Below are 57,671 nucleotides of genomic sequence, written 5' to 3' on the forward strand. Positions count from 1 at the left end.
GGGGGCCCCGGACCTCGTCGCCGAGCACGGCGCGCAGGTCCTTGTCGACGTAGGACCACCAGCCGTACTGGAAGGCCGAGCCGACGTGGCCGTTGCCGGAGGGCGACTCGTCCACGCTGGCGGCGCGGGTCAGCTCGGTGTACAGATCCGCGCCGAGCCCCGGTTCGAACTGCCCCCGGACCAGGCGGGGCCACCAGGCGTCGAGCACGCGGATGGCGTCGGCGTGCTCGTAGTATCCGGCGTCCCGCCGGGGTTCGCGCCGCAGGGAGCCGGACTCGTGCCAGGCGCGCAGCTCCTCGACCGTGGCGGCCAGTTCGGGGTCGTCGACCCCGGCGGCGTCGATGACCTCCAGGAGCAGCGGCAGGACCTCCTGGGCCCGCAGGTCGGCGACCCCGGCCTCCATCATCACCCGGGTGAGGGAGGCGGTGGTGAACCGGTGGCCGCTCTCGACGAGCGCGGAGACACGGACGTCGAGGAGGTCGCCGCGGTGCACGGAGCCGGTGGACCACCCGGAGGTGTACCCCTGGGCGGGCTTGTTGTTCCAGTTGACGATGTAGTCCGGGTTGATCGCCTGGGGGTGGTCGGACAGCGGGTGGTAGTCGGCCGCGTTGGTCGCCGGGTCCCAGCCCGACCAGCCCGCGCCGGAGGAGGCGTCGATCGGCAGGTTGGGGTTGGTGCCCTCGGAACGGACCGGGTTGGCGCCGGAGTTGACGAAGGCGATGTCCTCGTCGTCGACGTAGTGCCAGTTGAAGGCGTAACCGATGTCGTAGGCGGCCTCGGTGAAGGTCTCCGCCGAGGTGATCTCGTCCGGGTCGTTGAACCGCTGGAAGCCGATGATGGAGTCGACCTCCCGCATGTAGGTGGAGCGCAGCGAGGTGAAGGCGACCGGGTCGCCGTCGACGGTGGCGAAGGACCGCACGAGGCCGTACTCGGAGCGCAGGGAGGTGAGGGTGTACCCGCCCGCGGGGGTCTGGTCGGCGACGGTGGGCTCCCAGTCGTTGGAGACGCTGAGCTCCTCGAAGGGGACGCAGTCGCCGGCGCTGTCGACGTAGGCGCGGGAGTCGGTGGTCGGGGTGGATCCGTCGGTCTCGCAGAGGTCGACGGCGAAGGTGTCGGTGAGGTCCTGGCCCGCCGAGGTGGCGCTCCAGGCGTAGTCGACGCCCCGACCCATCTGGACGTAGAAGCTCACGCCCGCGAACGAGGCGCCCCGGGCGCTGATGCCGGGACCCTGGAGCTCCTGGAGCATGAGCAGCTGCGGGGAGAAGTAGCCGGTCTGGGGGCCCATGACGGCGACGGGGTTGCCGCTCTCGGTGTGCTCGCCGGAGACGAGCAGGGCGTTGGACATCCCGCGCGGATCCATGAAGCCGTCCGGCAGGACGCCCTCGTTGAAGACGCCCTCCAGGGGGTCCACGTCTCCGTCCTCGACCATCTCCTCGACCCGTTCCCGCTGGGACCGGGGGAGGTCGTCGAGCGTGGGCGGGTCGGCGGCGTCCTCGGGTTCGACCTCCTCAGCCGGCGCCTCCGCCTGCGCGGCGAGCGGGGCGGCCGGATCGCCGGAGGACGCGGATCCGTACTCGTCGTGGACGATGTCGTAGTACTCGACGGAGCCGGGGTCGGGCACGACCTCGCCGACCGGGTCGTCGGGGGTGCCTGTGTAGGGGAACTCGCCGTCGACGCTGACCACGGCCTCGGGGTCGTTCTCCATCCGCCAGTCGGCGTAGAGTTCGGCGCCCGCCTCGGCGCCGTAGCGGTCCTGGAAGTTGGCGAGGACGATCGCGGAGCGGACCTCCCCGCCGCCGCCACCGCCGAAGATGCCGCCGACCATGGCGGCGATACCGACCACGTCGGCGGGGGTGAAGGGTTCGATCTCACCGGCGTTGGTGATGGCGTCCTTGTGCCCGGTCAGGACGTACTCGCCGGGGAAGTAGCGGCCCTGGTCGGACTCGCGGATGTAGGTGTTGACGCCGTCCAGGTAGGCGTCGACGTCCGCCAGCGCCTGACGGCCGCGCTCGCCGCTGGCCGCGACGCGGTCGATCTGGGCCTGCTTGTCCTCCTCGGTGTAGGGGGCGGTGCGCCACAGGTCCTGTTCGAGGGCGCGGTTGCCCGCGGCGCCGCCCGCGAAGGAGGTGAGTTCGCCGCGGCCGACCCTGCGCAGGACGTCCATGAGGAAGAGGCGGTCCTCGGCGGCGGCGTACCCCGCGCCGAACATGGTGCCCTCGCGGGTGGTGCCGGTGATGTGCGGGATGCCGTGGCTGGCGTCCCTGACGATGGTGACGTCCTCGCGGGGCCGGTACTCGCGGCCCACGTCGTCGGGGTCGACCCCGAAGGTGGAGTCGAGGAAGAAGTCGTCGAGTCCGTCCTCGGTGAGCCCGTCGTAGTGGTGGACGAGGTTGTCGTACATGTCCAGCTGGCTGGAGGAGTACGGGGGTCGGGTGCCGAAGAGCTGGTGGCCGAGGATCTCGGCGAGGGTCGCGCCGCCGTTCTGTCCGGGCGGCAGGATGTCGTGGCATCCCTCGGGCGCGCAGTAGTCCTGGAGGGGTCCGGGGTCGGCCGCGGCCGAGGTCGCGGGGAGTGTGCCGGCGGTCGCCGCCGTGACCGCGAGTGCGGCGCCCGCCGCACCGGCGCGCAGCCGTCCGCTGAGTCGGGGGAACACGTACTGTCACCACCTGGGGGTCGGCGATGGGTCAGCGGAATGTTACGCACAGGTAATCTAATCGCGAAAGACTTTCATGTTTTCCCCGCGAGGCGAACCCGATACCCCACATCTCGCGGGTTTGAAGTGATTCACGCCACAAGCAGCGCGAACCGTGAGGGCACGGTCCGCGGAGGCGCCGTCACCGCCGGTCGCGTGTGGCCACATCCGGCCACGCGTGCCGGTCCGCCGACGTCCCGACCGCGCACGGATCCCACCCGATGCCCGTTTCCTCCCGACGACCCCGGGGGCTCTGACACAATCGCGGCATGAACCAGTACCCCAACCCCAACCCGGGCGACCCGTGGCAGCAGCCCGGCAACGAGCCCCCCGGCTGGGGGCTTCCCCCGGAGCAGCACATGGGCGGGGCGATCGAGCCCTACCAGGCGGGAACCGGCGGATACCAGCCTCCCGTGCCGCAGGTTCCCGACGAGGCCCCGCTGCTGACCATCGGGGACATCGCGATCACCCAGAACACGGTGGTCACGCCCGCCGGACGCTTCCCGATCAGGGGCACGGTGTGGACGGTCACCGACATGAGCCGCACCGAGCGGAACACACCCACCTGGGCCGTCATCACCGCGATCCTGGTCTTCTGGTGGACGTGCCTGCTCGGCCTGCTCTTCCTCCTGGTCAAGGAGCAGAAGACGCACGGACACGTTCAGGTGACCGTCCAGGGCCACGGCACCTACCACGCCACACACGTCCCCGCCGTGTCCCCCGCCACGGCCCACCAGATCAACGAGCAGGTCAACTACGTGCGCGGCCTCGCCGCCTGACGTCCGCCGCCGGTCGTCCCACGGGATCCACCGGAGGGATGACCGGCGCTCGGAAGGGCGGCCACCCCGGTCGAGACGAGGAGGGCGAGGACGTTGACCGTCCTGGCCAGACGCACGGCGCGGCGGATGTCGGCGACCCCCGCGGGCGGCCCGTCACCCAGGAGGGGACGGCGCTCCTCGTGCCCCGAGTACACGTTGACACCACCCAGGGTGCATCCGAGCGCACCGGCGAACGCGGCCTCGCACTGACCGGCGTTGGGGCTCGGGTGGGCGTCGCCGTCACGGCGCCAGACCCGCCACGCGCGCTCCACGTCGCCGCCCACGGCGGGAGCGGCCAGCACGGCCAGCACGGCGGTGAGGCGCGCGGGGCCCCATCCGGCGAGGTCGTCCAGGCGCGCGGAGGCCGCGCCGAACCGCGCGTAGCGGGCGTTGCGGTGGCCGACCATGGCGTCGAGGGTGTTCACCGCCCGGAACCCGGCGAGGCCGGGAACCCCGGCGAGCGCGCCCCACACGAGCGGACCGACGACGGCGTCGGAGGTGTTCTCGGCGACGGACTCCACGACCGCCCGCGCGACGCCGTCCTCGTCCAACTCCGAGGGGTCGCGACCGCACAGGCCGCCGAGGAGCTCCCGAGCGGACGCCAGGTCACCGGATTCGAGCGCGTCGGCGACGCGTTCGGCCTCACGCCCCAGCATGGCGCCGCCGAGCGTCGCCCAGGTGGTCAGGGCCGTGGACACGACACCCCGACCGGCCAGGAGACCGCCCCCGACCACGGGCAGGACCGCGCCCGCGGCGAAGAGCGCCCCGGCCGCGGTGGAGTCCCGGTAGACGAGCCGCTCCCACCTGCGGGCGGCGGTGCCGAAGAGCGCCACGGGGTGCCCCCGACGAGGGTCCGGCACCACGGTGTCCAGCAGGAATCCCGCCAACAGTCCTAGAGATCGCACGGGACCACGGTAGCCGCGTCAACAGCGGCTCCAGGCAACCCCAAACCACGGCAAACCAGCGTTTGCCACGCAATGTATTCGCCCATACACGTAGAGCGCCCTACAGTCGACCGTGGAGGGAAACCAGATGCTCGTCACGTTGGCGTCCATGATGCTCCTCGCGGGTCAGTGGTGGATGTTCTGACCCGCCGGGCCGCCCGGGGCGGGGGCAGCCCCGCCGGACTTCACGAAACGCCAGCGGCGCAGCACCGCATCGGGGGTTAATCACCGGTAACGTGGTACGCGAGGCCCATAGAACCCGGTTTGGTGGAGCACGAGTGGTAACGAGACGCATCTACGAATGACCGTAGTTGGTCAGACTTTGCCCACCTGTGGGCGAGATCAGGCAAATACCCTAGAATGTCTCCTCGGGAGCCACAGGCACCACGACACGGGCCCTCCGGTCGCAGGTCACCGCCCCGGCCCCCACCCACAGTGACCCACCCGCGCCACAGGTAACGGCTCGGCAAAGCACTGACACGTAGGGCGACAATTGAAACAGGCACCCGTAGCTCAGTGGATAGAGCGTCGGACTTCTAATCCGGGGGTCGCAGGTTCGAATCCTGCCGGGTGCGCCACAAAACCCCAGGTCAGACGGGGTGCACGAGTCGAACAGACGAGGCGCGAGGCCCCGTTCGGGGCCTGAAATGCTCCTCGTGTGCTCCCCAGTGCAAGGTCCAGTACAGGTGGGCACCCACCTCCCGGAGCATTTTGCCATCCCGTGACCCTGGCCGCCCGGGCCCAGCCCCGCCCGCCGGGGCGGCCCCGCGTCCGCCCGCCAGCGCCCCCGCAGCCGCCCTGACACCCCACGTGGGGCACCGTTGGGCCCGGGTGCGCCCTGTCGCCCCACCGGCCGCATACGGCCGATTCCACCGAAACCCCTTACCCCACACGGGTTCCCGCGCCACAATCAGATGGCACGAAGCACACCGCAGAGAACCAGACCCCAACCCCACCCACCGGTCCACCAACCCACGAGTCCTTCACCTGACACACCGGGCACCCACCACCAGCCCTCCCCCTGGCAGAAAGCCCCCCGTGGAACCCCTTCACCCCACCGACCCCCCACACATCAGCGAATACAAGCTCACCGCACGCCTGGGTACCGGCGGCATGGGCCAGGTCTACCTCGCACGCACCACCTCCGGACGACAGCTCGTCGTCAAGGTCATCCGCCCCGAACTCGCCAACGAAACCGGCTTCCGCGCACGCTTCGCCCGCGAGGCCGAGGCCGCCCGCCGCGTCGGCGGCTTCCACACCGCCCAGATCATCGACGCCGACCCCCACGCCGACGCCCCGTGGATCGCCACCGCCCACATCCCCGGACCCACGTTGACGGAGGCCGTGCGCGAGAACGGGCCCATCACCCCGCCCGCCCTGCACGTCCTGGCCACCGGCCTGGCCGAAGGACTCAAGGCCGTCCACTCCTGTGACCTGGTGCACCGCGACCTCAAACCCGGCAACATCATCCTGGCCGACGACGGCCCCCGCATCATCGACTTCGGGATCGCCCGCCCCCTGGACGCCGACAGCATGACCACCCACGGCGCCATCTTCGGCACCCTGCCCTACATGTCGCCCGAGCAGACCGACGGCTCCCGCGTCGGCCCGGCCTCGGACCTGTTCTCCCTGGGCACCGTGCTCGCCTACGCCGCCACCGGCACCAACCCCTTCAACGGCGCCACCATGGCCCAGACCCTGCGCCGCCTCATCAGCCCACCACCCGACCCCGGCGACATCGACCCGGCCACCCGGGACCTGATCACCGCCTGCTGGAACCACGACCCCACCCAGCGCCCCACACCCGAACAGATCCTCGCCCGCTTCGCAGACCACGACCTTCACGACTCCTGGCCACCGCCTCAGCCCACCACACCGTCCCGTCCCGAACCGGCCATCCGTCCTCTACCGACACCGCCGATCCCGACACGATCCAAGGAAGAGTCCTCCCCCGCGCCACGCGAACCCCGAGTCACACCCCCCGCTGCAACCAAGACGAAGAGGGAGGGCGACGCTGTCCCGCAACGCGCCGAAGCCCAAAGCCCTCCTCCGAACGCTGGGAAGACCTCCCTCGCGAAGGCCACCCCCCTAACAAAGGCACGTCCTGACCAACACCGTGGGAAGCGAAAGGTCAGGGCATCGTGGTTCTACGGGATATCCGCAGTCATCGCCGCGGTCGTCCTGCTCTCGTGGTACATCTCCAACCCGCGCCTCGGTGAGTCCGGGGCGAGCGAACCTGGCATGGGTAAATCCGAGGCAGATGAGTTCAGTACGTCTGAATCCAGCGCGCTGCTACCCACCTCGATTACCCGCATAGGCTACGGAGACGCGTATTCAGTGGCGTTCAGCCCAGACAGTACTACAGTCGCCACCGGCCGCACCGATAGCACTGCCGAACTTTGGGATGTCACCACCGGCGAACTCATCACCACTATCACGAGCAACGAATCATCGATGCCAGGCAACAACACTATATTGTCGGTGGCTTTCAGTCCGGACGGATTCATAATCGCGACCGGTAATTCATTTGGCACTGCTCAACTTTGGGACGCCAACACCGGAGAACCGATCACCACCATCACTGGACACGACGAAGCCGTATATGCGTTAGCTTTCAGTCCTGACAGCACCACGATCGCCGTCGGTATGGAGTATGGCAGTTCCACTTCTGACAACGTTGTCGCCCAGTTGCTGGATACTGAGACAGGCGACCTGATCACCACTCTTACCGGGCATAACGGCTCCGTGGTTTCGGTGGCTTTCAGTCCGGACGGCACTGCGCTCGCCACCAGCAGCGCAGACGGCACCGCCCGACTCTGGGACGCCAACACCGGAGAACCGATCACCACCATCACTGGACACGACGAAGCCGTATCAGCGGTGGCTTTCAGCCCCGACAGCGCTACACTCGCCACCGGCAGCACAGACGGCACTACTCGACTCTGGGACACTGAAAGCGGTGACCTCATCACTAGTCTGGACGACTACGGAAGTCGGGTTCGGTCGGTGGCTTTCAGCCCCGATGGCGCCCTGCTCGCCACTGCTAGCACCAATACCGACCGAAGTGGCTCTGTCCGAATATGGGAGCTCAACTGATCTCCAAAAATATCAGTTTTTTTACAGCCTAGCAGAGGAGTTTGAATCTCTTATCGAAGTAGCAAATTCTCGTATCCAATAGCGGACCACGAGAAGGAGGTGTACCTACTTTGAAGGAACCGACCTCCTAAGTTACACCACCTAGCGAAAAACAATCGAGTAGAACCGGATGCAAGCAATACCGCTATCCAACTGGACCTTTGATCCGGTGGGGCTCAGTTCTGGTTCACCGGCCAGACCACCGCCGGATCACAGTGCTCCGGGCAGGCCAACAGGTAGACCTCGTTCCCCAGAAACAGGTCATAGTGGCCCTCCGCGCCGCTGTCGGGCTGCTCCGGCTGTCCCGGAACAACAGCGAACCCCATATCCTCCGGCACCTGGCACACATACACCAGCTCGGCACCGCACGCGCATTGGTAGTGCTTGGGGTCCTGCGCCCAGGACGGCGTACCGCCCACCTTGAAGATCTGGGCTCCCTTCCCCCGCTCGTTGAGGGTGTCTGTGAAGGGCCGCAGCGTCAGTGGCCGAGCGCGCAGGGACGGTTCGGACTCTGCCGAAGGCCGCACTGCGCGGCGCTGAAGTAGCACGCGCCAGAACGACTCGTTTGGATCATCCCAGTACCGGGGTGCCAACCGACCGTCATCGGACAGTTCGGGGTCAGCGACCTCGTTGTGCGCGCGGCAATGGAAGACCAGCAGGTGGTCACCACCGAAGGGCCCCAGATCCTGGGGGAGATCCAGTTGGAAGAACAGCACCAGCCGCTCGCCGCAGAAGCACTCCGGCCACTCCTGCCCCTCATCGAGGAAGGGCCAGCCACCCACCGAGTTCCGCGACGGCCACTCCAGCGGCTCGGCACCGATCTCGATCGTGTACGCAGCGAACGCCTCCTGAGGAGGTCGCATATCAGGTTCGACCATCCGCTCACCCTAAAGGAGACCTTTGATCCGATCGGATGGCGCCCCCGGGAACGAGGAAACCCCAGGCCAGTACGGGTGAGTCTCCCGCCTGACCCGGGGTGTGGGGCGACTTCTCGCTCCTGGTGTGCTCACAGGTCCGGCTACCCCGCTACTACGCCCTCGCGGGTTTGAGCATCGCCGCCGTCGCTTCGGCCGCCGCCCTGGCGACCTCGGGGAACACCGTCTGGTAGGTGTCCTGCGTGAAATGGGTGGTCGCGTGGCCCAGCTCGGTGGAGACCACCTTCACGTCCGCCCCCGCCGCCAGGGCGAGGGAGGCGGCCCCATGACGGAGCCCGTGCAGGTGGATCGGCGGGAGCCCCGCCGCACGCACGATCCGGTTGAACCAGCGGGTCACCACCCCCGGATGCCACCCGGTCCCGTCAGGCTGGGTGAACACCAACCCCGAATCCGCCCACCCCTGCCCCGCCTGCAGGCGAGCCTCGTTCTGGAACCGCTTCCACGAACGCAACACCCGCACCGTGCCGGAGTCCAGAGTGATCGTCCTCCGTCCGGCCGCGCTCTTCGGGATGGTCGTGATCGTCTTCCACCCGAGGGTCACCACCTGGGTGCGGATGTCAACCTGACCGTCGGTCAACCGGGTGTTGGACCAGGGCAACCCGACCGCCTCACCCTGCCGGAGCCCCTTGACGGCGATCAGGTGGAACATCGGGAACAACCACCGGTACTTCTTCGCGTGGGTCAGGAAGGTGATGGTCTGCTCCGGGGTCCACACCATCACCTCCCCCGGCACCACCCCACCCACCTGCCACTGACGCACCCGCTCAGCCGTCCACACCAACGGCTTGCTGCGCGGGCACGACGGCAGTCGGGCGTGGGAGGCGATGTTCACGGCCACCGGCAGGTCCGGGCGTCGCACCGCTTCGGAGAACGCACTCCGAAGGGTCGCGCGGATGCGGTGCTTGGTCGACAGCGAGATCACCCGCTGCCCACGAACGGACGCCCGCACCTTCGCGTCGTCGGACTCGCGGCACTCCAGGATGCGCTGGTTGTTCTCCTCGATCGCGGCGAACATCTCCTCCACCTGCCACGACGTCAACTTGTCCAGACGTGTGGCCCCCAGGTGCGGGGCGAGGTGGTTGCGGATGTGGTCCTCATAGGAAGCCCGGGTCTTGGGTGCCAGGTCGGGTTTGCCATCCAACCACTCCTTCAACCATTGGGCGACGGTCGGGACCTTCTCCCGTGTGCGCACCCCGACCCCGATGCGGCGTTTGACCTCGACCGTCTCCGGGAGCGGGCGGCGGGCCTTGAGCGCCTGCTGGATCAGGTCGGCGACCTGAACCTCGATCTCGGGCTCGTCCTCGGCCAGCCGCATCAGCGCCTTGAGGTGATCGAGCTGGGCCTGGGCCTGCTCCTGGGAAGCCAACCCGCCCCGCCGCGCCTGGCGGCGCTTCCCCTCAGTCGTGCGGGGGAGTTCGAGTTGGAAGGCCCACTCGCCGTGGCGGGGGTTCCACGCCCCGTCCTCACGGCGCAGCTTCGGGCACTTCGCCCCCAACAGCTTGCTGGTGGCCTCGCGGCGGCATCCGCAGCGTTTGAACACCGACCCGTCCTGAGAAGCCATTCACGGCCTCACTTTCGTGTTGTCGTCCTCGCGCCCACCACACCGCCCGCACCCACCGCGGTCGAGGAAGGCAGCATCCAGGCCGAGGTGGGCCAACACCCCCGCCGTCGGAACCACTCACGCCCTGCCCGCACGATGCGCGGGTACCGGGAAGGCGCCTTGGCGCAGGAGCTTGTAGGTGGTGGTGCGGCCCAGGCCGCGCACGACGTCACGGGTGGGCCTACGTCATCGTCGACGCCCGCCCTGATCGCCTGCGACCGTGTGGGAGCCGACCGCCCGTTCTACTCCGGTAAGCACCGGCAGCACGGCATGAACATCCAGGTCGTCGCGGCCCGGATGGTGAACCCCTCTGGACCTCGCACTCGCGGTTGGGATCGGTGCACGATGTCAGAGCCGCACGGGTATGGAGAATCGCCGAGCGCATCGCCGCCTCAGGTCTGCTCGGCCTGGGCGACAAGCAGGGCTGTTTCAAAGTCGGGGTCGTGGTGCATCAGCGCTGATCACAGCCCTGTAGCGATCCGGTCGAAGCCCCCACCAACGAGCAACGGAGCCCGCTAGAAGATCAGGGACTCTCACATCTCTGATTTCCAAGGGACTCCGTTGCGCCCCCGGTCTGCCACGCCCACGGTCGCCCCTGTCGACCTTCTCGGCAAACTCGCGGCCCTGGACGATCCCCGCTCACCGCGAGGACGCCGCCACAGCCTGGCCAGCGTCCTGCTCTGCGCCCTGTCCGCGATGCTCGCCGGAGCCCGCCACCTGCGGGCGATCGGCCAGTGGGCCGACGCCGCACCGCAACACACCCTGGCCCGGCTGGGCTGCCGGATCACCTGCCCCGCCCTGGGAACGCGCACCGCTCCGTCCCCGGCGACCACCCGCCGCGTCCTGCTCGCCCTGGCCCCCGAGACCCTGACCGCCCTGGCCAAGCCCGAGACCCTCGAGGTGGTGGCGGTGGACGGCAAGACCCTGCGCGGATCGGCCACGTCCACCGAGACGGCGGTGCACCTGCTCGCCGCCCTGACCCCCGACCGGCACCTGGCCGCGCAGGTACGGGTCCCCGCTGACACCAGCGAGATCGACGCCCTGGCCGTCCTGCTGGACGGTGTGGACCTGGCCGACGCCGTGGTCACCGCCGATGCCCTGCACACCCGGACCGACACCGCCTCGTACTTGGTGGAGGAGTTGCACGCCGACTATGTGTTGACCGTCAAACGCAACCAGAAGACGTTATTCGACCAGGTCAAAGCCCTGCCCTGGACTCAAGCCCCCACCTTGGGCACCACCCGGGACCGCGGCCACGGGCGAGCCGAGACCCGCACCGTCAAGGCCATCGACCTCGCCGGACGGACCGGTTTCCCGCACGCGGTCCAGGCGGTACGCGTGCGCCGTCACGTGAAGAATGTGCGCACCGGGGAAGTGTCGTGGACCTGCGCGTATGCGGTGACCTCGCTGGAGGTCGGTCAGGCGGACGTAGCCCGGATCGGTGCGCTGGTGCGGAGACATTGGGGCATCGAGGCCTGGCATCACGTCAAGGACGTCACTTTGGGTGAGGGCGCCTGCAAGGTCCGCTCCGGGCACGTTCCCGACAACCTGGCCGCGCTGCGAGCGGTCGCCCTGGTGTTCCTGGACCGGTTGGGGCAGGACACGGTGCCCGACGCGATCCGGTGGGTGTCGTATGAGGCGTTCACCCGCCCGCTGGACGTGATCGGTCTTCTCTGACCAGTGCGAACGTCACCACTCACCGAGAATGAAACAGCCCTGCGGTTGGGCTGGAGCTGACGCACCCCACACACCACGCCCTTGACCAGATCAACGTCCGGCCACCGCAAGCCCAAGACCTCGCCACGACGCAGCCCTGTCTTCACCGCCAAAGAGAAAGACATCCAGACTCTGCGTCAACGCCCAGGAACTCTTCTAAAAACCACCCGACACGCCGAAGCGGCGGCCGCTCGACTGGGGGATGTTTCTTGAAGAAAACCACTCACCGCAGAATATTCGATCGCATCCAGATCCCAATCGAATGCGTCATCAATTCTTGAAACAAGGGCTTGCAGGTCGGAGACACTAGCATCTTCAAGCCGAGAGAATACTCCATAATCAACATCTAGATAAAACCATCGAAAGCCATCACCAAAAGAAATAAGAGACACCGTTCGATAACATCGCCACTCCCTTTTTTTAAAGTAAGCATAAAGGTAAGCCGAAGATGTATCAGGCAGTCGATCAACGAATGCTACTCTACCCCGAGGCCCCTTTCCTCTGGGCCAGGCACTCCGACACAACTCCAAAAAAAGCCCTTTGGGTGCTGTCTTTACGTTTCCCAAGATGGGCTCGCCGGTTACAATCTCAGGGAAAAATCCCCATTCATCTCGCATCAGAAGTAGTTAATCTTGATCGGAGTGTCCCATTGAATCAATCCGTCGCCCCGCTTCGCCCTAATCATCAGCTGGTAGCTCCGGTGATTTCCATTTTCAATTACACCCCTTTCCCCGCGATCGAGATCGACTGCAATTCCAAGTGGGTCTCTGTCTCTGTTTCTCTCGTGATGGTTGACTATCTGAAGGAGCTTATCGTCCGATATATTTCTCACCTCTTCCATTTTTCCTTCTTCAACTGGGTTTCCGAATGTATATCTCCTCAAGTCTGAAACTGTCGAATTAAGAGCTCATCTCAAAAGTCCTGCGAGGCGACTCTGAGCCTGGCATGATCATGTGCTGTGAGCGATGTGTTGCCCGACGGGCTCTGGGAGATCGTCCAGCCCCTGCTGCCCCCACCACCGAAGACCGGCCGCCCCCGCGCGGACCAGAGAGCGGTGCTGACCACGGTGCTGTTCGTCCAGGCCTCGGGCTGCTCCTGGGAGAAGGCCGACGGCCTCTTCGGCGTCACCCGGGCCACCGCCCACCGCTGGTTCCAGACCTGGACCGAGACCGGCCTGTGGCCCCGCATCCACCAAGCAGTCCTGGACGAACTGGGCAGACGCGCCCTACTGGACTGGTCCCGCTCCACGGTCGACTCCCAGTCGATCCGCGCCAAGAGAGGGGGAGAAGACAGGGCCAAACCCCACCGACCGGGGTAAACCCGGCTCCAAGCCCCACCTTGTGTGCGACAACCAGGGACTACCGTTGACCTGCGCGATCTCCGCGGCCAACGTCAACGACGGTGAAGCACTCCAACCCCTGGCGCGGGGCATCCCCACGGTGCGCTCACGGCGAGGTCCCAGGAGGCGCCGCCCAGCCAAGCTTCACGGAGACAAGGACTACCACTCCCGTGACCGGCGCCGCTGGCTGCGCGAACGCGGGATCGGCGTGCGCCTCGCCCGGCCCGGCATCGAGTCCTCCCAGCGGCTGGGCCGCCACCGGTACAAGATCGAGCGCTCGATCGCCTGGCTGGGCTCCTACCGCAGGTTGAACGTGCGCTGGGAGCGCAAGGCCTCCAACTTCCTGGCCATGCTCGGCATCGCCTGCATCCTCATCTGCTACAAGCACTTGGCCAAGCACACCGACGGCTTTTGAGATGAGCTCTCAGTGAGATGAGCCCATAAAATCCTCTTCTATCTCATCCAGCTCTTCCTCGCTGGGAATCATGGGCGCCCAACCTGTGGATTCGGCATGACGAACAAAGCGATCAGGGAGTCGAACATTGTATTCACGAACGTAGTAAGACAAATCAGAAGGCCACAGCCAGACCCCATCGGTGAGAACCGACAGAGAGCAGATCGCAGGGCATTTCTCATCCAGTACGTCAAACAGCACCTGGGTCGATGCCGCGACAACCGAACCTCGGTCCAGATATTCCGCGATTTTCCCTTTCCGAGTTTCGTCGCCTTTCGACACATGAGACTTCAGACTTTCCCCGCGATCATCACCGTGCGAAAGCTCCCGAAAGAAACCAATCTTCTCTACCCCCATCAAGGCATCACCCCCGGACTGAACAATCTCCACAAATCAGGCGACAGACTCTTCTTGGCGCTGGTCGGACCAACGAAGAGAGTGCCATGACGACCTGCCCAAAGCGTATCCACAGGAGCCATGACATTGACTCCGAGCTTGTTCGCGAGATTCTGCGCGAACGAACCGTCGGGAGAACCGGTCGAGCAGGCGCACAAACGGATGTCACCTCCGGGATACGAAGGATCACGCATGAGCCTGTTCGCGAGCTCACGATGGCCGAACTGCCTGCCCATTGGGGCACTGGAAACGGAGTTCGGTGTCCCATGGATCACTACATCATGAAAACCTTCCATGGGCTTCGTCCTGGCATGGTTGGCAGCAAAGGGATCCCCCGGCTCCATGTAATTGGTCCGGGGATTGCAGTTGTGGTTGAGGAGGTCGAGCTCCCCCGCCGCCACATGGTACGTGTGCAGGTCCGCGACCGTCAGGTTGTGGACCGTGGCGGGCTGGGTGGCGACCTCCACCGCGGAGACCTGCACCCACGTACCGGCCGAGGTCTGCAGCCACATCCCCGGCGCCAGGTCGATCGCCTCGACCCAGGCGTTCAGCTCCGGAACCCAGAACGGGTGCCCCTCGGTCGCGATCACCACCTCTCCGACCGCCACCGGACCGGGAACCTCCGAGGCGCTGTCGGAACCGGCCGACTCGCCCTCGGGCGGCGCCTCGCGTTCGGTGGTCGGGTCCACGGTGATCTCGACCAGTGTCTTGGCGCCCTGGCCGACGATCGTCGCCGCGACCGTCCGCGTCCCCTGCTCACCGGCCTCGGGGTCGGTGGCCAGCACCCGGTCGCCGACCTCGACCTCCTCGATCGGCTTGGTCGACCCGTCGGCCATCAGCACACCCGTACCGGGCGCGAAGCTGTTGCAGGTGCCACGCGCCCCCGAGGTGGCCGGGGTCGTACGCGGCGCCGACGTCGTCGGCGTCGTGCGCGGTGTGGTCCGCACCGGAGCGGGTGTACGCGGCTGCACCGGAGCACGGCCCGACGTCGCGGCCCCCGACCGCGATCCCGCCCCACCGAACCAGGACGAGAACCGGCTCGCGACCGATCCGCCGAACCGCTGACCGGCCCACCGGGCCCCGGCACTGGCCGCGCTGCCCAGCGCGGCACCGGCCGCGCCGCCCACGGCGCCGCCGATGGCGCCGGTGACCACCGAGGTGGCCGCACCCGACCACGTCCAGTCGTTGCGCGGGGTGTCCAGCCCGTACTGGACCAGGCCGCCCACGGCGCCGCCCAGCGCGGCACAGCCGACCACTCCGGCTCCGCCAGTCAGGGCCGTGCAGCCCACGCCCACGGCCGTGCCCACACCCACCGAGATGATGGTGTTCTTGTTCCTGCTGGCCCAGTCCTTGGCGGAGTTGTAGCCGGACCGCACGGCGCTGCCGACCCTGCTGGCGCCGGACTTGACCTTGTCCCACGCCTTGCTCAGCCACAGACCCGTGGGGTCGGAGAAGGTCACCGGGCTGTTGTTGGCGTAGGCGTAGCCGTTGAGCTGCAGCGGGTCGGAGGTGTCCAGCACCGGGTCCGCGGACAGGAAGCGGCCCAACGCGGCGTCGTACTCGCGCGCGCCGACCAGGACCAGCCCGGTGGAGGTGTCCAGGGTCTTGCCGAGGAAGCGCTTGTCGTCGGGCCAGGCCCAACCATCTCCGCCGCGCTCCTCGCCGAAGGGCGTCATGTAGCGGCGGACCATCTGCTCGTTGTCGGCGTTCATGGACACCTGTCCGGTGCCCTGGTGGTCGGCGGCGAGCATGTGCACCTGGTCGGGGGTGCGCAGCGCCACGGTCCGACCGGCGTGCTCGTAGTAGCGGGTGGCCTTCACCTCTCCGGTGAACTTGTCCGAGCGCACCTCCATGCCCGGCAGGTACAGGACGTCCTCGTAGGGGGTGGAGCGCACCAGCCGGTCGCCCGAGGGGGTGTAGACGTAGGAGGTCTCGCCCACGTCGTTGGTGACCGTGTCCAGCCTGCCCTCGGCCGTCCAGTCCAGTTCCTGGCGTTCCCCGGCGATGTCGCGGACGGTGGTGTTGCCCGAGGCGTCGTAGTCGAAGGTCGCCAGGGTGTCGCCCTGGGCCGTCCGTTCCACGACCTCGCGCAGGGTGTTGGGCTGGGGCCCCTCCCCCTGCGGGTAGGTGTAGTCGCGGGTGACGTCACCGCCGTTGCCGGTGGTGTCGTGCCGGACCTCGCTGATCCGGTTGCCCGCCGCGTCGTAGGTGTAGGAGTGCCAGTAGGCGCCGGGACCGCCCACTGACTGGGCGGTGGGCTCGGCGTCGCACCCGGTCGGGTCGCCCTGCGGTAGCGTCCACGCCTCGGTGAGCTGGAGCAGCCCGTCGTAGGTGAAGCACTGGGTCTCCTGCTGACCGCCGTTGGGCGCGTCGGTGATGGCGACGACGTTGCCGGAGGCGTCGTAGTGGTACCCGGTGTCCAGCAGGGGCGCCGCAGCACCCTGGCGGTCGACGCGGGTGCCGATCAGGCGCTGGGTGCCCTTCTCATAGCTGTTGGTGATCCACGCCTTGGGGCCGGTGCCCGGGTTCAGCTCGATCTGGAGGGGCAGTCCGGCCTGGGTGTAGTCGGTCCGGGTGACGTAGGAGCCGGCCCCGTCCAACGTGGTGGGGCGGAGCAGGTCGTCGTAGCCGATGGTCAGTGACTCGGCGGGCAGGCCGCCGGCGGCGGGCATGCCCGTCCCCTGGACGGTGCCGTCGGGGTTGTAGCTGACGGAGAACTCGTAGTCGCCCGCGAGGTCTCCCTGTGAGGCGGGGATGCCGTAGAGGATGTTGGTGGGCCGGTACAGCTCGTCCTGCCCGACGAGGCCGATACGGAAGTCGCCCTGGTCGGTGTGCCGGGTCTGGATGAACAGCTCGCCCTTGTACTTGGTGTCGTACTGGTACGAGGTGAGCTTGGTGCCCTGCTCCGGCTCGCCCTCCCAGCTCTCCACCATGCGGCCGAGGTCGTCGTAGACGTAGGAGACGGTCCGGCCGTCGGCGTCCGTGGTCGAGACGAGTTGGTCGAGGTGGTCGTAGGTGCTGGTGGTGGTGCCGGTGTCGGGGCTGTGCACCGCCACTCGGCGCCCCTTGTGGTCGTACTCGTAGCGCCACTCGTCGCCGGCCGGGGTGGTCATCGTGGAGAGCTGACCACCGGGGGTGTAGGAGTAGGTGGTGGAGACGTGGTCGCCCTCGGGGGCGTCCCCGGTGTACTGGCGCTGTTCCACCCGTTGGCCACGGGCGTCCCGGATGACGGTGACCGGCACGCCCCCTTCCGGCGGGGTGACGTGGACGCGGTCGCCCTCGTGGACGGCGGTGGTCCGCCACTTCTCCTCACCCGCGACGCGACGGATGGTGGCCACGGGCCGTTCGGCGCCGTCGTAGGTGTAGACGGTCTGGCCCTGGACGTCGCCGTCACGGACGACGAGCAGGCCGGGAGCGGGAGCCCCGGTGGCGTAGTAGGGGTCGTTGGTCTTGGCGACCTCACCGATGCCGTTGTAGAAGGTGTCGGTGACCAGGCGGCCGCCGTCCGGCCCGGGCGCCTGGGTCTGCCGCGTGCGCAGGAAGCCGTCGAGGATCTCGTAGGAGGTCGCGTAGGAGCCGTCGTTGCGGATGCTGTGGGTGGCGACCGAGACGGGTGCGTCCTCGGCGATGGTGTAGTCGTACTTGACGTTGGGGGTCATCCCCTGGCTCTTGGGCCGGTTCGGCAGCCAGACGGCGGTGACCCTGCCCAGGGGGTCGTGGCCGATGTCGGTGCGTCGGCCGTTGGCGTCCACCTCGGCGTGGACCGAGCCCCGCGCCGGGTCGATGTGGGTGACCTGGGTGTGGTCCAGGGCGTTGGTGGCGGTGACCTCGGTGACCAGACCGTGGGTGTAGGTGTGGTCGGTGGTCTGGGTGACCAGGCCCTCGGCGTCGGTGATCTGGGTGACCTGGCCGTACTCGTCGTAGGAGAAGCCCTTGACGGTGCTGTAGACGGGGTCGCCGTCGGCGTCGCGGCCGTCGAACTCCTCCATGACGGTGATGTCGCCCCGGGTGGGCGCGTCGCCGTAGCCGCCGCCGTCGTAGTGGCGGCGCACGTCGGAGATCAGGTCGTCGGGTCCGGACTCCCGCGAGCAGGCGACCGCGACGCTCTCCACCCGTGCGATGAGCGTGTAGATGTGCGCGTCGGCGTTGTCGGCGTAGGTGGTGCGCGTGCACGTGTCGTCGTCGGGTGTGGAGGTGTCCCCGCGGTCCTCGACGCGTTCGGCGCGCCCGGTGTCGGTGTCGAAGGCGGTGACGCGTTCGGTCTCCATCCACGACCCGTCCGACAGCGCGGTGTAGCCGCGTTCGGTGTCGGTGGCGGTGTAGGCCGCGTGGTCGGTGCCCCAGTCCTCGGTGCGGGTGGCGGTGACGTGCCGCCAGGGCTCGGAGATCGACTTGGTGACGACGTCCTCGCCGTCGTAGGTGATCGTCTCCAGCTCGTGCCCGGCGAGCTCGTCGTGGTCGGTGTACTCGGTGCCGGTGGAGTCGGTCACCGTCACCGAGGCGGTGCCTCCGCCGGGTTCCTCCCCGCCGTCCAGTCCGCGCAGGTAGGTGTGGTCCGTGCGGGTGGGCATGGTCTGGCCGTCGCCGGTGCGTACCCGGACGGTCTCGTAGCCCCGCCACTGGTTCCAGGTCTGGTACTCGTCCTCGGTGATGCCGTCGGGTTCGGTGTGGCGCCACCCCGCGTCGCCGACGTACTCGTACCGGGTGTACTGGTCGGGCGCCTTGCCGGTGAGGTCGGACTCGATGACCTCTTCGACCACGTACTTGTGGAACCAGTCGGTGATCGGGTCCTCGGCACCCGGCGGGTTCCACTTGACCGGGTAGCAGCGCCCGGTCTGCTCACCCTCCGCGGGCAGGTCGTCGTGCGAGCACGTTCCGCCCGCGTAGTTGACGTCGATCTGTCCGCCGGTCTCGGTGAAGATCCTGGACAGGCGGAACCGGACCAACGGCTGGATGTTGTCGTCGGGGTCGTCGACCCGGTTGGGCAGTTGCTGACCGTCGAGTTGGACCGGCGGCAGGGCCTGCTGTTCGTCCCCGTCGTGCCCGGTGCGGGTGATCTCCGACAGCCACAGGGTGCGCGAACCGTCGCCGTTGTCGGTGAACAGGTGGGTCAGTTCCCAGGAGTCGACGGTCTGGTATCCGTCGTCGGTCCTGTACTGGGTGCGGACCTGTTCCAGACGCTTGCGGGTCCAGAAGGAGGGCGAGGTCTGGGTCCAACCGCAGTCGGTGCCCTCCTCACAGGCCAGGTCGTAGGGGACGTCCGGCCAGTGCCGGGCGTTGTCCTCGGTCAGCTTGTCGGCGGCGCAGTCGAAGTCGTCGTCGGGCAGGCAGCGTTCGGTGGTGTCGAAGACGACGCGTGCCGGGGCGTCGCCGTCGTAGACCTCGCCCGCGCGCTGTCCGTAGTCGATGCGGGTGAGGTAGCCGCCGCGGGTGTAGGCGGTGCCGTTGGTGTCGGTCTCGCCGTTGAGGGCGTAGTGGTTGGTCTCCTTGGCGTAGAAGTAGGTCATCACGTTGCCGTGGGCGTCCTCGACGTAGTCGAGGTTCCAGCGCCAGCCCTGCTGGCACCAGGAGTCGGCGAACGTGGAGTCGTGGCAGGGTTCACCGGCGTCGTCGCCGAAGACGGGGACGGTCCAGACCGAGTCGGTGGTCTCGTCGCCGCTGCCGTAGCCGGGCAGGCGGTTGCGGCCGAAGTAGTAGCGGGTGCCGTCGGTGGTGGTGACCCGCCAGTACTCGCCGTCGTCGTCGCCGTTCTCGGCTCCGGTGAGGCGTTCGATCCTGGAGTTGTCGTCCGACTCCAGTCGCCACTGGCCGGTGTCGTCGTCCTTGATCAGCTTCCCCGAGGTGCCGTTGAGCATCAGGGTGGCGTTCTCGGTGGCCCAGCACTGGTCGCCCTTGGCGTCGTGGCCGTCGTCGGTGCAGGCCTTGTAGGCGCGTTCGATGTAGCCGGGCTCGTAGGAGAAGCCCTCACCGATCCAGGAGCCCTGGTTGTTGGTGGCGCTGGTGCGCCCGTCCACGGACTGGGAGGAGTAGTCGAGCGACAGTTTCGGCTGGAGGCTGGAGGGGACCGGCACCGACTCCAGCGGGTAGGACCAGGTGAAGGCGCCCGAGGAGGTGGACACCGTCCATGTGGAGGAGGGTTGGAGGGCGGTGGCCCCGTAGTCACCGCCGGAGGAGGAGGTGGACGCGGCCAGGGCGAAGACGCCCGTGGACACGGTCACCGGTTCGGCGGGCGGGGCGGCCGGGACGCCTGGGGCGCGGGCCTCGTCCGCCTCCGGGCCGTCTCCCCGCTGCGGGGTGAGCGTGGCGGCCACCGTGTCGGGGCTGTCGGTGGTGACCGGGGACAACTCCAGCGGCGTGTGGCACTCGGGTTCCGCCGGTGTGGTGAGGAAACAGTCCGGCATGGGCCACAGGGCCAGCCGGTTCCCGTAGGAACCGCCGAAGGCGTCGGCGAAGTCCGAGGGGTCCACGTGCACTTCCGCGCCCTCGGGCGCGGTCACTCGCAGTGCGAGCCCGTGGGCGCCCGCTCTGGCTGCGGGTTCGGCTCCCACCACCTCGACCTCCGCGGTGCCCTCGGCCCCTTCGGCGACGACCTGCACCGGCAGACCGCCGACCGTCGTCATGCCGTCGCGCCCGGCGGTGTCACCGATCGGGACGGTGGCGCTGTCCTGGGAGGGCCAGGACGCCCGGGGTTCTCCTCCGGCGGCGTCGGCCAGTTCCTCGCCCATCTCGCGGGGTTCGACCTCACCGGTGGCGCCGGTGACGGGGTCGGCCAGTTCCTGGGTGTCGGGGACGGAGTCGTCGCCCATCCAGTCGGGCAGCCGGGGCAGGACCACAGCGAGCGTGACGGTCACCACCACCGACATGAGGGCGGCGGTGGTGGCGAGCACGCCCTTGCGCAGCCGTGTCCTGGTGGCTTTGGGCTGGTCCGCCTCGTCGGTGGGGGCGTCGGTGTCGCGGTGCGGGGGCATGCCGATCACAGCTCCGGGTTCTCGGTGGTCCGGCTGAGGGCGGAGATGAGGGTCTCGTCGGCGGCTCCGGCGTAGACGCGGACGTCGTCGACCGCGCCGGAGAAGTACTGGCGCCACGAGTAGGAGTCGGCCTTGGCCCGGCCGACGTTGAGCAGGACCCACGGGGCGTTCGGGTCCTCGGCCAGGTCCTGCGGGGTGGGCCACAGCGGGTGGAAGCCGCGGGTGACGGCGTGCGTGCCGTTCACGTAGAAGCGCACCTCCTGGGCGAAGGCGTCGAAGACCAGCAGGAGGTGGTCGCCCCGGTTCTCGTGGCTCGGGGCGACGTCGGACGCCTCGAGCACGGTGGGGTCGGCTTCGGGTGTGTCCGCGTCGGACAGGACGGCCTCCCACCGTCCGCTCGCGGCGTTGTACCGGAGGTCGATGAGGGTGTTGTAGGCGGTCTGGGAGAGGACCGTCATCGACTCCTCGGGGGCGGCCGCCGCCAGGCGGGCCCGGGCGCTGATGGTGAAACTGCCTGCCAGGGGCGCGTCCATGAAGGCGCCCGCCGAGTCGCCGTCACCGTCGAGCCGTAGGTGACCCTGGCCCATCAGGGCGCTGTCGCCTCCCCAGGGGTCGGACTCGTGGATGGCCGCGTCTCCGTTGAGGACCATCGGGTCCCGACCGTCGGCCTCGGGGCTGGTGCCGTCCACGGCCGCGTTGAACGGCCAGTAGGACCGTCGGTCGACCGGGAGCATCCGGAGCCGGTCGAACTCGTATCCGCTGACGATGCGGTCGAAGACACGCACGTCGGCCACGGCGCCGCGCAGGAAACGGTCGTAGCCGCTGCGGGTGGTCGAGCGGCCGATCTGGAGTGCACCGGGGGCGGACCAGACGGTTTCGCGCTCGACGGTTCCCTCCGGGGAGCCGTTGACGTAGAAGCGGACGGTGTCGGTGTGGCTGTCGTGGGCGAAGGCCAGGTGCGCCCACTGGCCCTCGGTGACCGTCGCCTCCGCGGAGATCCCCCACCCGCCGAGGGCGTCCATGTCCGCGTCGGGGAAGGCGACACGCCATGCCTGGTCGGAGGCGTCGTAGCCGAGGGTGAACCCGGGCTCGCCGGTGCCGTCCTGGGAGACGACCACCTGGTCGCGGCTCAGGTCGTCCAGGCGGACCCAGGCCGAGACCGAGAACAGGCCGGTGGTGTCGACCAGCCGCGCGTCGGGGGTGAGGTAGGCCCCCTCCGTACCGTCCAGGGCGGCGGCGCGGCTGCCGTCTCCGCCGGGTCCCTCCTCCCCGAAGGTGACCCCGGCACCGGCGACGGCGGTGCGACCGCCCTCGGCCGCGTCGGCGGCGCCGTCGGAACCCGCGTCGTCGCCCATGCTCCACTGGCCGACCGCGGGCCTGCCTCCGTCGACGAGGAACAGGTGGTTGGCCCGGCTGCTGACCTTGCCCGCCCGGTCGACCGCCTCGACGTAGAGGCTGTGCGGCCCCTCGTGCCACGGGCTCCAGGTGAGGGTCGCCGTACCGTCGGCGTCGGCGGGCAGCGTGTTGGCGGCGGAGGGGTCCTCGTTGACGCCGTAGCGGTATTCGACCACGTCGTCGGAGGGCGAGGAGAAGGTGAAGTCGCCGTAGACGCCCACGCCGTCGTGCCAGGCGTCGTCGGCGGGGAAGTCGTCCGAGGTGATCTCGGGTTCGCCGGGGGCGGTGGAGTCGTAGACGAACTCGCATCGGGTCTGCGCGCCCGTCCAGCTCCACGGTCCCCAGGCGTGTCCGTCGGAGGCACGCACGATCCACCCGACGGTGGTGTTCTCCGGGATGTCGTCGGGCACCTGGTAGTGGAAGAAGGAGCCGGACGCCTTCTCCGAGGTGGTGTGGGTGCGCTCCTGTTCCTCGCCGTTCTGGTCGGTCCAGAACACACGGAACTGGGCCTTGAGCTTCTCGGTGGAGGAGCTGAACTCGTCACCGTCGGACAGGTACGCCGTCAGGCGCGGCGGCTGGTCGACGTAGGGGCGGTCGGTCCCGTAGACGCAGGCGCCTCCCGGAGACATCCCCATCCAGGACTGGTCGGGGATGTCGGGCACCGTGTTGTAGCGCACCTCGAGTTGGGCGTTGTCGCAGAAGCGCTTCCACTGGACGGCGGTGGACTCGTCACCCGCGCGCAGGCCGAAGGACGTGGAGGAGTAGCCGTTGTCGGCGGCCCTGCCGACCGCTTCGGAAACGTCGAAGCGCACGTTCTGGTTGGTGGGGGTGCAGGAGGCCGTCGGGTCGGAGGGGCTCCTGGTGTCCTGCCGTTTGGACCAGGAGGGCTGGTTGTTCCAGGTGGTGGAGCTGTTGAACCCGCCGGTGCGGTAGGCGCGCACGGGGTAGGCGGTGGAGTTGTAGGTGTGGCGCAGCGTCACCGCCAGTTCGGCGGACAGGATCTGCTTGTCGGCGTAGGCGCCGGTGGGGATGCGGTAGAAGAGCCGCTTGACGCCCGTGCCGTTGCAGTGGAAGGGGTCGCCGTACAACTGCGGGCAGCGGCCGACGCCCTCGTGGTCGTTGCCGGAGAACTTCCAGTAGGAGGTCCCCGGATAGCCGGAGGAGACCATGGCCCAGGCCGAGAGGGTGGAGGTCTTCCACACGGGGTCGATGTAGATCGGGTAGGCGGTGTCCTCGGCGGAGGCCATCTCCTGGTCCGGGCGCAGGACGATGTCGCCGTCCTCGACGTCGGTGCTCACGGTGGCGACCCGGGAGGACTCCAGCGGTCCGTCCTCGGGCCGAGCGCCCTCAGGCTCGGCGGTTCCCTCCGGTTCCTCGGCTGCGAGGGGGGCGATCCGGGACGATTCCGTCGGCCCCTCCTCGGTCTGGGAGCCCTCCGGACCGGCGGCTCCGTCCGAGCTCTGACCGGCCTCCCCCTGGTCACCGGAGTCCCACATCAGCGGCTCGGGGGCCTCGAACACGTTCCCCCCGGCCCCGGTGTCCACCGCGGCCAGTCCCCGCTCCGCGACGGTGATCTCCAGACCGGTGGCCTCGGTGGCCAGTCGCAGCTCGGCCAGTTCGGGGCTGGCCGCCGCCTCGGGTGTGTGCACGACCAGAACGTGGGAGAAGCCGTCGACATCGGCCCGTACCACCAGGTCCACGTCGGGCAGGACCGAGGTGTAGCGGGCACGGGGACCGTCGAGTTCGGGTTCGGGGAGGGCGGTGGGCCAGTCGACGGACAGCTCCTTCCCGGCCCGGGTGAGGGTGGCCAGTGGCCCCTCACCGCCCGGGGAGATGCTCAGCCCGACCGTTGAGGCCCGGGGGGTGATGGTGCCGTCGTCGTGGCGGACGAGGGTGGGGTCCGGATCGACCCACGCTCCTTCGCTCAGCACGCGGACCGGGTTGAGGTGCTCGACGGCGGTGAAGCTGCCGTCCGGTTGGGCGTAGACGGTCCGGCGCTCCTGGCGCAGGTCGGTGACCTCGACCCGCTCCCCCGACCCGGCCGCCTGGCGCAGGGCCTCGGCCTCGGTCGCCGCGGTCGGTCCATCCTCGGCGTACGCCGCACCGTCGCCGGAGGGGGTACCGGTGACCGGCAGCGCGACGGCCAGGGCGGTGACCAGAGCGGTGGCCGAGAGGGCGGCCGCGGTGCGGCGCAGCAGGGCACGGACACGCGCGTGTTCGGGAGCGCCGTGGGTGTGCACGGGGGAGTCCTTACGGGCAGTCGGGGAGCGGGGGAAACGGTGTTCGGGTCAGCTCAGCGCGGCGCCGAAGGCACGGCCGCCTTCGGGCAGACCGTCCTGGCCGGGGCGCCAGGTACGCCATTCGGGCGCACCACCGTCCAGGGCGGCCCAGGAGGTGGCGTACACGGCCCCGGGATCACCCGGGTCGAACGGGGTCGCCAGATAGAGGTCATCGGCGGTGGTGTGGAAGGACATGCCGAAGTACCCGCCCGCGACGGGAGCGCCCAGGGCTTCGTGGCCGGAGCGGTCCAGGTCGGTCCGGTCGGTGACGGCTTCGGTGAGGGGATGGAAGATCTGCACCAAACCCGCGGCGTGTTCTGCGCCGACGGTGTGCCCGGGGGTGCCCGCGACGAGTTTGATCGAGGTGTCGGTGGCGTTCTGGCCGGGGGTGGTGTCCACGAGGCGGACGTGCTGCCCGAGGAAGTCGGAACTCTGGGCCAGGTCCATACCACCGGAATTGCGGCCGACGGCCCAGATCTGCCGCCGGGTTCCGTCCGCCTCGGCGCTGAAGACGTGCGCTCCGCCGACGTCGGTTTCCCCCTCACCCAGGTCCTCGCCGGGGGAGCCGACCGCGATCATGGTCTCGGTGTCGCCGTCCGCGGTGCGGTAGTCGAGAGCGTGGACGGAGGTCCCGGTGCGGTCGCCGGCCTCCGAGCTGCCGCTGACCCCGCCGGGCAGGTCCGAGTTCTGGTGGAGGGACCCGACGTAGTCGAGTCCGGCGCTCGCCTGCTCGTGGTTGAACAGGAGCACGCTGCCGGCGAACTCCTCGGCACCGATGGCCTCACCGGGGCTCCCGACGGCGATGAGGGTGTCGCTCGCGGAGACGTCGAACCCGAGGCGGTCATTGCGCTCAGCCGCGCCGCCCACGCCGTCGGTGTCCTGGTGGACGGAGTCGGTGAGGTCTCCGCGCAGGTAGTGGACGTATCCGGCGTCGTCGATGTCGCCGATGCTCTCACCGGGGACGCCGATCACGGCGTAGGGAGTTCCGTCGGCGGCGTTGCCCGCGGCCACCGCGTGCCCGAACCAGTCCCCGGCTTCCGGTGCGCCACCGAACCCGGAGGTGTCCTGGTCCCAGAGTTGGGTGGCGGCTCCCGTGCCGAGTCCCTGCGGTGATCCGTGGACGAGCATGACCGCGCCTGCCTCGTCCAGGTCGTCGACCCGCTCGTAGGGCAGTCCCACGAGCAGGTCGGAGCAGCCGTCGCCGTCGTGGTCGAAGGTGTCGAGCACCTCGCCGAAGCGGTCTCCCTCAGCCGGACTCCCGGGTATGCCACCGGTTCCGCGTTCGAGCAGGTCGGCCCCGCCCGCTCCGTAGGCCACGGTGATGCGACCGGCCCTGGAGGCGCCGCCGACCTCGGCGTCGGGGTCACCGATCACCAGGTCGGCCACACCGTCGCCGTCGAAGTCGGAGTCGACGCCGCCCTGGCAGGTGTCCGCGTCGGCCTGGGGCGGGGCGAGCGCGACCAGCACGAGGGCCGTGGCGGCCAGGAGAGCGCTCACCCGCACCGGAGCATGGGCAGGGGATGTCATATGCGTTGGGTCCTAGCTGGGGGAACAGAGATCCAAACGGAACGGGAAGCTAGAGACTCAACAAAACGTAACAATAACAACACAAAAACACAAAACAGGCACAAGGGATTCAAGGCACATTAAAAGCAATCTTCAAATCCTGACCCACGCAGGTCAAAGCGACGACTGACACCACGGAAGCATCTCACGCGCACGTGATGAGAACGTTATGAAAGATGTGACCGCCGGAACACCGCGCAGAATCCGAGTCGAGCCCCTCCGGCCGCGTGGCCCGACTGAGCCGCCGTCGCCGTTCACCCTGTTCAACGGGGTACCGGTGCGTGACACGCCCCGCGTGACATCACCCGTGTGACCCTCGTCCTGCTCACGGTCGGTGGGGGTGGCGCCCAACGGCAGGACGAGTGCGGTCGGTCACCGCAAGGGTGGAGTGCCGACATGCTCGCTGACCGGGTCGTGTCCCGACCCGCCTCGAGCCTCGTCGGACCTCTCAGGCACCAGCGGGCAGGAGCCGGACCAACCCGACACAGGTGTCCGGGTCCGCCCACGCCTGGGTCGCCCGCACCCGCCACCGGCCGGGCGGCAAGGACACGGGTGCCTGCTCAGGTACCCCTCCATCGGGGTACACCTCGTTCAGCTCCGCTCCCGGCACAGCGGCGTCCATGAGCACGGCCGGACCGTCCGTCACCCAGGTGCCGCACTCGTCCCACCTCGCGGCCGGATCGGCCAGCACATCCTCAGCCGCGCTCCTCAGGTCGGATTCGGAGTCAGCGGCGAGCCAGCGCAGGAAGGCCCGGTGTTCGGGCAGGTAGCAACTGGTGTCGGGCTCCTCGCCCAGGACCAGCGCCTGCCCGCCGCCGTCGCCCACGGGGAGCACCCCAGCCAGGCCGTCCACCGCACAGGCCCGGTCGTAGTCGTCGGGGACATCCCCTCCCATGAGGACCCCGGTCGTCGTACCGCCGCCCCATGCGGCCAGTGCCGACACGGGGACGACGACCAACGGACCGCCCAGTGACTCCACCCACGTGGGGGAGGGAGGACCCCCATCGGCACGAGGGGCCGGAGAAGCGCTCATACCATCGACTCCCCAATCAGGACCGTGGCCGCTCACAGCTCAACGGCCTTGCGGACCCGTTCCAGCCGCGCCCGGTTCTCCTCCACCCACTCATCCGTGAAACCGATCGGCACGCGCACCGCGATCTGTGTCGAGGGCATGTCGTGCACGGTCATCTCCACCGGATCGTCGGGCACCACTTCCAGCCAAGGGGTGCGGTCGCCCGGGGGCCACTCGACCCGCTCCTCGGCATCGAGCGCGTCCAGGCAGCGCTCCCAGTCGTCCAGGTCCCCGTCCGAGAGCGCCAGTTGGAGACGGCCGCTGACGAAATCGCTCTCCACCACGAGGAGGGCGGGATGATAGCGCTGTGGTTCCGCTGCTCCCACCGTCCAGGAATCACCGCACTCGACCACGACGGCCACGCTCTGCCCGATATCGGAGAACCGGAAGAGCTCCAACGACCGCTTTCCGCTCACTGACGAACCTCCCAGGAGTACCCAACGGACCCGGCCGGCCCCGATCTTTGCTACACCACCCCCAAGACAACCGACGCCCCACCGCCACGCACACCGTGAGTTCGCCCCCACCTGTCAGGGTGAGGTGAGACCGGCGCCCCACAGCAACCCCGCCTGACGCAGGAGCAGAACCAGTACCCCGTATCGCCCATGGCCAGCGGCGGGTCGACGTCGAGGGTCAACCTGCTCCCAGCGGCAACACGCTTCGTCCCCGACGGGGATGCTGCGCCCGGCAGGGGCACCAGGCGCGGCTGACGAGGTCTCGCGGACGGGCGCGCGGCCAAGAGCGCCGGCGCCGTCATCCAGGATGAACTGACGGATAGCGGTGAGACCGTTCCCCACGCAGAGGAGTACACGATGGCGTCTGTGGACGATCTGATCACCCTGCTGCCCCCCGAGGGGCACCCCTCACCGGTCAGGGAAGAGCCACTGAACGTGGACCTGACGTCCGACTTCCGGGAGTTCCTCACCCGCCTCGGCGGCGGCATCGACAAAGATGGACGTTGCGTTGAGCCTCCCTCGCCAGAATTAAGAACACACATTGCCATTTCCACCGGACCGCGATTCTCCGACGCCCCCGCCAGGGCTGATGTTCATATCTGCACGGCAAGCACCTCGCAAGGTGCCATCGGACGCCACCAACCGGCCGTTCATACTCTGTTTGCGCCCTTCAGTTCCGCACTGACACGACACCGGGAGGCACCACACGGCCTCAGGCAGCACGACGGAGAGGCCGCACATGAGGTTCGACCATCCGCTCACCCTGGAGCAGACCTTTCATCCGATTGGACGACGCACCCGGGAACGGGGAAACCCCCGGTCACGCTGGATCTGCACTCCGCATGACCTGCGGTCGGAGGCGCCTTCCCGCTCCTGGTGTGCTCGCCGGTCCCGCACACCCCCACCGTTGCGTCGCCGCCCCCTGGTCCTCCGCGACCCCGATCGACACCCGCTGTCTGGGACGGCTGCTACCGTCCGGCGGTGTGAACGATGGCGTGTACGTAGGCAACGCGGGCAAGGACGCGGCCCTGGACCGAGGGTGGCTCCTCGGACACTTCAAGGACTCAGGCGACCCCCGCCACAGCGAGGACGTGGAGATCAAGTGGGGCGTCCACCCACGCGGAGACACCAGGGCACAGTGGGTGACGGGTGAGCGGCGCACCGCTCTCCTGGTCCTCATCAGCGGACGTTTCCGCGTCCAGCTTCCCCACCGCGACGTCGTCCTCCAGCAGCAGGGCGACTACATCGTGTGGGGACACGGAACCGACCACTCCTGGGTCGCGGAGGAGGAGTCGGTGGTGCTGACCGTCAGGTGGCCGTCCGTGCCCGGCTACGCGGTGACCGCGATGGAACCGTGACCCCCGTCGAAGGTTCACCCAGGAGGACGTGCTCAGGAGGGGACCCGGCACTGACGTCTTCGTGCTCGTCACCCGCCTGAGCGCACCGGGAGCCGCCTTCACGGGCTCCTTCCCCATCGGCTCCGACGAACCCCCACGGTGGAGACTGCTCCTCGTCAGCCCCGCCGCCCTCCCAAGACGAATGACGTCTCGTGCCGGGTTCATTGGAGGCTGGTGGTGTGTCCCGCGTTTTTCGGAGTCGGATTCCTGGATCCTGGGACCACATGACCTCAAGGAGGCGTCGCGGGACGTCGTGGATGCCCCGCCGAGTTCCGCCGCGAGGTCCTGAACCTGGTCGGAGCAGGGCGCGGCGTGGCCGACGTGGCGCGCGATCCGGGCATCAGCACGACACACTTGTGTCGGGTGCGGCGGGAATACACGAACCGAGGGAGGCCCCATGGTCGCTCGCCCGAGCGCCGTTGCTTTCGATGTGCTCGAAACCCTGGTGAACCTGGCTCCGCTCCGCACGCGGTTGGAGGAGATCGGTCAGCCCGCTCAGCTGTTGGAGCCGTGGTTCATGCGTTTCCAGCGCGACTCGATGGCGTTGACCCTTGCCGGGGATTTCGGATCGTTCGAGTCGGTGGCACGGCAGGCGTTGCGCACCGACACCGGACACACCGCCTCCGAGGACGAGATCGGCTACGTGCTGGAGGGGTTCGGCCGACTGCCCGCGTATCCCGACGCCGAACCGGCGCTGCGTCGGCTCTCCGAAGCCGGGCTGCGGATCGGCTGCCTGACCGTCGGCAGCGCGGAGAACACGGCGCTCTGCCTGGAACGAGCGGGCCTGGCGCACCACGTGGACCAGGTGATCACCGCGGAGAAGGCCGGCACTTGGAAACCCGCGCCGTCCGTCTACCGGGTGGCGGCCAGCGAACTCGGAACATCACCCGGCGACATGGCGCTGGTCGCGGTACACGCCTGGGACTGTCACGGCGCCAAACGCGCCGGCTGTCTCGCCGGTTGGTGTGAGCGGTTGGAAGGCCGACACGGTGACGTCTTCACAGCACCTGACGTAAGCGGCGCCGATCTTGTCCAGGTCGCCGAACGCCTGCTGCGGCTGTCCTCCGACTGAGTTCCGCCCAGAGCGTTCCGTTCAGGATGTGATGGGGGTTCTCGCATCTGTCGGGCGGGGAGCGAGGATGAACGGGCGACTGTTTCCCATCGACCGCACCGCACCGTGCGATGGAAGGTGGCCTCCGGCCCGTGGACCCCGTGAGGCGCCATCGGGGGCCACCTCCCCGACACCCGCCGGAGCATATCCCCAGGGCTGTGCCCCGGTCTGCGCCCTGAGCCGCCCCACCCCGCGCCGGAGTCCGCCGGAACGCGGTTCATCCGCACAGATCGCGGGAGGAGCGCGAGGCCGCGACCCCACACTGCGGCAGACCTGACGGGACGACCTGATCACGGTTGGGGCCGGAGACGGACCGAGACCGGGGACACGGCGGCGTGGAAGACCCACCGACCTCACTGGTTGGCTTCGATCAGCCCCCGGGCGCGGCGGAGCAGTGCCTCACGCACGGCGTCGGTGGAGAGCACCCTGAAAGGTGTGCCGAGGCCGAGCAGGTAGTCGACGAGCTGTTCCACGTCGTTGCCGCCGATCTCGACCACCGTGGCACCGGGACCGTCGGGGGCGTGCGCGCCGATCGTGGACGGGACCACGGCCAGGGCCCGGTCCAGGGGAAGCGGGAGCCGAACCGTCGCATACACCGGGTACACGACGCTCGCGATGCCCCGGGAGACCAGCGACGCGGCATCCGGCGGATCGACCAGGTCGACCGGCTCGGCGGTGATCCGCGTCCCCGTCACACGGTCGGCCCGGAACGTACGCCACTGGCCCCGGCCGACGTCGCGGGCGACGAAGTACCAGCGAAGGCCCGTGTGGACGAGGCGGTACGGATCGACGTACCGGATGGTCGAACGCCCCGCGTGGTCCCGGTACGACAGCTCGGTACGCGTCCCGCCGCGGCACGCTGTCGCCAGTTCCAGCAGCCTGTCCGGGCTGATCTGCGGCTCCTCGGACCGCGGGGTGTGCGCCAGGGTGGCGTCGAGTTCGCCCAGTCGGCCGGCCAGCCGCCTCGGCAGGGCCTGTCGGAGCTTCAGAAGGGCCGACAACGCGGCTTGGTCAGCGCCCAGGGCCCCGCTGAGCGCGGCCGACCGCAGGCCGACGGCCACGGCCAGAGCCTCCTCGTCGTCCAGAACCAGCGGGGGCAACCGGGTGCCGGGGCTGAGCCGGTAGCCGCCCCAGGGCCCCGGGGCGGATTCGATGCCGTAGCCCAGATCCCGTAGCCGAGCGATGTCACGCCGGACCGTCCGCTCGGTGACCGACATGTGTTCGGCCAGTTCACCGCAGGTCCGGACCGGTCGTGTGGACAACAGCGACACCAGTCGCAGCAGTCGAGAAGTGGCATGCGTCACGGTCACCCGGTGTGGGGGAAGACCAGGACAGTACCTGTCCGGGTCGCCCTCTACCGTCCCACCATGAGCACAGGAGATACCCCGTCCACCCCCGTGATCCGATTCCTCTCCGTCGACTTCGACTGCCCGGACCCGGCCGAGCTCGCCCGCTTCTATCGCGACGCCCTCGACCTGCCCGTGCTGTTCTCCAGCGACGACTTCGTCCTGCTCGGCCGGGCGGACGCCCCTGGGCTGGGGTTCGTCCGGCAGACCGACTACCGGCCCCCGACCTGGCCCGACCCCGCCCAGCAGAAACAGGCGCACATCGAACTGGGTGTCGAGGACCTGGACGCCGCGCAGGACCGGATGCTGGCCCTGGGCGCCGTGGCGGCCCCGTTCCAGCCGCGGCCCGATGTGTGGCGGGTGCTGCTGGACCCGGCGGGCCACCCCTTCTGCCTCTCCACGCACGGAGTCTGACACCAGGGGCCCTTCGAGCCGAGCCGGAGTCCGTGGCGCGGGATCGGGCGGCTCCTCGTTCTGCGGCGGTGACGACGTCGTCGCGCCCGAGGTCCCGCCTGACGGCGAACCCCAGCCTGTAGACCACGGGGCAGAGCTCCCCGATCGCCCGGGTGAGGGCCGGTGAGGTGTTCGGATCCCTGTGTCCGTCGATCATGAGGTGCCGCCGATCCGGCGCCTCCGCCACCGGGTACCCGGACATCGGGTCCCCGGACTCGGAGGGCGAGTCCCGGCCTTTCCGCCTCCAGGAGGCTCGGTGATCAGGAGGCCCGGTGGGCACGAGAACACCTCACGCGCCGCCTGCGCGGAGGGGGTCCGCGCCCGCTCGGCGTTCCGCGCTCCGGCACACCGGTCGCGCGGGCCGGGTCGGACGAGCGGTCAGACGCCGGGGCGGGCCGCGGCGGGGGACCGCGTGCCGATGTCGGGGTCCGGCACGGCTCTGATCAGCAGCCACGCGATGAACGAGAGTTCCGCGATCGCCGCGGGGGTCATGGCGAACGCTGAGATGTCCGCGCCGAACTCGGGGGCGAGGAGGCGCGCGAACACGTCCGTGAGGTGGCCGCAGCAACCGATCACCAACAGGACGCCCAGCGCCTTGGGGAAGTAGCCGGACCTGACGACCAGGTAGCCCAGCGGCAGCAGCCACAGACCGAAGTACGTCTGCGCGATCAGGTACCCGTCGTGCTGCATCCCGGTGAACAGCAGGGTGAGCTGGTCGGAGGCGGCCGGGCCGAGAGCGTCGGCGTGGCCCTGGTCGGTGGCGACCCTCAGCGCCGCGTTCTGGTTGAGCAGGTTCAGGCTCTGCATCGCGACGCTGACCGCGACGATGGTGACCATCGCGGCGGCGACCAGCTGGTTGACGCGCCTGAGCAGCAGGTACAGGGTCATGGCGGTCAGTAGGAAGGCGGTGGCCCCCACCAGTTCGCTGACGAGCCCGACACGGAACAGGGTGGCCGAGGCGTCGATGTTGTCGGCGGTGGCCCCGGCGTCCCCCGGATCGACGATCCGCGTGTTCACCACTCCGGCGAAGATGGTGAACACGGCGACGAGCAGGTACAGGGCACCCGCGGCCCGCGCGAGCGTCTTCGGTGCGGTCACGGTGTGGTCCTCTCCTGGTGCGCGGAGCCGGGCGGTCGGGCCCGGCGCTGGCGGCCGACGGGCGCTCACGCCGGGCCGCCGGCGTGAGCGAGGGCCGACGGGGTCAGCCGGCCGACGATGGCCGGCGCCTCGTGGACGAGGTCGTCGTTCTCCACCGCCTCGACCATGAAGCGGGCGTAGTCCACGCGGCGGGTCAGGTTGCTCGCGAGGACGGGATCGCCCACGTGCCGACTCCACACCGGCAGCCCCTGGCTGTCGCCCTCCTCCAGGTCGCTGCCGCGCACGACCGTCCACCGGGTGTCGCTGGCGAAGACCCGCCGGCACGCCGCCACCTGGTCGTCCACGTCGACGACACGGGCGAGCTTGGCCAGCCGACCGAACACGGCCGCGTACAGCCTGAACCGCCGGGTGTAGACGTCCTTGCCGTCGCGGGTGATGTGCCAGCCGCAGGAGAACACCAGGCGCGCGCCCGGGGGCGCGTGGTCGAGCACGGCCTGGGCCGTTCCGGAGGCGTAGTGGTGCACCCCCCACGGCACCAGCACCGTGAGCACGGCGTCGCACCCGTCCACCGCCCGCGCGATGACCTCGCGGTCGTCGGTCATGCCGGGGAGCACCGTGATCCGCCCCTCGAACTCGGCGAGCTTGTCCACGCTCTGCTCGCGGCAGACCCCCACGACCTCGTACCCGCGGTCCAGCGCGTGCCGCACCATGTGGCGGCCGAGCTTCCCGGAGGCGCCGACGACGCACATCCTCTTCCCCGTGCCCGGTTTCCCGGTTCCGTCCCTGCTGATCGGTTCCACGGCCCTCTCCCTCGTCCGCCACCGCCTGTCTTACGCCGTAAGGTATATGCCTTGCAGTGTAAGGTTGTCAAGAGTCCGCGTATCCCAGACAGGAGGACCCGTGACCACGGAGCCCGCCGACACACCCCGCCGCGACCCGCTCAGCAGGGAGGCGGTGATCCGCACGGCGGTCGCGCTGGCGGACGAGTCCGGCACCGGCGCGCCGAGCATGCGCGGCCTCGCCAAACGGCTCGGCGTCGAGGCCATGTCGCTGTACCACCACTTCCGCAACAAGGAGGCGATCCTCGACGGCATGGTCGACCTCGTCTTCGGTGAGGTCGAACTCCCACCGGACGACGTCGACTGGCGGACCGCGATGCGACGGCGCGCCTCCTCGCTGCGCGACGCGCTGACCCGTCACCCGTGGGCGATCAGCCTGATGGACTCCCGGACCAGCCCCGGCCACGCGACCCTGCGCCACCACGACGCGGTCATCGGCTGCCTACGCGCGGGCGGCTTCTCGATCTCCGGCGCCGCGCACGCGCTCTCGGTGCTGGACAGCTACGTGTACGGGTTCACGCTCCAGGAGCTCAGCCTGCCCTTCACCTCGTCGGCCGATCTCGAGGACGTGGCGGGCGCCATGCTGGAACGACTCCCCCGCGACGAGTTCCCCCACCTCAGCGAGATGATCGTCGACCGGGCCCTCAAGCCCGGCTACGCCTACTCCGAGGAGTTCGGGGTCGGGCTCGACCTGATCCTCGACGGGCTCCAGCGGCGGCGCGAGAGCCTCTGAGCCGGTGGCCGCGGGACGACCGCGCGATCGGACGACGGAAAGGGAGCCCCCACCATGACCGGACGCCTCCTGCGGGTGGGACCGGTGATCGTCGACGTCGTCGCCGCGGCGTCGTCTCACGGCCCGTCGCCCACCTCGCGCAGGACCAGCTCCCCGGCGTCCGGGAAGCCCCGGAGGAGACGCTCCCGGTGAGGCCCCAGCTCGGCTCCGCCGCGGCGGAGCCAGTCGGCCGTCAGGGAACGGAAGGCGGCCTCCCGCCGCCGTCCCGGGAGGGCGCCCGCCGACAGGATGTCCCGTCCGGCCCCCTCCAGGGCGCGACAGCACGCCGCCAGGGGAAACCCGGCGGCCTCCCGGGGGTGGCGGGCCGAGCGCATCCGGATCATGGCCCAGGCCGCGAAGGTCGCCGCTCCACAGGTGGAACCCGCCAGGTCCCCCCACGGCGCGGGGCGCTCCGACAGACCGCCGCGGCGGAGCGGGAACAGCGCGCCGACCCGGCGGGCGGGTCCCGGCCGCCGCTCGGGGCCGAGCAGCGCGTCGATCCGGTGTCCGGCGGCCGCGCCCTGCTCCACCATCCACGCGCGGCGTTCGGGCCCCAGCCGCGCCATCCACTCCAGGACCGCCCGGGCACGCCGTTCCCGCTCGTTCCCGGACGGGCCCGTCGCCGCCCGGAACAGGGGGAGGGTGCCGTTGTCCCACACGTCGGCCGCGGTCCTGACCGTCCGGCGGTCGAACACGGGGGCGGAGGCGGCGTCGGCGATCTGGGTGAGGGACCGGTCCAGCAGGGCGCCCAGGGCGGCGAGGGCCGGTCCGGGAGGGGCGTGGCGCACATCTGAGATCCTGCCACCCCTCCCGGCGCGACCCTCCCTCGGGGGTTCAGTCCTCCCGCATGCCCTGGAGGGCCTCCTCGACGCGGTCGAGGGTGTGGTTGGCGTCGGTGTAGCCCGCGACGGTGTTCTTCCCCGCGAGGTAGTCGCGCCCGTTCCGGACCGCGGGGAGCTCCTGGTACAGGGTGGTCGCCTGGAGGAGGTCCGCCATGAACGCGTTGACCTCGCCGCGCAGGTTCGAGTCGACGAACAGGACGGCCGCGTCGCCCACGACCGACCCGAGCCGCTCGTTCGAGACGACGGCCTCAGGCTCCGCCTCGTCGGCGACGGTGGCGTTCTCCTGCTCCGACCAGGTGAAGCCGAGCGGCGTCAGCAGGGTGCCGCTCATGTTGTCCTCACCCCACCGGACGGCCGTCGTGACGCCGCCGAACACCGCGGTGAGCGCCACCCCAGCGAGGGTCATGGGCACGGGGGTCGCCGGTCCGCGGCCGGTGGACGACAGCGACAGGACGGCGACCGCCGCGAAGGCGGCGCCCGCGAGGGCGGGGCAGACGAGCACGCCGACCGTGGCCGCCGACCCGCCGAGGACCGCCAGGGCGCCGACGAGGATCGCGCGGTCGTGCGCGGACCACCGGTCCCCGGCGGCGCCCGGCAGGTGGACCGGCCGGCCGTGGGCGACCCGCCCGGCCGTGTACGGGGCGGCGTCGCCGGAGACGGCGAGGGTGCGGGCGTCGGCGGCCACGGGGAGCTTGGCCAGCGGCTCCAGCACGTACTGGAGCAGGTCGGCGGCGCGGTCCTGGTGGGCGGTGTCGAGGTCGGGCACCCAGTACCTGACGCTCTCCACGGGGTGGAGGGGCGCGCTCACCGGTCCACGTCAACGGGACGGCGGGCCGGAGGGGCGGACCCGCCGTCCGGTCGCGGACCGCACCGTCAGAACAGGCCGCGCTCACCGGCGATCGCGTCGATCCACTCGTGGAGGGTGCCCGCGATCGCCTCCGGGTCGGTGGACTCGTGCTCGATGCTCAGGCGCAGGAGCGTGTCGCCGCCCTCGCCGAACAGGACGCCGGGCTTCTTGTCCAGCTCCAGCACCACGTCCATCCCCTCCTCGTCGGTGAGGAAGGTCAGTTCGAGCGACTCCAGGCCCTCGTACTGCCCGGCGCCGGTGTACTCGAACTCCTGGTAGAAGGGCAGCTTCTGGCGGGTGCCGGGGATCTCGGCCTTCTCCAGGTCGACGTCCTTGAGCTCGAAGCCCAGCGCGTGCAGGGCCGCCAGGACCGCGACCTGGGCGGGGAGCGGCTCGATGAGCAGCGGGTCCACGTCCTTGCGGTCCAGGGCGTTGTCCACGTGCAGGCGCGTGTTGAGCCCCACCCCCTCCAGGAAGTGGTGGCCGTCCACCGCGGTGATGGGCGCCTCCATGGGAATGGTCAGCTCGAAGGCGACCTCGAACTCCTGCTCGGGCTCCAGCTCGAACGCCTCGTCGCTGACGACCTGCTCGGCGACGACCACGTCGATGGTGTACTCGCCCGGCTGCTCCTCGCCCTCGGAGTCCTCGTACTCGTACTCCTTCTCCACGGTGGCGCGCAGTCCGACGCTGATGCCCTCCACGGTCTGGGCGACGTTGCCGCCGGTGACCTTGATCGTGCCGGTGACGGTGCCGCCCGGGGTGACGGTCTCCTCGTCCAGGGTGGTCTCCACCGTGGCACCGCCGATGCCGACGCTGGCGAGCATGCGCTTGAAGATCACGGGGCGTCTCTTTCCTCGGTCCCGCCACCCCGGGCGCCGGGGGAAGGGGGTGGTGGACCCGTACGCGGGTGGATGGGGTACCGGCGCCGTGTTCTAGGACGCGGTGGGCTCGGTGCGGGTTTCCCGCCGTGCGCGGAGATTCGTGCCGGACGGGCTCACGGCGGTCCGTCCGGGTGGGGGAACGCGAGGTGGGGAGCGGGGCGGGAAGGCGGGAGGCGGGTGGTGGTGGGGGGTCGGGATACGGGCGCCGGAGGTGGGGGTTGAGGGTGGTGGGGCCGCGGGTCGGGGCACACGGCGCCGCCGGGCCGATGACAGCGCCCCCGAATCAATGGTCTCCCGGCGTGCGGCGCGCGGGCAACGCACGGTTCACGGCCTGTGGACGGCACGCGGACGCGCACCCGCGCGCGGAACCCCGGGAGCGCCGAGCCCGTGGACGGACCCCCGGCAGGTGCGCCAGGATCGGCGGATGATCATCATGGAACCGGTCCTGGAGATCCGTCCGTCCGACGGCTTCGCCCTGTGGCCGGTCGGCGGCTCCGCCCCCTACGGCTTCCTGCCCCTCGACGGCGCGCTCGATCCGGCCGGGATCGGCTCGGCCGTGATGAGCGTCGCCGACGACAACGACGTCGGCAGCTCCGAGGACCGTCCGACCCGCCCCGAGGAGTCGCCTGACGGATTCCTCCACGGGCTGCTCACCTCGGACGGCCCCGTCACGCCCGGCGGGCTGCGGGTCACCGACACCGCGAGCGGCACCACGCTGGTCCCCGGGTGCTGCGCGGGACTGGAGACCTGGCGGGAGTGGTGCGGACTCCCCGACGACCCCGGACCGGTCTGCCTCGGCCACGACCCCTCCCCCTCGCCGAACGCGTCGGAGGGGACATCCGGTTGACCGTCGACACCGCGCGGGAGGGCGGTCCGGTGATCGAGCTGCCCGTGGCTGCGCTCCGAACGCTGCTGGCCGGAGTCGCCGTGCCCGCACGACCACGGAAGCCGGCCCGGCCGGGGCGGCCGGACCGGCTCCGTCACCGGGCGTCAGGCACCCGGGGTGAGCATCAGACCAGGTCGAACCGGTCGGCGTTCATCACCTTGTTCCACGCCGCGACGAAGTCCGCCACGAACTTCTCCTTCGCGTCGTCGGAGGCGTACACCTCGGCCAGGGCGCGCAGCTCGGAGTTGGAGCCGAACACCAGGTCGACGCGGCTGCCGGTCCACTTCACCGCACCGGACTCGTCCGTGGCCTCGAACGTCTGCGAGGTCTCGGAGGTCTCACCGGTCGGGCGCCACGTGGTGCCCAGGTCGAGCAGGTTGACGAAGAAGTCGTTCGTCAGCGCGCCCGGCTTGTCGGTGAGGACGCCCAGGTCGGAGTTGTCGTAGTTGGCGCCCAGCACCCGCAGGCCGCCCACCAGGACGGTCATCTCGGGCGCGCTCACGCCGAGCAGGTTGGCCTTGTCGAGCAGCAGGTACTCGGCCGGGAGGCGGTTGCCCTCGCCGTAGTAGTTGCGGAAGCCGTCGGCGACCGGCTCCAGGTAGGCGAACGACTCGACGTCCGTGTGCTCCTCCGTGGCGTCCACCCGGCCCGGGGTGAAGGGCACGACGATCTCCTGACCGGCGGCCTTGGCGGCCATCTCGACACCGACACCGCCGGCGAGCACGATCAGGTCCGCGAGCGAGACCTTCCTGTCCGAGGAGGCGTTGAACTCCTTGGCGATCTCCTCGAGCGCGCCCAGCACCTCGCGCAGCTCGGTCGGGTTGTTGACCTCCCAGTCGATCTGCGGCGCCAGGCGGATGCGGGCGCCGTTGGCGCCGCCGCGCTTGTCGCTGTCACGGTAGGTCGACGCCGAGGCCCACGCCGTGGACACCAGCTGGGCGACCGACAGGCCGGACTCGGCGACCTTGGCCTTCAGCGTGGCGATCTCCGCCTCGCCGATGACCTCGCCCTCGCGGGCGGGCAGCGGGTCCTGCCAGATCAGCGTCTCCTCCGGGACCTCCGGGCCGAGGTAGCGCACCTTCGGGCCCATGTCACGGTGGGTCAGCTTGAACCAGGCGCGGGCGAACGCGTCGGCGAACTGGTCGGGGTTCTCGTAGAAGCGGCGCGAGATCCGCTCGTAGACCGGGTCGAAGCGCAGCGACAGGTCCGTGGTGAGCATGGTCGGCTTGTGCTTCTTACCGGCCTCGTGGGCGTCGGGGATGATCTCCTCGGCGTCCTTGGCGACCCACTGCTTGGCGCCGGCCGGGCTCTCGGTGAGCTCGTACTCGAACTCGAACAGGTTCTTGAAGAAGCCGTGGCTCCACTGCGCGGGCGTGGTGGTCCACGTGACCTCCAGGCCCGAGGTGATCGTGTCGTTGCCCTTGCCGGTGCCGTGGTTGTTCTTCCAGCCCAGACCCTGCATCTCCAGGCCGGCTGCCTCGGGGTCGGCCTCCAGGTTGCTGTCCGGGGCGGCGCCGTGCGTCTTGCCGAAGGTGTGGCCACCGGCGATGAGGGCGACGGTCTCCTCGTCGTTCATGCCCATGCGGCCGAAGGTCTCGCGGATGTCGCGGGCGGCGGCGATCGGGTCCGGGTTGCCGTTCGGGCCCTCCGGGTTGACGTAGATCAGACCCATCTGGACGGCGGCCAGCGGCTTCTCCAGCTCACGGTCGCCGGTGTAGCGCTGGTCGTCGAGCCAGGTGGTCTCGGGGCCCCAGTAGACGTCCTCGTCGGGCTCCCAGACGTCCTCGCGGCCACCGCCGAAGCCGAAGGTCTCGAAGCCCATCGACTCGAGCGCGACGTTGCCCGCGAGGATCATGAGGTCGGCCCAGGAGATGTTCTGGCCGTACTTCTTCTTGACCGGCCAGAGCAGACGGCGGGCCTTGTCCAGGTTGACGTTGTCCGGCCAGCTGTTCAGCGGCGCGAAGCGCTGCTGACCGGCGCTGCCGCCGCCGCGGCCGTCGTGCGAGCGGTAGGTGCCCGCGCTGTGCCACGCCATGCGGATGATGAGCGGGCCGTAGTGCCCGAAGTCGGCCGGCCACCAGTCCTGGGAGGTGGTGAGGACCTCGGCGATGTCGGCCTTCACCGCGTCCAGGTCCAGCGCCTCGAACGCCTTGGCGTAGTCGAACTCCTCACCGAGCGGGTTCGCCACGGCCGGGTTCTTGGCCAGGATCTTCAGGTTGAGCCGGTTCGGCCACCAGCCGCGGTTGCCGCCGCCCTCGGTCGGGTGCGGGGCCCGACCGTGCGCGACCGGGCAACCGCCAGCCTTGGCGGCTTCGTTGTTTTCAGACATGGAGATCCTTCCAACGTTGGGAGGAGGCGAACAGGATGATTCACGAACCGTGTGTGCTCGAGCAGTCGGGGCACAGACCCCAGTAGACGACCTCGGCCTCGTCGACCGAGAAACCGTGGTCGTCGGAGGCGGTCAGGCAGGGCGCGTGGCCGACGGCGCAGTCGACGTCGGCTATGGCACCGCATGACCGGCACACGATGTGGTGATGGTTGTCCCCGACCCGGGTCTCGTAGCGGGCCACGGAGCCCTGCGGCTGGATGCGTCGCACCAGACCCACGCTGGTCAGTGCTTTGAGCACGTCGTAGACGGCCTGGTCGGACACCGTGCCGAGGTTCTCACGCACGACACCGATGATCGACTCGGTGTCCGCGTGCGGGTTGTCGTGCACGGCCGAGAGCACAGCCAGCCGAGGGCTCGTCACCCGCAGAGCGGACTCGCGCAGCATTCGCTCGAAATCCGAAGGGGTTGGCATGCTCAGTAGTCTGGCTCGTTTTCTGGAGTAAGTCAAATGATGTGGTGAGTCTGACCTGACTCGGGGCAGCGCCGCTCCGCCACCCCGGACGCGGCACGCGCGGAGCGGGTGGTTTGATGACCGCATGGCCCCTCCCCCACGGATGACGCGCACCCTCGCCCCCGCCGCGGCTCTGTCCCTGGTCTGGTTCTACGAGGGCCTGTGGTGCAAGGTCTGGCCGGGCCGCGCCGACCACCGGGCGATCATCGCCGACCTGCCGCTGCTGCCCGAACCCCTGGTCACCCCCCCTCATGGTGGGGATCGGTCTGGTGGAGGCCGCCATCGGGCTGTGGGTCCTGTCCGGTCGTCGGCGGTACGCGGCCGCGGCCGTCCAGACGGCGCTCATCGGGGTGTTCAACCTCGGCGGGCTGCTCCTCTCCCCCGCCGCCATCGACGAACCCGGGCGGATGCTGACCGCCAACCTGGCGATCGTCGCGCTGGCCTGGGTCGTCGCGGCGCGAAGCGCCGAGGCCCGGTCATGACCGGCACCCCCTGGTCCGCCGGGCGCGTCCTCGCCCTTCCCGGGCGCGGCCCCCGTCTGCTGTTCGGCCGGATGTACGAGGACCCGCGCGTGGAGGAACGCGTCTTCCCGGCCGCCCCCGCCCGTGTGCTGTGCGTGGCCTCGGCCGGGGACACCGCCGCCGCGCTGGCCCGCGCGGGGTACGACGTGACCGCGATCGACGTCAACCCGGTGCAGCTGGCCTACGCCCGCGCCCGTGTCGAGGAGGGCGCTCCGGCGGCCCGGGGCAGCGCCGAGCTCATGCTGGCGGCGGCCCGGCGGACCACCGCCGCCGCGCTTGTGTCCTGGCGCCCCGACGCGCTGCGCGCCTTCCTCGACCTGGCCGACCCGCGGATCCAGTCCCTGTGGTGGCGCACCCGACTCGACGGCCCCGGGCTGCGGCTGCTCATGGGGGCGGCCCTGCGTCCGGTCGGGGTGCTCGCCGCGGCCCTGGCCCCGGGCTTGCGCCACGCGGTCCCGGCCCGTTTCGACACCGAGCTGCGCGCCCGGATCGCCCGCGTCGTCGCCCGCCACCCGAACGCGGACAACCCCCTGCTCGCGGCGCTGCTGACCGGACGCGCACCGGAGCCGCCCCCGGACGGCCCGTCCCCCGCCGACGGAGTGCGGTTCGTGCTCGGTGAGATCACCGAACACCTGGAGTCGGTCCCGGCCGGAAGCTACGACGCGGTGACCCTGTCCAACGTTCTGGACGGCCCCGGGCCCGCCTACCGCCGGCGGCTGCGCGCCGCGGTCGAGCGCGCGGTACGGCCGGGCGGGACCGCCGTCCTGCGCAGCGTGGGTTCGGCGGAAGGCGCGGCCGCCGTCCGCGCGGAGGCCGAACGCTGCCCCCTGTGGGGAAGCCTGTACGTCACGACCGTCGGAGGGACGGCTTGAGGATCCGGGAACACCCCCTGCCCATGCGCGCGCACTTCACCGACTCGTTGGTGCTCACCTACGCGTTCCCGCCGCGGGTCCTGCGTCCGTTACTCACCCCCGGCCTGGAGTTGGACACCTACCGCGCGCCGGACGGAACCGAGTACGGCTTCGCGGCGGTGGCCGCCGTGGCCCTCCGGGACCTGCGTCCGGCCTTCCTGCCCGCGTGGACGGGTGCGGACCAGGTGATGACCGGCTACCGCGTCTTCGCGCGACTGCCGGTGGAACGGGCGAGGACCGAGGGAGGACCCCGCACCCTCCGGGGCCTGCGCATCCTGCGGAGTCAGACGTCGAGCCGGGCGCTGGCCGCCGTGGGCGCGCTGCTCACCCGCTACCGGTACGAACGCGCCGTGCTCGGGACGCGCCGGACCGGCGACCGGTGGGAGGTCGCGGTGCGGTCCGCCGACGGGCGGGCCGACCTGCGCGTCAGCGCCGACCTGGGCGGACCGGCCGCACCGCTGCCCGAGGGCTCCCCCTTCGCTACGTGGCGGGACGCCCGGCGCTTCGCCGGGCCGCTGCCCCACACGTTCGAGCATGACGAGCGCGGCGGCGACGTGCTGGTGGTCAAGGCGTTGCGGACGAACTGGGAGCCGCGCCCGGTGTCGGTGGACGTGGAACGGTTGACCTTCTTCCGCCACGGCCCCTTCGCGGGGACCCGGCCCGTCCTCGCCAACGCCTTCCACGTCGCGGACGTCGACTACGGCTGGCACCGGGGTCGGCGGATGACCCCGGCGGGGAGGCGGGGATGAGCCGCCGCGGGGACCGCCGGCGGCGCCCGTCCGGGGCGCGGCACGTGGTCGCCTACAACTGGCCCCTGTACCTGGCGGGCGGCGCGGTGGCCGTCGGCGGGGCGCTGGTCGCCCCGCGGCTGCGGGGGATCGCCCGCGCGGCGGCGTGGACGGCCGGGGCCGCCGCGTCCTGGTGGACCGCCGCCTCCCTGGTGGCCTCCCACGTCGTCTACGACCGGTCGCCGCTGCACGGCTGGGGGTGGCTCGCCTCGGACCTGGCGCGGGCGGGGCGACCCGCCGACCCGGGCGACCACCTGGTGGTCTCGTCCGGTCTGGACGAGGCGAGCGAGGTGATCGGCGCGCTGCACCCCGGGGGCGGGCAGACCGTCGCCGACCTGTACCACACGCTGCCCGTCGTGGAGCCGTCGCTGCGGCGGGCGCGCCGCAGGGTTCCGCCGCGCCCGGGGTCGGTGGCGTGCGCGGCGAACGCGCTGCCCGTCCCGGACGCCTCCGTGGACACGGTCATCGCCCCCTTCGCGCTGCACGAGCTGCGCGCGGCGGCGGATCGGGAGGCGGCGTTCGGCGAGGTGGCGCGGGTGCTGCGCCCGGGAGGCGCACTGGTCCTGGTCGAGCACTGCCGCGACGCGGCCAACATCGCCGTCTACGGCCCGGGGGCCGGGCACTTCATGCCGCGCGCCCGCTGGTTGCGGGCCGCGCGCGGCACCGGGCTCCGGCTCGCCCACGAACGGCGGTTGGGCGGCTTGGTCACGGTGTTCGTCCTGGTGGGGCCGGAGCGGTGACCGCCTGGGTGTTCTCGCTCCAGGGCCAGGTGCACCTGGTGGGGGCGGTGCTGGTGGCTCTCGGCGCGTTCCACCTGGTGCTGCCCCGACTGATCGGCTGGCCCGAGCAGGTGGCGCGGATGGCGGCGCTGCCCCGGCAGGTGGCGGGGGCGCACTTCTTCTTCATCGGCCTGACCTGCGTGCTCCTGGGCGCGCTGCCGCTGCTGCTGGCCCCGGAGCTGTTGGCCGGGGGTCCCCTGGCACGCGCGCTGCTCGTCGCGGAGACCGTGTTCTGGTCCCTGCGCTGGCTGTTCCAGTTCGCCTACTTCTCCCCCGCCCTGTGGCGGGGGGACCCGCCGCGCACCCTCGCCCACGCGGGGTTCTGCCTGCTGTGGACGTGGGTGGCCGGGGTCTTCGGACTCGCACTGCACGCGACCGTCTGATCCCGCCCGGCACGGACCCGCGCACGCGAGGAGACTCGGGGCCCGAGAGGGCGTCGGTAGAGTCGCCAGCGCCCTGTCCCAGGAACGGTGAGAAGGGTCCATGCGCACCACACAACATCCGGCGGGAACGAGAATTCCGAAGGTCGTCGTCGTCAACTCCGCGCTGGCCGCCTGCGTGTGGCTGGTGTGGGCGCTGGTGTGGGGACCGCGGTTCCTCGACGCCCTCCAGGCCAACTGGCCAGTGGCGCTCACGATGGTGTTCGGTTCGCTCATCGGCGGCGGGACCAGTGAGGGCGGCGGCGCGGTCTCCTTCCCGGTCATGACCAAGCTGCTCGGTGTCCCCGCCGACGAGGCCCGCGTCTTCACGTTCGCGATCCAGTCGGTCGGCATGACCGCGGCGTCGATCTCCATCCTGGCGTGCCGGGTGCCCATCGAGAGGCGCGTGGTGGTCTACGGTTCGGCCGCGGGCGTGGTCGGCGTGGTCGTCAGCGCCGTGTACCTGGCGCCCCTGGTGCCGCTCCCGATGGTCCGCGTGCTGTTCACGATGCTGCTCGTGGCGCTCGCCGTCGCGCTCCTGCTCCAGCTGTTCCAACGCGGGTACCGGAGGAACCCGGTCATCCCCGAGTGGACCGCCCGGGAACGGGCCCTGGTGGTCGGCACCGGGTTCGCGGGCGGACTGCTCAGCGGTGTGGCGGGCGTGGGCGAGAACTGCGTGATGTTCCTCCTCCTGGTGCTGCTGTTCCGTGTCTCGGAGAAGGTGAGCACGCCCACGACCGTGATCATGATGACCGTGGTCTCGCTCGCCGCGTTCGCCACGCACGTGTTCGTCATCGGGGACTTCACCGGGGCGGTGGTCGGCTACTGGGTGGCGGCCTCGCCCGTCGTCGCGGTCGGCGCGCCGCTGGGCGCGTGGATCTGTACGCGGCTCACGCCGTTCACGATCCGGATGATCCTGTTCGTGCTGATCGGGAGCGAACTGGTGAGCACGCTGCTGTTCGTGCCCTTCACACCCCTGCTGACGGTCCTGAGTCTGACGACGCTCGCCGTCTTCACGGTGCTCTGTGTGGCCTTCATCCGGACCGGCCGGTACGCGGCCCCACCGGCCGTGTCGGGAGAGGCCGACGGAGCCGGGACCCCGCAGCGGGCCGGAGCCCTGTGACGACGTCGCGGTCCGCCCCCGCCCGGGGGTTCCGGTCGGGGGCGGACCGCGAGGCGCGGGCCGGTGGGGCTCAGTCGTTGCCGGACTCGATGGCGGCGTGGTCGAGCAGGTCGCCGTCGCCGGAGCCCTCGCCGCGGGAGGCGATCGTCTCGGCGCCGCCCTCGGGCATCGCGCCGATCAGGCCGGTCGAGGCGGCCTGGGCCGCGCCGATGGTCGTGGGGTGGGCGCCCTCGCCGACCATGCCGATGCTGGCGTACTCCTCCAGCTTGGCGCGGGAGTCGGCGATGTCGAGGTTGCGCATGGTGAGCTGGCCGATGCGGTCGACCGGGCCGAACGCGGAGTCCTCGGTGCGCTCCATGGACAGCTTGTCCGGGTGGTAGCTGAACGCGGGGCCGCTGGTGTCGAGGATCGAGTAGTCCTCGCCCCGCCGCAGTCGCAGGGTCACCTCGCCGGTCACCGCGGTGCCCACCCAGCGCTGCAGCGACTCGCGCAGCATCAGGGCCTGCGGCTCCAGCCAGCGGCCCTCGTACATGAGCCGGCCGAGCCGCCGTCCCTCACTGTGGTAGGCCGCGAGGGTGTCCTCGTTGTGGATCGCGTTGACCAGCCGTTCGTAGGCCGCGTGCAGGAGCGCCATGCCCGGGGCCTCGTAGATGCCGCGGCTCTTGGCCTCGATGATGCGGTTCTCGATCTGGTCGGACATACCCAGGCCGTGGCGCCCGCCGATGGCGTTGGCCTCCAGAACCAGGTCGACGGCGGAGGGGAAGGACTTGCCGTTGAGGCTCACCGGACGCCCCTGCTCGAAGGCGATGGTGACGTCCTCGGCGGGGATCTCGACCTCGGGGTCCCAGAACCGCACGCCCATGATGGGGTCGACGATCTCGACACCCGTGTCGAGGTGTTCGAGGGACTTGGCCTCGTGCGTGGCGCCCCAGATGTTGGCGTCGGTGGAGTAGGCCTTCTCCGTGCTGTCCCGGTAGGGCAGACCGCGCTCGGTCAGCCACTCGGACATCTCCTTGCGGCCGCCGAGCTCGTTGACGAAGTCGGCGTCCAACCAGGGCTTGTAGATGCGCAGGGCGGGGTTGGCGAGCAGGCCGTAGCGGTAGAACCGCTCGATGTCGTTGCCCTTGAACGTGGAACCGTCGCCCCAGATCTGCACGCCGTCCTCGAGCATGGCGCGCACCAGCAGGGTGCCCGTGACCGCCCGCCCGAGCGGGGTGGTGTTGAAGTAGACGCGGCCACCGGACCGGATGTGGAACGCCCCGCAGGCCAGAGCGGCGAGCCCCTCCTCCACCAAGGCGGCGCGGCCGTCGACCAGGCGGGCGACCTCCGCCCCGTAGTCGGCGGCCCGCCCCGGCACCGAGGCGATGTCGGGTTCGTCGTACTGGCCGATGTCGGCGGTGTAGGCGCACGGGACGGCGCCCTTCTCGCGCATCCACGCGACCGCCACCGAGGTGTCGAGGCCGCCGGAGAAGGCGATCCCGACCCGTTCACCGACAGGGAGAGAGGTGAGTACCTTGGACATGGCAATAAGTATGCGTGAAAATGAATGATCATGCAAGACGGGCGTGGGAAGGCCCGGTGCACACCTCCCGCCCGCCGGGGCCGGGGAAGACCGGGAGGCCGCGCGTCCGCGTGGGCGCGCGGCCCGTCGGAGGTCAGAAACGGGCGGCGGCCAGAACCACGTCCACCAGCCGGTCGGCGGCGTCCGGCCGACCCAGCTCGCGGGCGCTGTCGGCCATGCGCCGACGGAGTTCGGGGTCGGCCAGCAGCGGCTCCACCGCCCGCCGGAGCCGCTCGGCGTCGACCTCGTCGAGCAGGGCGACCGCCGCGCCCGCCTCCTGGAGGTGGCGGGCGTTATGCCGTTGCTCGTCGCCCGCGGAGGTGGCCAGCGGGATCAGCGCGGCGGCCTTGCCGAGCGCGGTCAGCTCCGCGATCGTCCCCGCCCCGCTCCGCGAGATCACCACGTCGGCCAGGGCCAGCAGGTCGGGCAGTTCGGGGCCGACGAAGTCGGTCACGTGGTAACGGCCGCGCAGCTCGGGGGCCAGTTCCCGCGACGCCTCGCGCAGGGCCTCCAGGTTGGCGGCACCGCACTGGTGGACGACGTTGGCACGGGTGAGCAGCCACGGCAGCAGGTCGCGGACGGTTCCGTTGATCTGGACCGACCCCTGGGCCCCTCCGGTCACGTAGACGGTGGGCAGCGACGGGTCGTGGCCGTCGAACCCGAGCGCCTGGGCCGCCCGGTCCGCCCGGCCGCGCAGCACCTCCGGCCGGACCGGGTTGCCCGTGATCACCGCGCGGTCGCGCACGTCGTCGGGCAGCAGCTCCGTGCTCGACGGCGAGGACACCGCCACCCGGGCGGCCCGCCGCGCGAGCACCTTGTTCGCCAGCCCCAGGCGCACGGTCTGCTCGTGGACCACCAGCGGGCGGCGGCACATCGCCGCGCCCAGACCGACGGGGACCGCGACGTAGCCGCCGGTGGCCAGCACGACGTTCGGCGCGAAGTCCGTGATGAGCCGGCGCGCCTGGACCACGCCGCGCGGCACGTTGGCCATGTCCCGCAGATTCTCCCGGGAGAGCATCCTCAACGGGTTGGCCGCGCGGCGGACCTTGCCGACCTCCACCGACTCGAAGGCGATCCCGTTGGCCGCCGCCACACGCTCCTCCAGGCTGTTCGCGGCGCCCACCCACAGGACGTTCAGGGCGCCGCCCTCGGCTTCCAGCCGCTTTCGCAGGGTGTTGACGGCCGTCAGGGCGGGATAGGTGTGCCCGCCCGTTCCCCCGCCGGTCACGATCAGACGCAGTTCCTGGGTTCGGCTGTGGTTCACGGGTGTCCTGTTCTCTGCCCGGCCTCGGGAGCGCACGGGTCGGGGTCTCGTCGGTCGAAGGGGAGGCCCCCGCGGTCCGGTCGGGTCCCGCCGGGGTCGACAAGCACGGTAGCCGCCCACCGGACCCGGCGCACACGTGGCGGGCGGCCCCCGACGACCTCGTCCCCCGCCTCGCGGCAGCCCAGCTGGCCGCCGCCGACCGGACCCTGTTCCGACGGGTGCAGGAACTGACCCTCGGCGGATGGGACGACGCCCGGATCGCCGAGACCGTGGCTGCCTCCGCCGAACGGGCGTTCGCGCTCCTGGAGGGCTCCCTCAAGGACTACGCCGTGCGGTGACGGCGGGCGGAGGAGCGCCGGGGCGGCCCCTTCCGCCGCACCGCCCTTGCCCCCGAGCGGGTCTCTCGCGCTTTTCGCGCGTGTCGTGAAGGTTTTCCACAGAACCTCCGGACTCCGCTGCCGCACGTGTCCGGAAAGCTACGATGAGATCACACTCGGTGTCTGGCCCACGCACAGCTTCCAGGGAGGAAGCCGGAAGGAGCCACGTTGACGCGACCGACACGGGACCGGCCCGCCCCCGAGGGCACCGCGGCGCGGACCCGCGCCCCCCGTACCCTCCTCCTGAGCGGCGCGCTCGCCGCCGCGCTCACCGCCGTCCCGCTCCACGCGCCGCCCGCCGCCGCCGATCCGGGGTACGGCCACCGCAACGGGCCCGCGGAGTGCGCGGCCGATCCGCTCGCCCCGCCCAAGCGCGAGATGCGCGCCGAATGGATCGCGAGCGTGGTCAACATCGACTGGCCCAGCGAGCAGGGGCTCACCGCCGAGGAGCAGCGGGCCGAACTCGTCGAACTCTACGACGAGGCCCGCGCCAACGGGCTCAACGCCGTGTTCGTACAGATCCGTCCCACCGCCGACGCCTTCTGGCCCTCTCCGTACGAGCCGTGGTCGGAGTGGCTCACCGGTGAACAGGGGCGGGATCCCGGATACGACCCCCTGGAGTTCGCGGTCGAGGAGGCCCACGCCCGCAACCTGGAGTTCCACGGGTGGTTCAACCCCTACCGCGTGGCCATGCACGACGATCCGGACCGCCTGGTCGAGGACCACCCGGCCCGACGGAACCCGGACTGGGTGTTCGACTACGGCGGGCGCCTCTACTACGACCCGGGCGTCCCCGAGGTGCGCGAGTTCGTGATCCGGGCGATGACGCACGCGGTGGAGAACTACGATCTGGACGGCGTCCACTTCGACGACTACTTCTACCCCTATCCGGTGTCCGGGCGGGCCATCCCGGACCAGGACACCTTCGCCGAGTACGGCGGCGCCTACGACGACATCGGCGACTGGCGGCGCGACAACGTCAACCGCCTGGTGCGGGAGATGGGCGAGGCGGTGCACGCCGTCAAGCCGCACGTGCGGTTCGGCATCAGTCCGTTCGGGATCTGGCGCAACTCCTCCAGCGATCCGGACGGCTCCGACACCCGGGGGTTCGAGTCCTACGACGCCATCTACGCCGACAGTCGCAGATGGGTCCGCGAGGGGTGGCTCGACTACGTCAACCCCCAGGTCTACTGGGAGATCGGGCTGCCGATCGCCGACTACGCGGTGCTGGTCCCCTGGTGGGAGGAGGTCACCGCGGGCACCGGCACCCACCTGTACATCGGCCAGGCCGCCTACAAGGTCGGCAATGACGGTTCCTGGTCCGACCCGCGCGAACTCGCCCGGCACGTGGAGCTGAACCGGGAGCGCTCCGGGGTGCACGGCGACGTCTACTTCAGCGCCACCTCACTGCGCACCAACGCGGCCGACGCCATGGCCGTCCTCGCCCGGGAGCACTACGCCCACCCCGCCCTCATCCCGGTGACACCGGGTCGGGGCGGCCGGGCTCCCGGACGGCCGCTGCTGGTCGAGGCGCGCGAGACCGACGGCGAGGTCCGTCTGACCGTCCTCGCCGGTCGCGGCCAGGACCCCGCCTACTACGCGGTCTATGCACTCGACGGGCAGGACGGCCGCAGACCGGACCCGTGTCTGCTGGCGGACCCGCGCTCGATGGTCACCACCGTCCGTGCCTCGGGCGGCCGGGAGACGGTCCTGACGGTACCGGGCGGAGGAGAGCACACCTACCTCGTGACCGCGCTCGACCGGCTGCACCACGAGAGCCAGCCGAGCAACCCGCGCCGCCTTCCCTGATCCGGGCGGGCGGCCCCTCGGGTGGTGGAGGGCGACGAAGAGGGAGAAACCGCGCCGCAGGCGTCCGTCGAGGGTGACTCCCGCCGCGAAGCGGCCCCCGGGCGGTGGAGGGCGACGGGCGGGCAGGGCCCCAGCCGCACGGGCGCCCGAACACGGGCCGAAGCGCGGCGCAGGCCCGAGGCGAACACCGCCTACGCCCGGGCGGCCCTACGGCGGGGCGGCGCGGGCTCGATGCCGGGGTCGGGCACGTGCTCGGGAAGCTCGCGGTCGGTGAAGGGCAGGCGGGCCGGGTAGCCGATGGCCAGGGCCACGTGCCGCCCGGCCAGTTCCCGTGCCTCCGGGACGGTCAGCGCCGGGTCCCGGGCCAGAAGACGCACGGCCAGTCCGCCCAGCAGCGCGTGGGCGGCGGTGGCGGCCTCCTCCGGGTCGCAGGGACCGAAGTCCCCCGCGGCGACACCGTCACGGACCGCCGCCGCGAAGGGCTCGCGCATCCGGGCGTACAGGTCGGCCAGCGCCCCGGCCAGGTCGGCAGAGCGCACGGCGCGGCCCTCCAGCTCCGACCACAGCATCCATTCGCGCACGTCGTCCGGGGTGAGCGGTAGCCAGAAGTCGACCAGGTCGGCGACGCGCTCGGGCGGTGAGGTGCGTCCGACGTCGTCGGCCAGGTCGGCGAAGCGCGCGTGTTCGCGGTCCAGCGAGTGGGTGATGGCCGCGGCCAACAGCTGGGTGCGCGTGGCGAAGTGGTAGTGGATCAGGGCCGTGGACGACCGGGCGTGCCGGGCGATCTCGGCCAGACGGACGCCGTCGTATCCGTCCCTGGCGATGAGCTCGACGGCGGCGTCCAGGATGCGGGTGCGGCTGTCACTGGAGGTCATGGCGCCATTCTTTACCATCGGCGGCTTGTGTCGCAGCTCACCCTGACTTTAGGATCAGTTACATTGATTTTAAAGTCAGGACCCGAGGAGTACACATGCCCGACCCCCACGGCATCCGCCCGCCGAGCACGGGAGTGGCCACGGACGAGGTCTTCCAGGTCGAGACGCACGGCGCCGACCGCATCCCGCACGGCGACCGCCACGGCGGCCCTCGCGAACTCTTCTGGGTGTGGTTCGGCGCCAACCTGACCTTCACCTTCGTCATCAACGGCGCCCTCGTGGTCGGCTTCGGCCTCTCCTTCTGGGAGGCGACCGCGATCTTCCTCGTCGGCAACCTGGCCTTCTTCGCGGTCGGCGCCGCCTCGATCACCGGCGCCCGCACCGGGTCGCCCACCCTGGTCGTCGCCCGCGCCTCGTTCGGCCGCTGGGGCAACTACCCGGTCGCCGTGCTCAACTGGCTCGTCAGCATCGGCTACATCATCCTCAACACGGTCGTCGGGGTCCTGGCCCTGACCGTCCTGGCCGACACCGTCGGCCTGGGCGACGGCGCGGCGGTCCGCGTCATCGCCCTGGTCCTGATGATCGTGTGCACCGCCAGCGTCGCCATCTGGGGACACGCCACCGTCGAGGTCATGCAGCGCTGGCTGGGCGTGGGCCTGGTGGTGTGCACGGTCGTCCTGGGCGCCCTCGTGCTGCCGCAGGCCGACCTGTCCGCCACCGCCCCGACCGAGCCCCGCCTGTGGGCGTGGAGCCTGGGGCTGGTCGTCGCCGTCTCCGGCGGAGCCCTGTCCTACATCGCCATCTGCGCCGACTTCACCCGCTACCTGCCCGCCGCCAGCCGGGCGCGCGGCATCACCCTGGCCACCGGACTGGGCGCGGCGCTGCCCTCGGTCGCTCTGGGCGTCATCGGCATCGCCGCCGCCACCCGGGTCGGGATCGGTGGCGACACCGACCCCGTCGAGGCCGTCGCGGGTCTACTGCCGGTGTGGTTCCAGATCCCGTTCCTGCTGGTCGTGGTGGGCGGCTCGGTCACCAACACGATCATGACCCTCTACTCCTCCGGCCTGAACCTCCAGGTCCTCGGTGTGCCGCTGAAGCGGGCCCGGACCGTGCTGATCCAGGTCGTCCTGGTCACCACGGGGTCGGCGGTCGCTCTGTTCGTCGTCGACTTCACCTCGGCCGTGCTGTCCCTGCTGTCGGTCATGGTCGTGGTCTTCACGCCCTGGGCCGGGGTGTTCCTCACCGACGCCGCCCTGCGTCGCGCCCGCTACGACGACGCCGGGCTGCACGATCTCCACGGCGGCCCCTACCGCTACACCCGCGGCTTCCACCGCTCCGGCCTGGTCGCCCTGGCCGCGGGCACCGTGTTCTCGACGCTGGCCGCCGACTCCGAACTGTGGCTCGGCCCGCTGGCCGCTGCCGCCGGCGCGGACCTGTCCCTGCTGGGCGGACCGGTCGCCGGAGCCGTCTACTACCTGCTCGTCCGGCGCCGGGTGGGTCCGCACACCGCCCCCGGACCGAACACCACCGCAACCACCACCGAAGGAGACCGTCCATGACCCGTTTCGCACCGTTGTTCGGCCCCGACATCACGTTCCTCGGCATCGACCGGTGTGACCTCGACGAGCCCGCCACCTGGGCCGACTCCGAGGCGGTCATCATGGGGGTGCCGTTCGACGGAGGCACCTCCTACCGGGCGGGCACGCGCTTCGGCCCGCGGGCGCTCCGGGGCACCGACTACCTGCCGCACGACGGCCGGCGGCCGCACCTGGCGGTCCGCGCCGACGGCCTGGTCGAGCTCAACGTCAGGGACGCGGGCGACGTCGACTGCTTCAACGGCGACATCGAGGGGATGGTCGCCAACGTCCGCCGGGCCGTGACCACGGTGGCCGCGGCCGGGAAGATCCCCGTCATGCTCGGCGGCGACCACACCATCGCCCTGCCCGACGTGCAGGGCGTGGCCAGCCACCACGGGTGGGGGCGCGTGTCGGTGATCCACTTCGACGCGCACGCCGACACCGGCGACATCGACTTCGGCTCCCTGCTCGGTCACGGGCTGCCCATGCGTCGGCTGATCGAGTCGGGGGCCGTGCGCGGCGACCGGTTCATCCAGATGGGGCTGCGCGGGTACTGGCCGGAGGAGGAGACGCTGTCCTGGATGGCGCGGCAGGGGATGCGCTGCTACGAGATGAGCGAGATGGACGCGCGCGGCCTCAACACCTGTCTGGACGAGGCCTTCGCCCTGGCCACCGACGAGTGCGAGGGCGTGTTCCTGTCGGTCGACGTGGACGTCGTCGACCCCGGGATGGCCCCGGGCACCGGGACCCCGGAGCCGGGCGGCCTCACCTCGCGCCAGCTGCTCGACGCCGTGCGCCGTATCTGTGTGGAGCTGCCCGTGGTCGGCGTGGACATCGTGGAGGTGTCCCCGGACCACGACCACGCGGACGTCACCGCGATGCTGGGCAACCGCGTCGTGCTGGAGGCGCTGTCGGGGATCGCCGCCCGTCGCCGGGGACAGGGCTGGGACCCCACCCGTCCGATGCTGGGCGGCCGCTGACCCGGCCCCTCGCACCGCGACCGCCGGGCCCCGTACGTCCGGGGCCCGGCACCGCTCCGGGAACGTCCATGACGGCGGGGCGTGGTGTGACGTCCCGCTCCCCGGCCTCCCCTGTGGGCGCCCCCGGCGAATCCGGGTCTAACGTGGGGTGAACACCGGCAGGAGGAGGACACCGTGGCGCAGGCGCACCACATGCGGATCGGCGAGGTGGCGGAACGCACGGGGCTGTCCCTGCGCACGATCCGCTACTACGGCGAGGTCGACCTCGTCGTGCCCTCCGCGCGCTCACGCGGCGGGTACCGGCTCTACACCGAGACCGACGTCGACCGCCTCCAGCTGATCAAGCGGATGAAGCCGCTCGGGTTCAGCCTGGACGAGACCCGTGAGCTCCTGGCCGCCGTCGACGGACTCAGCGCGGACGACACCGACGAGGACGAGCGCGCCGCCCTGGCCGAGCGGCTCGACTCCTTCGAGGCGGCCATCGCCGACCGCTGTGTCACCCTGCGACGTCAACTGGAGATGGCCGAGGAGTTCGCCGAACGTCTACGACGGCGGCGCGCCGGTCGCGCCGCGTCCGCCTGACGCCCGATCCGTCCGGCCGCGCCTCCCGCCCGGCCCCGAGCGGGTGATCGGAAGGTGTGAACCACTCGGGCGTTCCGCACTGATCATCACACAGCGTCATCGGCGACGAAACACCGGTGTGATCCACGTTTCCGGCTGTTGTCAGGCGGAACGACACCGACCGCCGCCCCTGTGAGAGTTGTCTCAGTCGCGCACAGTGACACCAACCCTCACGTAACGGTAGGGTCGTTCGCGTTGGGCCCACTCGTCACGATCCCGTCCAACCCTCCTTCTTCCCGGCGCGTCCCGTGGGGCGACACGCTCCCACCAGCGCGGCCGGGCACGCGGCGACGCGGCCGCGCTCCGGGGCACCCACCCGTGCCGCACCGGAACCCCAGGCGCCACCCCTTCACCACCACCGGTGTGGGTCGCCGCGCGCCGTCACCGCACACCTGACCCGAACATCGCGGCCCCACCCGTCGGGCTGCCCGACCCCAGATGGGTTCCATGAATCTGCCTGTGAAGACCCGCACCGGGTCGCTCAAGTCCAAGATCCCGGGCGTGGCCCGACTGCGCACCGAGGTCCTGGCCGGTCTGGTCGTCGCCCTCGCGTTGATCCCCGAGGCCATCGCCTTCTCCATCATCGCCGGGGTCGACCCCCGCGTCGGGCTGTACGCCTCCTTCGTCATGGCCGTCTCGATCGCCTTCCTGGGCGGGCGCCCCGCCATGATCTCGGCGGCCACCGGCGCCATGGCCCTGGTCGCGGCCCCCCTGTCCAAGGAATACGGGGTCGACTACCTGCTGGCCGCCACCATCCTGGCCGGAATCATCCAGGTCGTCCTCGGCCTGCTCGGGGTGGCCAAGCTCATGCGGTTCGTGCCCCCGTCGGTGATGACCGGGTTCATCAACGCCCTGGCCATCCTCATCTTCCTGGCCCAGATACCCCACCTGGTGGGCGTGGGCGTGCCGATCTACGTCATGGTCGCCGTCGGGTTGGCCATCATCTTCGGCCTGCCCTACCTGACCAAGGCCGTCCCCGCGCCGCTGGTGGCGATCGTCGTACTGACCGTGGCCTCCCTCGCGTTGGGCATCAACGCCCGCACCGTCGGGGACATGGGCGAGCTGCCCGACAGCGTCCCCGTCCCGTTCCTGCCCGACGTGCCCTTCACCCTGGACACCCTCACCCTCATCGCCCCCTACGCCCTGACGTTGGCGCTGGTGGGTCTGATGGAGTCGCTGATGACCGCCAAGGTCGTCGACGAGCAGACCGAGACCAGTTCCAACCACGCCCGCGAGGCCCGCGGGCAGGGCATCGCCAACGTCATCGTCGGCTTCTTCGGCGGTATGGCCGGGTGCGCCATGATCGGCCAGACCATGATCAACGTCTCCTCCGGCGCCCGCACCCGGATCTCGACGTTCCTGGCCGGGCTCTTCCTGCTGATCCTGTGCGTCGGCCTGGGTGACATCGTCGGCATGATCCCGATGGCCGCCCTGGTCGCGGTGATGATCTTCGTGTCGATCGTCACCTTCGACTGGCACAGCATCGCCCCCCGAACGGTCCGGCGCATGCCCTGGACCGAGACCCTGGTCATGGTCGTCACCGTCGGCGTCGTGGTCTACACCCACAACCTTGCGTTCGGGGTGATCGTCGGCGTGATCGTGTCGATGGTGCTCTTCGCGCAGAAGGCCGCCACCCAGGCCGACGTGACCAGCGTGCTGGACCCCGAGGGCGGCACACGGGTGTACACGGTGCACGGCGAGCTGTTCTTCGCCTCCACCAACCAGCTGGTGGGCCGGTTCGACTACGCCGAGAAGGACCTGACCAAGGTCATCGTGGACATGTCCGAGGCCCACGTGTGGGACTCCTCCGCGGTGGCCGCCCTGGACCACGTGGCCGAGCACTTCCGCAGGCACGACGTCGAGGTCGAGATCACCGGCCTCAACCAGCCCAGCCAACGGCTGCACACCGAACTGACCGGCACCCTGTCCGGCGGACACTGACCGACCGGGCCCGCCAGGCGGCACCGACGGCTGACCGGCTCGGCCGTCAGTGCCGCCGCGCTCCGAACCGGTCGGCGCGGAAGGGCTCCAGGACGGCGGGACGGGCGCCCTCCACCAGGAAGGCGGCCAGCGCCTCGGCCGCCGGTGCGGACAGGGTCAGCCCGAGCATGGAGTACCCGGTGGCCACGTAGGCGTTGGCGTACCCCGGGAGTCGGTCGACGACGGGCAGGCCGTCGGGGGTGAGGGGGCGCTCCCCCGCCCAGGCGTGCCGTCGGTCCGTCCAGTCCGCGCCGACGATCATCGGCGCGGCGCCGCGTGTGATGGCGTCGATCCGGGCAGGGTCGGGCCGGATGGGGCCGCGGCCGAAGTCCATGCCGCCCGACACGCGCAGCCGTCCGCTCATGGGGGCGCACGCCACGTGCGCGTCGAGCAGCAGGGTGGACGCCCGGGGCAGCCGCTCTACGGGCACGTCGAAGCTGTACCCCCGGCCGCCGACGACCGGGACGCGCCGCCCCAACCGGGTGGTGAGCGCGGCGGCCTTGGCGCCGGTCGCGACCACGAGCGCGCCCACCGGGCGCTCCCCCGCCGTCGTCCGCACGGCGTCGACCACCCCGCCGCGCGTCCTGACGTCGGTCACGGCCACCCCCTCCTCGACCGGGACGCCGCCCGCCCGCAGGTGCGCGGTCAGCCCGGCGACGAGGCTGGCCGGTTCGGTCTGGACGTGGTCGCGCAGGAGCGCCCCCGCGCGCACGCGGTCGGACAGGGCCGGTTCGATCTCGCGCAGCCGGTCCCCGTCCAGGGCGGTGGTGGGCAGGTCGAAGCCCGCCTCGCGCAGGGGTTCGAGGGAGCCGAGGTAGGCCCGGACCGCCTCCGGTTCCCGGGCGACGGCGAGGAAGTCGGTCCGGGTGCGGGTGAACTCGACCCCGTCCTCGGCGAGCTGGTCCAGGAGGGGGAGGGCACGGGTGCCCAGCGCGGCGAGCGCGCGGGCGCCGCGGGCGTGGCGGGCCCGGGTGCAGTTGCGCAGGAACCGCAGGAACCACGGGGAGAGG

General features: G+C 70.5%; 44 protein-coding genes, 1 tRNA gene and 1 pseudogene (2 of these 46 cut by a window edge). 23 read left to right on the forward strand and 23 right to left on the reverse strand.

What is annotated here, in order from left to right; translation table 11 throughout:
• Positions 1-2,653 carry the 5' portion of a penicillin acylase family protein gene (locus DVR05_RS05340; protein WP_116244691.1) on the reverse strand. 248 nt of this gene lie to the left of the window's left edge, so 2,653 of the gene's 2,901 nt are visible here — the first part of the coding sequence; its start codon is at positions 2,651-2,653; the stop codon falls past the left edge of the window.
• 308 nt (positions 2,654-2,961) lie between these two features.
• Between DVR05_RS05340 and DVR05_RS05345 the strand changes: the two genes are divergently transcribed.
• Positions 2,962-3,471: a hypothetical protein gene (locus DVR05_RS05345; RefSeq protein WP_116244692.1), complete on the forward strand. Its 510-nt coding sequence runs from the start codon at positions 2,962-2,964 to the stop codon at positions 3,469-3,471.
• On the opposite strand, the gene DVR05_RS05350 is transcribed toward DVR05_RS05345, so the two are convergent.
• Complete coding sequence (locus DVR05_RS05350) at positions 3,447-4,415, reverse strand: cobalamin biosynthesis protein (RefSeq protein ID WP_198659053.1); 969 nt, start codon at positions 4,413-4,415, stop codon at positions 3,447-3,449. The two genes, DVR05_RS05345 and DVR05_RS05350, sit on opposite strands and share 25 nt — an antisense overlap.
• A gap of 541 nt (positions 4,416-4,956) precedes the next feature.
• Here DVR05_RS05350 and DVR05_RS05355 point away from each other — a divergent pair.
• A tRNA-Arg gene (locus DVR05_RS05355) sits at positions 4,957-5,032 on the forward strand.
• A gap of 460 nt (positions 5,033-5,492) precedes the next feature.
• A complete protein-coding gene (locus DVR05_RS05360; protein WP_116244693.1) occupies positions 5,493-7,550 on the forward strand; it encodes a WD40 repeat domain-containing serine/threonine protein kinase in 2,058 nt (685 codons plus the stop codon).
• Positions 7,551-7,765: 215 nt separating this feature from the next.
• Here the strand turns inward: DVR05_RS05360 and DVR05_RS05365 are convergent, their stop codons facing one another.
• Together DVR05_RS05365 and DVR05_RS05370 are read right to left on the reverse strand one after the other, a co-directional pair.
• Positions 7,766-8,467 (reverse strand): hypothetical protein, encoded by a 702-nt coding sequence (locus tag DVR05_RS05365; protein WP_198659054.1) that lies wholly within the window; start codon positions 8,465-8,467, stop codon positions 7,766-7,768.
• A 151-nt stretch (positions 8,468-8,618) separates the two neighbouring features.
• Positions 8,619-10,085 carry a site-specific integrase gene (locus DVR05_RS05370; protein WP_116244695.1) on the reverse strand — a complete coding sequence of 489 codons (1,467 nt, stop codon included), beginning with the start codon at positions 10,083-10,085 and terminating at the stop codon, positions 8,619-8,621.
• 377 nt (positions 10,086-10,462) lie between these two features.
• Between DVR05_RS05370 and DVR05_RS27710 the strand changes: the two genes are divergently transcribed.
• Entirely contained in the window at positions 10,463-10,585 is a 123-nt protein-coding gene (locus DVR05_RS27710) for a hypothetical protein (protein WP_255423011.1), read from the forward strand.
• 100 nt (positions 10,586-10,685) lie between these two features.
• On the forward strand, positions 10,686-11,801 hold the full coding sequence (locus DVR05_RS05380; RefSeq protein WP_232831997.1) for an ISAs1 family transposase: 1,116 nt from the start codon (positions 10,686-10,688) through the stop codon (positions 11,799-11,801).
• Between the two features lie 655 nt (positions 11,802-12,456).
• Here the strand turns inward: DVR05_RS05380 and DVR05_RS26500 are convergent.
• Positions 12,457-12,723, reverse strand: coding sequence for a hypothetical protein (locus tag DVR05_RS26500; protein WP_157982387.1), 267 nt, complete (start codon positions 12,721-12,723; stop codon positions 12,457-12,459).
• A gap of 75 nt (positions 12,724-12,798) precedes the next feature.
• Here DVR05_RS26500 and DVR05_RS05390 point away from each other — a divergent pair.
• Positions 12,799-13,594 (forward strand): IS5 family transposase gene (locus DVR05_RS05390; RefSeq protein WP_116244696.1). Its coding sequence is split into 2 segments (ribosomal slippage): positions 12,799-13,130 and positions 13,129-13,594, totalling 798 coding nucleotides; the frame shifts between segments, so codons are not numbered across the junction.
• 9 nt (positions 13,595-13,603) lie between these two features.
• Here DVR05_RS05390 and DVR05_RS26505 read toward each other — a convergent pair.
• The 6 genes from DVR05_RS26505 to DVR05_RS05415 form a co-directional block, all read right to left on the reverse strand.
• Complete coding sequence (locus DVR05_RS26505; protein WP_157982388.1) at positions 13,604-13,990, reverse strand: hypothetical protein; 387 nt, start codon at positions 13,988-13,990, stop codon at positions 13,604-13,606.
• Positions 13,990-20,997 carry an RHS repeat-associated core domain-containing protein gene (locus tag DVR05_RS27830; protein WP_304598590.1) on the reverse strand — a complete coding sequence of 2,336 codons (7,008 nt, stop codon included), beginning with the start codon at positions 20,995-20,997 and terminating at the stop codon, positions 13,990-13,992. The genes DVR05_RS26505 and DVR05_RS27830 overlap by 1 nt, the downstream gene beginning before the upstream one ends.
• Before the next feature lie 5 nt (positions 20,998-21,002).
• The gene (locus DVR05_RS05400; RefSeq protein WP_116244698.1) at positions 21,003-24,632 is read right to left on the reverse strand and encodes a LamG-like jellyroll fold domain-containing protein; all 3,630 of its coding nucleotides are present in this window, start codon (positions 24,630-24,632) and stop codon (positions 21,003-21,005) included.
• A gap of 48 nt (positions 24,633-24,680) precedes the next feature.
• Positions 24,681-26,168, reverse strand: a complete 1,488-nt coding sequence (locus DVR05_RS05405; RefSeq protein WP_157982389.1) for a hypothetical protein — start codon at positions 26,166-26,168, stop codon at positions 24,681-24,683.
• Positions 26,169-26,685: 517 nt separating this feature from the next.
• Positions 26,686-27,270 (reverse strand): Imm21 family immunity protein, encoded by a 585-nt coding sequence (locus tag DVR05_RS05410; protein WP_116244700.1) that lies wholly within the window; start codon positions 27,268-27,270, stop codon positions 26,686-26,688.
• Between the two features lie 32 nt (positions 27,271-27,302).
• Positions 27,303-27,725, reverse strand: a complete 423-nt coding sequence (locus DVR05_RS05415; RefSeq protein ID WP_116244701.1) for a DUF5959 family protein — start codon at positions 27,723-27,725, stop codon at positions 27,303-27,305.
• A 1,022-nt stretch (positions 27,726-28,747) separates the two neighbouring features.
• Between DVR05_RS05415 and DVR05_RS05420 the strand changes: the two genes are divergently transcribed.
• Both DVR05_RS05420 and DVR05_RS05425 read left to right on the forward strand, forming a co-directional pair.
• On the forward strand, positions 28,748-29,122 hold the full coding sequence (locus tag DVR05_RS05420; protein ID WP_116244927.1) for a signal peptidase I: 375 nt from the start codon (positions 28,748-28,750) through the stop codon (positions 29,120-29,122).
• A gap of 436 nt (positions 29,123-29,558) precedes the next feature.
• On the forward strand, positions 29,559-30,233 hold the full coding sequence (locus DVR05_RS05425; protein ID WP_116244702.1) for a haloacid dehalogenase type II: 675 nt from the start codon (positions 29,559-29,561) through the stop codon (positions 30,231-30,233).
• A 392-nt stretch (positions 30,234-30,625) separates the two neighbouring features.
• Here DVR05_RS05425 and DVR05_RS05430 read toward each other — a convergent pair whose 3' ends face one another.
• Entirely contained in the window at positions 30,626-31,582 is a 957-nt protein-coding gene (locus DVR05_RS05430; protein ID WP_369974499.1) for a helix-turn-helix transcriptional regulator, read from the reverse strand.
• Between the two features lie 57 nt (positions 31,583-31,639).
• Here DVR05_RS05430 and DVR05_RS05435 point away from each other — a divergent pair, with 57 nt between their 5' ends.
• Positions 31,640-32,032, forward strand: coding sequence for a VOC family protein (locus DVR05_RS05435; RefSeq protein ID WP_116244703.1), 393 nt, complete (start codon positions 31,640-31,642; stop codon positions 32,030-32,032).
• Between the two features lie 417 nt (positions 32,033-32,449).
• Here the strand turns inward: DVR05_RS05435 and DVR05_RS05440 are convergent, their stop codons facing one another.
• Complete coding sequence (locus DVR05_RS05440; RefSeq protein ID WP_116244704.1) at positions 32,450-33,169, reverse strand: DUF4386 domain-containing protein; 720 nt, start codon at positions 33,167-33,169, stop codon at positions 32,450-32,452.
• A gap of 65 nt (positions 33,170-33,234) precedes the next feature.
• A complete protein-coding gene (locus DVR05_RS05445; protein ID WP_232831998.1) occupies positions 33,235-33,969 on the reverse strand; it encodes an NAD(P)-dependent oxidoreductase in 735 nt (244 codons plus the stop codon).
• Positions 33,970-34,069: 100 nt separating this feature from the next.
• On the opposite strand from DVR05_RS05445, the gene DVR05_RS05450 reads away from it, so the two are divergent.
• Positions 34,070-34,741 (forward strand): TetR/AcrR family transcriptional regulator, encoded by a 672-nt coding sequence (locus tag DVR05_RS05450; RefSeq protein WP_116244705.1) that lies wholly within the window; start codon positions 34,070-34,072, stop codon positions 34,739-34,741.
• 116 nt (positions 34,742-34,857) lie between these two features.
• Here the strand turns inward: DVR05_RS05450 and DVR05_RS05455 are convergent, their stop codons facing one another.
• From DVR05_RS05455 to DVR05_RS05465, 3 genes are all read right to left on the reverse strand, one after another.
• Entirely contained in the window at positions 34,858-35,568 is a 711-nt protein-coding gene (locus DVR05_RS05455; protein WP_116244706.1) for a hypothetical protein, read from the reverse strand.
• Between the two features lie 46 nt (positions 35,569-35,614).
• Positions 35,615-36,430: an iron chelate uptake ABC transporter family permease subunit gene (locus DVR05_RS05460; protein ID WP_116244707.1), complete on the reverse strand. Its 816-nt coding sequence runs from the start codon at positions 36,428-36,430 to the stop codon at positions 35,615-35,617.
• 65 nt (positions 36,431-36,495) lie between these two features.
• Complete coding sequence (locus DVR05_RS05465; protein ID WP_116244708.1) at positions 36,496-37,308, reverse strand: sporulation protein; 813 nt, start codon at positions 37,306-37,308, stop codon at positions 36,496-36,498.
• 466 nt (positions 37,309-37,774) lie between these two features.
• Between DVR05_RS05465 and DVR05_RS05470 the strand changes: the two genes are divergently transcribed.
• Positions 37,775-38,197, forward strand: coding sequence for a hypothetical protein (locus DVR05_RS05470; protein ID WP_116244709.1), 423 nt, complete (start codon positions 37,775-37,777; stop codon positions 38,195-38,197).
• Positions 38,198-38,360: 163 nt separating this feature from the next.
• Here DVR05_RS05470 and katG read toward each other — a convergent pair whose 3' ends face one another.
• Entirely contained in the window at positions 38,361-40,565 is a 2,205-nt protein-coding gene (katG, locus tag DVR05_RS05475) for a catalase/peroxidase HPI (RefSeq protein WP_116244710.1), read from the reverse strand.
• Positions 40,566-40,605: 40 nt separating this feature from the next.
• On the reverse strand, positions 40,606-41,037 hold the full coding sequence (locus tag DVR05_RS05480) for a Fur family transcriptional regulator (RefSeq protein ID WP_116244711.1): 432 nt from the start codon (positions 41,035-41,037) through the stop codon (positions 40,606-40,608).
• A 275-nt stretch (positions 41,038-41,312) separates the two neighbouring features.
• Here DVR05_RS05480 and DVR05_RS05485 point away from each other — a divergent pair.
• The 6 genes and pseudogenes from DVR05_RS05485 to DVR05_RS05510 form a co-directional block, all read left to right on the forward strand.
• Positions 41,313-41,558, forward strand: a pseudogene (locus DVR05_RS05485) (DoxX-like family protein); the annotation flags it as partial.
• Positions 41,555-42,469: a DUF3419 domain-containing protein gene (locus DVR05_RS05490; protein WP_116244713.1), complete on the forward strand. Its 915-nt coding sequence runs from the start codon at positions 41,555-41,557 to the stop codon at positions 42,467-42,469. The pseudogene DVR05_RS05485 and the gene DVR05_RS05490, both read left to right, overlap by 4 nt.
• On the forward strand, positions 42,466-43,257 hold the full coding sequence (locus DVR05_RS05495) for a DUF2071 domain-containing protein (RefSeq protein ID WP_232831999.1): 792 nt from the start codon (positions 42,466-42,468) through the stop codon (positions 43,255-43,257). The genes DVR05_RS05490 and DVR05_RS05495 overlap by 4 nt, the downstream gene beginning before the upstream one ends.
• Positions 43,254-44,036 (forward strand): class I SAM-dependent methyltransferase, encoded by a 783-nt coding sequence (locus tag DVR05_RS05500; RefSeq protein ID WP_232832000.1) that lies wholly within the window; start codon positions 43,254-43,256, stop codon positions 44,034-44,036. The genes DVR05_RS05495 and DVR05_RS05500 overlap by 4 nt, the downstream gene beginning before the upstream one ends.
• Positions 44,033-44,458, forward strand: coding sequence for a hypothetical protein (locus tag DVR05_RS05505; RefSeq protein ID WP_116244715.1), 426 nt, complete (start codon positions 44,033-44,035; stop codon positions 44,456-44,458). The genes DVR05_RS05500 and DVR05_RS05505 overlap by 4 nt, the downstream gene beginning before the upstream one ends.
• Before the next feature lie 100 nt (positions 44,459-44,558).
• Positions 44,559-45,617: a TSUP family transporter gene (locus tag DVR05_RS05510; RefSeq protein ID WP_116244716.1), complete on the forward strand. Its 1,059-nt coding sequence runs from the start codon at positions 44,559-44,561 to the stop codon at positions 45,615-45,617.
• A gap of 70 nt (positions 45,618-45,687) precedes the next feature.
• Here DVR05_RS05510 and argG read toward each other — a convergent pair whose 3' ends face one another.
• Positions 45,688-47,139, reverse strand: a complete 1,452-nt coding sequence (gene argG / locus DVR05_RS05515; RefSeq protein ID WP_116244717.1) for an argininosuccinate synthase — start codon at positions 47,137-47,139, stop codon at positions 45,688-45,690.
• A gap of 133 nt (positions 47,140-47,272) precedes the next feature.
• The gene (locus DVR05_RS05520; RefSeq protein ID WP_232832001.1) at positions 47,273-48,442 is read right to left on the reverse strand and encodes a glycosyltransferase; all 1,170 of its coding nucleotides are present in this window, start codon (positions 48,440-48,442) and stop codon (positions 47,273-47,275) included.
• A gap of 2 nt (positions 48,443-48,444) precedes the next feature.
• On the opposite strand from DVR05_RS05520, the gene DVR05_RS26930 reads away from it, so the two are divergent.
• Together DVR05_RS26930 and DVR05_RS05530 are read left to right on the forward strand one after the other, a co-directional pair.
• Positions 48,445-48,780 carry a hypothetical protein gene (locus DVR05_RS26930; protein WP_198659056.1) on the forward strand — a complete coding sequence of 112 codons (336 nt, stop codon included), beginning with the start codon at positions 48,445-48,447 and terminating at the stop codon, positions 48,778-48,780.
• A 207-nt stretch (positions 48,781-48,987) separates the two neighbouring features.
• Positions 48,988-50,628 (forward strand): glycoside hydrolase family 10 protein, encoded by a 1,641-nt coding sequence (locus tag DVR05_RS05530; RefSeq protein WP_116244718.1) that lies wholly within the window; start codon positions 48,988-48,990, stop codon positions 50,626-50,628.
• A gap of 191 nt (positions 50,629-50,819) precedes the next feature.
• On the opposite strand, the gene DVR05_RS05535 is transcribed toward DVR05_RS05530, so the two are convergent.
• A complete protein-coding gene (locus DVR05_RS05535) occupies positions 50,820-51,503 on the reverse strand; it encodes a TetR/AcrR family transcriptional regulator (RefSeq protein ID WP_116244719.1) in 684 nt (227 codons plus the stop codon).
• 95 nt (positions 51,504-51,598) lie between these two features.
• On the opposite strand from DVR05_RS05535, the gene DVR05_RS05540 reads away from it, so the two are divergent.
• The 4 genes from DVR05_RS05540 to DVR05_RS05555 all read left to right on the forward strand — a co-directional run bounded on the left by DVR05_RS05540 (position 51,599) and on the right by DVR05_RS05555 (position 56,622).
• The gene (locus tag DVR05_RS05540) at positions 51,599-53,062 is read left to right on the forward strand and encodes a cytosine permease (protein ID WP_116244720.1); all 1,464 of its coding nucleotides are present in this window, start codon (positions 51,599-51,601) and stop codon (positions 53,060-53,062) included.
• Positions 53,059-54,060, forward strand: coding sequence for an agmatinase (gene speB / locus DVR05_RS05545; RefSeq protein WP_116244721.1), 1,002 nt, complete (start codon positions 53,059-53,061; stop codon positions 54,058-54,060). The genes DVR05_RS05540 and speB overlap by 4 nt, the downstream gene beginning before the upstream one ends.
• A gap of 174 nt (positions 54,061-54,234) precedes the next feature.
• Entirely contained in the window at positions 54,235-54,642 is a 408-nt protein-coding gene (locus tag DVR05_RS05550; protein ID WP_116244722.1) for a MerR family transcriptional regulator, read from the forward strand.
• Between the two features lie 477 nt (positions 54,643-55,119).
• Positions 55,120-56,622, forward strand: a complete 1,503-nt coding sequence (locus DVR05_RS05555; RefSeq protein ID WP_116244723.1) for a SulP family inorganic anion transporter — start codon at positions 55,120-55,122, stop codon at positions 56,620-56,622.
• A 46-nt stretch (positions 56,623-56,668) separates the two neighbouring features.
• Here the strand turns inward: DVR05_RS05555 and DVR05_RS05560 are convergent, their stop codons facing one another.
• A protein-coding gene (locus DVR05_RS05560; RefSeq protein WP_116244724.1) for an FAD-binding oxidoreductase crosses the window boundary here: on the reverse strand, positions 56,669-57,671 show its 3' portion. It continues 263 nt past the right edge of the window; the window shows 1,003 of its 1,266 coding nt (coding positions 264-1,266); the start codon falls outside the window, past its right edge; it ends in the stop codon at positions 56,669-56,671.

The sequence above is a fragment of the Nocardiopsis sp. FIRDI 009 genome, from assembly GCF_003386285.1.
Lineage (GTDB): Bacteria > Actinomycetota > Actinomycetes > Streptosporangiales > Streptosporangiaceae > Nocardiopsis.

Excerpts from the sequence above, each read along its gene's own strand:
- DVR05_RS05345 (WP_116244692.1), top strand. The coding sequence starts at position 2,962 with ATGAACCAGTACCCCAACCCCAACCCGGGCGACCCGTGGCAGCAGCCC.
- DVR05_RS05365 (WP_198659054.1), bottom strand. The coding sequence starts at position 8,467 with ATGGTCGAACCTGATATGCGACCTCCTCAGGAGGCGTTCGCTGCGTAC.
- DVR05_RS05370 (WP_116244695.1), bottom strand. The coding sequence starts at position 10,085 with ATGGCTTCTCAGGACGGGTCGGTGTTCAAACGCTGCGGATGCCGCCGC.
- DVR05_RS26505 (WP_157982388.1), bottom strand. The coding sequence starts at position 13,990 with ATGGGGGTAGAGAAGATTGGTTTCTTTCGGGAGCTTTCGCACGGTGAT.
- DVR05_RS27830 (WP_304598590.1), bottom strand. The coding sequence starts at position 20,997 with ATGCCCCCGCACCGCGACACCGACGCCCCCACCGACGAGGCGGACCAG.
- DVR05_RS05410 (WP_116244700.1), bottom strand. The coding sequence starts at position 27,270 with ATGAGCGCTTCTCCGGCCCCTCGTGCCGATGGGGGTCCTCCCTCCCCC.
- DVR05_RS05425 (WP_116244702.1), top strand. The coding sequence starts at position 29,559 with ATGGTCGCTCGCCCGAGCGCCGTTGCTTTCGATGTGCTCGAAACCCTG.
- DVR05_RS05435 (WP_116244703.1), top strand. The coding sequence starts at position 31,640 with ATGAGCACAGGAGATACCCCGTCCACCCCCGTGATCCGATTCCTCTCC.
- DVR05_RS05470 (WP_116244709.1), top strand. The coding sequence starts at position 37,775 with ATGATCATCATGGAACCGGTCCTGGAGATCCGTCCGTCCGACGGCTTC.
- katG (WP_116244710.1), bottom strand. The coding sequence starts at position 40,565 with ATGTCTGAAAACAACGAAGCCGCCAAGGCTGGCGGTTGCCCGGTCGCG.
- DVR05_RS05480 (WP_116244711.1), bottom strand. The coding sequence starts at position 41,037 with ATGCCAACCCCTTCGGATTTCGAGCGAATGCTGCGCGAGTCCGCTCTG.
- DVR05_RS05490 (WP_116244713.1), top strand. The coding sequence starts at position 41,555 with ATGACCGGCACCCCCTGGTCCGCCGGGCGCGTCCTCGCCCTTCCCGGG.
- DVR05_RS05500 (WP_232832000.1), top strand. The coding sequence starts at position 43,254 with ATGAGCCGCCGCGGGGACCGCCGGCGGCGCCCGTCCGGGGCGCGGCAC.
- DVR05_RS05510 (WP_116244716.1), top strand. The coding sequence starts at position 44,559 with ATGCGCACCACACAACATCCGGCGGGAACGAGAATTCCGAAGGTCGTC.
- argG (WP_116244717.1), bottom strand. The coding sequence starts at position 47,139 with ATGTCCAAGGTACTCACCTCTCTCCCTGTCGGTGAACGGGTCGGGATC.
- DVR05_RS05535 (WP_116244719.1), bottom strand. The coding sequence starts at position 51,503 with ATGACCTCCAGTGACAGCCGCACCCGCATCCTGGACGCCGCCGTCGAG.
- DVR05_RS05540 (WP_116244720.1), top strand. The coding sequence starts at position 51,599 with ATGCCCGACCCCCACGGCATCCGCCCGCCGAGCACGGGAGTGGCCACG.
- speB (WP_116244721.1), top strand. The coding sequence starts at position 53,059 with ATGACCCGTTTCGCACCGTTGTTCGGCCCCGACATCACGTTCCTCGGC.
- DVR05_RS05555 (WP_116244723.1), top strand. The coding sequence starts at position 55,120 with ATGGGTTCCATGAATCTGCCTGTGAAGACCCGCACCGGGTCGCTCAAG.